Origin of the sequence: Bacillus sp. R45 (assembly GCF_021729365.1) — a bacterium.
Lineage (GTDB): Bacteria > Bacillota > Bacilli > Bacillales > Bacillaceae > Bacillus > Bacillus velezensis.
Window position 1 is genome coordinate 1302335 of the sequence record NZ_CP091421.1, and the last position, 57539, is coordinate 1359873.

Here is a 57539-nt window from a genome sequence, read left to right on the forward strand (position 1 = left end):
AACGGATTATTGGTTAAAGGAAGTGTGTTTTTAGAGCAGCTGGGAAGCGTACGGATGATCGCATTTGACAAAACCGGCACGGTCACAAAGGGACAGCCGGCAGTCGCGGCATTTCAAGCAGCGGAAAATGTGAGTGAAGATGAGATCATGCAGGCGGTGTATGCGATAGAAAAGCAATCAAGCCACCCGCTTGCAAAAGCGATAGCTGAATTTGCCGAAAGCCGGGGCGCCGCGCCCGCAGGCCATCTATCGATTGACGAGACGTCCGGATTCGGTGTTCAGGCTGAAATAGAAGGCGTCAAATGGATGGTCGGAAAAGCGGGATTTGCAGGTGAACATGCGGCAGATGCTTTTTTGCAGACATCGGGAAAAGAATTAAAGGATAAAGGCTTTACACTGGTTTTTGTTAAGAAAGATGACCGGATTGCGGGCTGCTTCGCCTTAAAGGATCAAATCCGGCCTGAAGCCAAAGCCGTGATGGCTGAGCTTGAATCACTGGGCATTCAAACAGCCATGCTCACCGGCGATCAGTCTGAAACTGCGGCTGCCATTGCGAAAGAGGCGGGCATGACGACGGTTGTTGCCGATTGTCTGCCGGACCAAAAGGCAAAAGAAGTGAAGAAGCTGAAAGAAACGTACGGCACAATCGCCATGGTCGGAGACGGCATTAATGACGCGCCCGCTCTGAAAACCGCTGACGTCGGTATTGCGATGGGCGGGGGCACGGACGTGGCTCTAGAAACGGCTGACTTAGTCCTTATGAAAAATGATCTTCACAAGCTTGTGAAAATGTGCAGACTCTCAAGGAAAATGAACCGGATTATTAAGCAGAATATTGTTTTCTCGCTCTCGGTCATCTGCCTTTTGATCTGCGCTAACTTTCTGCAGGTGATGGAACTGCCGTTTGGCGTAATCGGGCATGAGGGGAGCACGATTCTGGTTATACTGAACGGACTGAGATTATTAAAATAAACATGACAGCCGCACATCGGGCGGCTGTTTTTTTAATGTTCGTTCACAGCATAAACTCCGGAAAACTGATAGAATGAATAAAGAGTCACTTTGGTAAGGAGGAAAAGCAAAAAATGAACAGATTAGAACGTGTTTCATCTTGGCTGAAAAAAGAAGGACATGATGCGGCGTTTATACATACAAAGGAAAACGTATTTTATTTAACTGATTTTTACACGGATCCGCATGAGCGGTTAATGGGATTGTTCCTGTTTCAGGAACAGGAGCCGTTTTTCGTTTGTCCGGGAATGGAAGCCGGACAAGCCCGCAGCGCCGGATGGGAGCATGGTATTATCGGCTACGGCGATCACGAAGATCCGTGGGAGCTGATCAAAGCCGAGCTCACAAAACGAAATGTGCCGCTTGATTCCATCGCGGTTGAAAAGGATTCGATCTCTCTTTCCCGCTCAGAACAGCTCAAACAAGCTTCAGGGGGCGCGGCATTTGTTTCGGCAGAAGAAACGCTCAACCAATTCCGTCTCGTGAAAGATGAGAAGGAAATCAGCATTCTCAGGGAAGCGGCAAAACTCGCGGATTACGGAGTTGAAGTCGGTGTCGCGGCGCTTAAAGAGGGTGTGAGTGAAACCGAAGTACTCGCGCAGATTGAGTTTGAGCTGAAGAAAAAAGGTGTGCAGGGCATGTCATTTTCAACGATGGTGCTGTTCGGGGAAAAATCAGGCCAGCCCCATGGGAATCCGGGTGCAGACCGGTTGAAAAAAGGGGATTTTGTTCTGTTTGATCTGGGCGTTATTCTTGACGGCTACTGTTCAGACATTACGAGAACATTCGCATACCAATCAATCAGCCCGAAACAGGAAGAGATTTACGAAACGGTGCTTAAAGCTGAACAGACGGCGCTTCAATTAAGTAAACCCGGCGTCAGAATCGGCGATCTTGATTTAAAAGCCCGCGGCATTATTGAAAAAGCCGGATACGGAGACTATTTCCCGCACCGCCTCGGCCACGGACTCGGGATTTCGGTTCACGAATATCCATCAATGAGCAGCGCGAACGACACACTCCTCAAAGAAGGCATGGTGTACACGATAGAACCGGGGATTTACGTGCCGGATGTCGGCGGCGTGCGCATAGAAGACGATGTGTTTGTCACAAAAGACGGCGCCGAAGCATTAACGCAGTATCCGAAAGAATTAACGATTCTGAAATAGAAAGCTTTGTGATAAAAAAGGACGGTTCTGGAACGCAGCGTCCTTTTTTATCACCTTTTAAATGAAAAAATCATCAAAATGCTGAAATGGTTTGATGTCATGCTTTTCATTCAGGGGCCGCAGGGCAAGGTAACTGCCGCCGAGGATGGCCAGACACAAACCGATTAAGCAAAGAATCCCCATCGCTGTTCTTCTCCTTTCAAACGGATAGGATGTATCTGTTTCTAGCTTACTGTATGAAACGCATTCCAGATCAAGGGAAAAAAAGAAAGGGGGGACGCCATGGCTACGATCAGAGACATTGCCGGCGCTGCCGGGGTTTCCGTTACAACGGTATCAAGAGTTTTAAACGATCACCCTTATGTAAGTAAGGACAAAAGAGAAAGAGTGAAAAAAGCGATGCAATCGCTCGGATACACGCGCAACATTCATGCTGTGCATTTATCCAAAGGTTTTTCCGATATGATCGGCGTTGTGCTTCCGTCGGTGAACCTTCCGTATTTTGCAGACCTTGTTGCGGGTATTGCCGAGGCTGCCGAAGCGTCAGGCGTGCATCTTTGTTTATACCAGACAGATTATGAGCAGCAAAAAGAACGTTTTGCCTTATCACAATTACAGGAGCGCCAAGTGGACGGCCTGATTATCTGCTCCAAAGCAATTCCTGATGAGCATCTGCTTGCCGTGAAAGAACCGCTCATCCTCTGCCAGTACACTGATGCGGCAGGGCTTTCATCCATCAGTAATCCGCATCGGGAAGCATTTCGGCACGGTCTGGATTATCTGATAGAAAAGGGACACCGGAAAATAGCGATCAGCCTGGCCAGAAAAAAGGGAAAAAACAGTCAAGTCCGCATCGCCGCATACAAAGAGGCGCTGAAGAAGATCGGGCAGCCTTACAGGGAAGAGCTGGTTGTGGAAAAGGTGCTGACGCTGCTTGACGGGAAAGCCCTTTTTCATAGATGGAAGAGCTGGGATGACAAACCGACTGCGCTGTTTGCGGCGAATGATCAAGTATCCGCGGGTCTTTACCTTGAAGCCAAGGCAAACGGGACGCGCATCCCGGAAGAGCTTGCGATTTTGAGCATCGACAATCATGATATCAGCAAGATGTTAGGTATTTCCACAATAGATATACAAACGAAAGAAATGGGAAAGCAGGCTTTTCACATGCTTGAGAACCGGATCAGCGGCGGGCCTCCGGGAAGGAAAGTTCTTGATTACCGCCTTATTGAACGATCAACCGTCTAAAAAAAGAATTGACGCGCTTTCCGTTCGTTTTGTACGATATGAGGTATTGAATGACAAAGGAGCTGAGGATCATGAAGGGGTCCTTTACAGTTGAAAAGGTATTAAATAACAATGTGCTCATCGCAACACATGATAGATACAGTGAGGTCGTCTTAATCGGAAAAGGGATCGGCTTTGGAAAAAAACAAGCGGATGTCATTGAAGATAAAGGGTATGACAAGATGTTCATCTTAAAGGATGAAAAAGAACAAAAACAATTTAAAAAGCTCCTCGGTTATGTGGACGAGACACTTGTCGACATCTCCAATGACGTCATTTATCATATCAAGAAGCGGACAAGCCAACCGTTAAATGAGCATATTCATATTGCGCTGACTGACCATATCGCCTTTGCGGTAAAGCGGCTGCAGCAGGGGTTTGACATTAAAAACCCGTTTCTCATGGAAACCGAAACGCTTTATCCGGAAGAATTCCAAATTGCCCGTGAAGTCGTCGGCATGATTAATGAAAAGACGGGAATCTGCCTTCCGGAAGGAGAGATCGGCTTTATCGCTCTGCATATCCATTCCGCCCTGACGAATCGGCCCCTTTCAGAGGTCAATCAGCATTCACAGCTGATGTCCCGCCTCGTTCAGGTGATTGAGGAATCTTTCCAGATGAAAGTGAATAAAGAAAGCGTCCACTATTTGCGGCTGATCCGGCATATCAGATTTACCATAGACAGGATTAATCGGGAAGAGCAGACAAAAGAACCAGAAAAGTTAATGTTATTATTGAAAAATGAATACCCGCTATGCTACAATACTGCTTGGAAACTGATAAAAATCTTGCAGCAAATACTGAAAAAACCAGTTCATGAGGCGGAAGCGGTTTATCTCACGCTTCATTTGTACCGATTAACCAATAAAATTTCATAAATTCAGTTGAAACCTTAAAAACGTGTCACTGATTCGATCAGGCATGAGTGATTGAGGGTAAAAAACGGGAAGAACGATCCCGTTATTTTGCACACCCTTTTTACTCATGCCTTTTTTGTTGTGTAAAAGGGCAAATGTAAACGGTTAAACTGAAGACTTGCGCCAGTGAATTCGTTGTCATGAATTTTCGCTGTAAGGTCACACTAGCTAACAGAGGAGGTACATCTTTTATGTTTAAAGCATTATTCGGCGTTCTCCAGAAAATCGGCCGTGCTCTTATGCTTCCGGTTGCGATTTTACCGGCTGCGGGGATCTTGCTTGCGTTAGGGAATGCCATGCAGAACAAAGATATGATTCAAGTCATGCATTTCTTAAGCAATGATAACGTTCAGCTTGTGGCGAACGTCATGGAAAGCGCCGGTCAAATCGTATTTGACAACCTGCCGCTTCTTTTTGCAGTAGGGGTTGCGATCGGTCTTGCCAACGGAGACGGTGTTGCCGGAATCGCGGCCATTATCGGATACCTGGTCATGAACGTATCCATGAGCGCCGTGCTTATGGCGAACGGCAGTATTCCGTCTGACAAAATTGAACGGGCAAAGTTTTTTGCGGAAAACCATCCGGCCTATATTAACATGCTGGGGATACCCACTTTGGCGACTGGCGTGTTCGGCGGTATTATCGTCGGGGTCCTGGCCGCGTTATTGTTCAACAAGTTTTATAAAATTGAACTTCCGCAGTACCTCGGATTCTTTGCGGGTAAGCGGTTCGTCCCGATTATCACATCAATTTCCGCATTAATTCTCGGACTTATTATGTTAGTGATCTGGCCTCCGATCCAGCACGGTCTGAATTCCTTCTCCACGGGTCTTGTGGAAGCGAATCCAACCTTGGCGGCCTTTATTTTCGGGATGATTGAGCGGTCATTGATTCCGTTCGGTCTTCATCACATTTTCTACTCGCCGTTCTGGTATGAATTTTTCAGCTATAAAGATGCGGCCGGAGACATCATCCGCGGAGATCAGCGGATTTTCATGGCTCAGATCAAAGACGGCGTACAGCTGACGGCGGGAACATTTATGACGGGGAAATATCCGTTTATGATGTTCGGTCTTCCGGCGGCAGCGCTTGCAATCTATCATGAAGCGAAGCCTGAAAAGAAAAAACTTGTAGCCGGAATCATGGGTTCTGCCGCTCTGACAAGTTTCTTAACGGGAATTACCGAGCCGCTTGAATTCTCATTCTTATTTGTGGCTCCTATCCTGTTTGCGATTCACTGCGTATTCGCGGGACTCTCCTTTATGGTTATGCAGCTGCTGCATGTAAAAATCGGTATGACGTTCTCAGGCGGTCTGATTGACTACTTCCTGTTCGGAATTCTGCCTAACCGGACGGCTTGGTGGCTTGTCATTCCGGTCGGCCTAGGATTAGCCGTTATTTACTACTTCGGTTTCCGGTTTGCGATCAGAAAGTTCAATCTGAAAACGCCGGGCCGTGAAGAAGAGGCTGCGGATGAAGGTGCGGGCGCCTCAGGCGAAGCCGGCGACCTTCCTTATGAAATCCTGCAGGCAATGGGTGACCAGGAAAACATTAAGCACCTTGACGCTTGTATCACGAGACTCCGCGTTACGGTCAACGACCAGAAGAAAGTGGATAAGACTCGTTTGAAACAGCTTGGCGCCTCAGGCGTTCTTGAAGTCGGAAACAACATTCAGGCCATTTTCGGCCCGCGTTCTGACGGTTTAAAAACACAGATGCAGGATATTATCGCCGGACGCACGCCGCGCCCTGAACCAAAAGTATCCGCACAAGAAGAAGTCAGCCAGCAGGTTGAGGAGGTTATCGCAGATCCGCTCCGAAACGAGCAGGGTGAAGAAGTGTTCGCTTCTCCGATCACCGGTGAAATCCATCCGATTACCGATGTGCCTGACCAGGTGTTCTCAGGAAAAATGATGGGTGACGGTTTTGCGATTCTTCCTGAAGAAGGAATCGTCGTATCGCCTGTCCGCGGAAAAGTGCTGAATGTTTTCCCGACAAAACATGCGATCGGTCTTCAGTCTGACGGCGGAAGAGAGATCCTGATTCATTTCGGAATCGACACAGTCAGCCTGAAAGGCGAAGGATTCACTTCTTTTGTTTCTGAGGGTGACCGGGTTGAACCGGGGCAAAAGCTGCTTGAAGTTGATCTTGAAGCGGTTAAACCTCATGTTCCTTCATTAATGACACCGATTGTCTTTACAAATCTTTCCGAGGGTGAAGCGATTTCCCTTTCGGCCGAAGGTACCGTAAAACGGGAACAAAAAGATATTGTGAAAATCGGAAAATAAGCATATAAATACGCCGTGCTTGTCAGATGACAAGTACGGCTGTATGATATAATATTGTGTAGTAAAATAGCTTTAATTTAAAGGAGAATGATAATCATGGCACAAAAAACATTTAAAGTAACAGCAGATTCCGGAATCCACGCTCGTCCTGCGACAGTTCTTGTACAGACTGCAAGCAAATACGATGCTGACGTAAACTTAGAATATAACGGCAAAACAGTAAACCTTAAGTCAATCATGGGCGTTATGTCTCTAGGTATCGCTAAAGGCGCTGAAATCACAATTTCCGCTTCAGGCGCTGACGAAAACGATGCTCTTAACGCTTTAGAAGAAACAATGAAAAGCGAAGGACTCGGCGAGTAATGCAAGAATTAAAAGGAATAGGCGCTTCAGCCGGAATTGCGATTGCGAAAGCATACCGGCTTGAAGAGCCGGACTTAACGGTTGAAAAGAAAAACATTGCTGATGCTGCGGCTGAAGTAAGCCGTTTTGATGAAGCGATTGTACGTTCTAAAGAAGAGCTTGAAAAAATTAAAGAGCATGCTTTAAAAGAACTGGGACAAGACAAAGCTGACATTTTCTCCGCGCACCTTTTAGTTCTGAGTGATCCTGAGCTGCTGAACCCGGTAAAGGAGAAAATCAGCACAGATTCAGTCAATGCTGAATTCGCTTTGAAAGAAACAGCTTCCATGTTCGTTACTATGTTTGAATCAATGGATAACGAATACATGAAAGAGCGTGCGGCGGATATCCGTGACGTAACAAAACGTGTGACGGGGCACCTGCTGGGCGTGGAAATTCCGAACCCGAGCATGATCTCAGAAGAGGTTGTTATCGTGGCTGAAGATTTGACACCGTCTGATACGGCGCAATTAAACCGCCAGTTTGTAAAAGGTTTTACAACTGATATCGGCGGACGCACTTCACACTCCGCGATCATGGCCCGTTCGCTTGAAATTCCGGCTGTTGTCGGCACAAAAGCGGCTACAGGGACAATTGAAAACGGTGTTACGGTAATCGTAGACGGCATCGATGGCGATGTGATCATCGATCCTTCCAGTGAAACGTTAAAGAAATATGAAGAAAAGCACAGTGCTTACCTGGCGCAAAAAGCTGAGTGGGCGAAGCTCGTCAATGAACCGACTGTTTCAAAAGACGGCCATCATGTAGAGCTTGCCGCAAACATCGGCACACCTGACGATGTAAAAGGCGTTCTTGAAAACGGAGGAGAAGCTGTAGGGCTTTACCGTACGGAATTCCTTTACATGGGACGCGACCAGCTTCCGACGGAAGACGAGCAGTTTGACGCTTATAAAACGGTTCTTGAGCGTATGGAAGGAAAATCAGTTGTCGTGCGGACATTGGATATCGGCGGCGACAAAGAGCTTCCTTACCTGCAGCTCCCTAAAGAAATGAACCCGTTCTTAGGCTACAGAGCCATCCGCCTTTGCCTTGAAGAGCAAGAAATCTTCAGAACTCAGCTTCGTGCGCTGCTTCGTGCAAGTACATACGGAAACTTAAAAATCATGTTCCCGATGATTGCGACAGTAAACGAGTTTAAACAGGCGAAAGCGATTCTTCTCGAAGAAAAAGAAAAACTCGTCGAAGCCGGCGTAGCGGTTTCTGACGATATTGAAGTCGGTATGATGGTAGAGATTCCGTCTACAGCCGTTATCGCAGATCAGTTTGCTACAGAAGTTGACTTCTTCAGTATCGGAACAAATGACTTGATCCAATACACGATGGCTGCTGACCGCATGAACGAGCGCGTAGCTTATCTGTATCAGCCATACAACCCGGCGATTCTCCGTCTGATCACCCTTGTTATTGAAGCCGCTCACAAAGAGGGCAAATGGGTCGGAATGTGCGGAGAAATGGCGGGAGACGAAATTGCGATTCCGATTCTTCTCGGCTTAGGCTTAGATGAGTTCTCAATGAGCGCTACATCCATCCTTCCGGCAAGAACGCAGATCAGCAAGCTTTCTAAAAAAGAAGCTGAATCATTCAAAGAAACAATCTTGTCTATGAGCACGACAGAAGAGGTTGTCGCATTCGTTAAAGAAACATTCAATAAGTAATACAACAGCCAGACGGTATAAGCCGTCTGGTTTTTTTCATATTCGGAAAAAAGGGGGGAACAATAACGTTCAACAGGAGGGATTATTATGACAAAATCATTTGCAGCGGGGGATACGGTCTATGTGATTTACCGCAATCCGCATGCCGCCAATGTTGCCCATATTAAAGAGGCGGAGATCGTCCATCACCCATATCATGAGGGAGAACTGTCTCTGTTTTTATACGAAACCTATCATCCGCTGGCCGAAGATGACGCGGTCTTTTCAACATATGAGGAAGCGGAAGCGCTTTACAGCGAGCTTTTTGAAGAAGACCGATATCATTGATCAAAGGAAATGTTTACAACGCATATTCACTCTCTTTTAAACGGAAAGTAACAACATGAGAATATGAAAAAAGGGAGTGTCAGTTCATGCTGAAGCCGTTTGTGCCCCAGCTTGTTTATATAGAACCGAGAGCGCTCGAATACCCGTTAGGACAAGAGCTGAAGAATAAGTTTGAAAATATGGGGCTTGAGATCAGAGAAACAACATCGCATAATCAAGTCCGGAATATTCCGGGGAAAAATCACTTGCAGCAATACCGGAACGCGAAATCAACCTTGGTAATCGGCGTCCGGAAAACACTGAAATTCGATTCTTCAAAGCCGTCCGCCGAATATGCCATTCCATTTGCGACAGGCTGTATGGGGCATTGCCACTATTGCTACCTGCAGACGACGATGGGGTCAAAGCCTTACATCCGGACATATGTCAATGTGGAAGAGATTCTGGATCAGGCTGATGAGTATATGAAAGAACGAGCGCCGGAATTTACAAGATTTGAAGCCTCTTGTACGTCTGATATCGTCGGAATCGATCATCTGACACATACATTAAAAAGAGCCATTGAACATTTCGGACAAAGCGAATTGGGGCAGCTCAGATTCGTGACTAAATTTCACCACGTCGATCATTTGCTTGATGCAAAACATAACGGAAAGACTAGGTTCAGATTCAGCATCAATGCGGATTATGTCATTAAAAACTTTGAACCGGGAACTTCTCCGCTCGACAAACGGATCGAAGCCGCCGTCAAAGTCGCTAAAGCGGGCTATCCGCTCGGTTTCATCGTGGCGCCTATTTATATTCACGATGGCTGGGAGGAAGGCTATAAGGAGCTGTTTGAGAAACTGGATGCGGCGCTTGATAAAGACGTTCGGCATGACATCACATTTGAACTGATCCAGCATCGTTTTACAAAACCGGCCAAACGGGTGATTGAGAAGAACTATCCGAAAACAAAGCTTGAGCTTGATGAAGAAAAGCGCAGGTACAAATGGGGACGCTACGGAATCGGCAAATATATATACCAAAAAGACGAAGAACATGCCTTAAGGGAAACACTCGAATCTTATATCGAAACCTATTTTCCGAAAGCGAAAATCGAATATTTTACGTAAGGCGGAGCTGTCGGCATGACGGCTCTTTTTTTTGCTGCGCCAAATGACGGAAATGTTTGATATTTATTTCAAGATTTATTCATTTTCTTGGCCGAAAGACCGATATAACTCTCAGGAGGGGATGGTTATGTTTAAAAAAATGCATATCAAAATTGCTGTGTTTGTATCGGCAATGCTTATTGTAACGGTTGTTTTTTTAACGGTTTCTTCATATTTGACATTAAAGCCGATGATGACGGAGGAAGCAAAACGTACGACAGAGAATGTCACCAATTCACTCGGTCAGAACATTGAGCTTCAGCTGAAAAATGATGAGACCGTATTAATGAGATTAGCAGACGGTGAATTGTCCCGGTCTTTTCTATCAGATGGGAAGAAAGAAACCGCGCGGCTTTTTAACGATGAGTTAAAACAGATCGGACAGAATGACAAATATGTCGCGCTTGCGTACGTCGGAACCGCAAACAAACAAATGTTTACATATCCAAAGGCCGATTTTGCCAAAGACTATGATCCGACAAATCGAACGTGGTATAAGATGGCGGCTGAAAAACCCGATAAGGTTGTCTGGACTGACCCTTATAAAGATGCAGTGACGGGAGACATGATCGTGACGGCGTCAAAAGCCATTCAAAACAGCGGAACCGTCGTGGGAGTGGCGAGCTTAGATTTGAAGCTGTCCTCCATTCAGAGCATGGTCAACGAGCAAAAGGTTCCGTATAAAGGATTTGCGTTTTTGGCGGATGAAAACGGCTCTCTTCTGGCCCATCCGGCAAAACAGGGAAAAAATATTTCGGAAGATCAGACGTTAAAAGACATCACTGCGGACAAAGAAGGCATCAAAGAGCTGCAGGGGAACATGGTCGTCTACCAAACGGTAAAAGAAACAGGGTGGAAAGTCGGAACGCAGTTTGAAAAAGATCAGCTGATGGGAGTAGCCGACCAAATGAACACGGTGAGCATTTTTATGTCACTGATCGCCCTTGTGATTACGATCGGACTCAGCTATTTCCTCGCAAAAACGATAACCGGGCCCATTCAGCAGCTGATCGCCAAAACAAATTCAGTCTCAGCGGGAGATTTAACCGTCCGCGCCCAGACGAAATCAAAAGATGAAGTAGGCGAGTTAACAAAAGACTTTAACCAAATGGTTGAAAATATGAAAGAGATGGTCGAACAGGTCAAGGCCTCCTCAGAAAATGTATCTGATACATCTGACCAACTAACCGTCATTTCACAAGAAACAAATGAAACGAGCGGACAAATCGCAAAAGCGATAGAGGAAGTCGCCGCCGGAGCGACAGAGCAAGCGTCAGAGGTTGAGACGATCAACGAAAAATCAGAAAATCTCTCAGTCAAAATAAAAGGAATCGCAGATCGCGCAGGCAGCATAAAACAACTCTCAAAATCTTCAGAGGATGCCAGCTACAAAGGATTGGACGCGCTCGGGCAGCTGCTGATGAAGTCAAACGAAGCCAATTCAGAAACGAAAAAAGTAGAGGCAATGCTGAATGACCTGGAAGAACAAACGAAAAACATAGAAGAAGTCGTGACGGCAATATCCGCTATTTCAGACCAGACGAATCTCTTGGCGCTGAATGCGAGCATAGAAGCCGCAAGAGCGGGAGAAAGCGGACGGGGCTTTGCCGTCGTCGCGGAAGAAGTCCGCAAGCTTGCTGAACAATCAGCTCTTTCTTCCGGCCATATCAGTGAGACGGTCCGTCTGATTCAATCTGAGACAAAAGAAGCGTCACACGCGATGATTGAGGCAAGCAGAATGAATGATGAACAAAACAGCGCCATTCATGAAACGGGTGAGGTTCTCAATCTGATTACGACGGAAATGCAGTCTCTCGTTCAAGGTATAGATCATATTTACAATGACATTCAAAAAATGAGTGAAGAACAAGCCGCGATTCAAGAAGCGATTCAAAGCATCTCCGCCATTTCTCAAGAATCTGCGGCAGCGGCGGAAGAAGTGAATGCTTCTACTGATGAACAGCTCGTTACGCTTGAAAAAGTGAAGCAATCGACTGATATGTTAAAGAGCGCAAGCGAAGATCTGATCAGCGCCATTTCTAAATTCACCTTGTGACGCGGTCTCTATCAGCCTATAATATGGTAATATAGACATGAAAGAGTGATATATGAATCGCATCAGGGGAGGAAAGCGCAGTGAACAAAACGGTCGGATTTATCGGTTTGGGCGTCATGGGAAACAGTATGGCATCGCACATTTTAGAAGCGGGCTATCCTGTTTTAGTCTACACGCGGACGAAACAAAAAGCGGAAGAGATTCTGAATAAGGGAGCGGTCTGGCAGGAGACGGTCAAAGACCTTTCAGAGAAAGCTGACATTATTATTACCATGGTCGGCTATCCGAGTGATGTCGAGGAAATCTATCTCGGCGAAAACGGCATTCTCCGGCACGCAAAAGAAGGGGCGTTTGTCATTGACATGACGACATCAAAACCGTCTCTGGCGAAGAAGATAGCGGAGAAAGCCAAAGAAAAATCCATTCACGCCCTGGATGCACCCGTTTCCGGCGGAGACATCGGCGCGCGGAACGGAACGCTTGCCATTATGGCCGGAGGAGAAAAAGAAGCGTTTGAAGCATGCCTGCCGCTTTTCTCCGTTATGGGGGAAAACATTCAGTATCAAGGGCCGGCTGGCAGCGGCCAGCATACGAAAATGTGCAATCAGATCGCGATTGCAGCAGGAATGGTCGGAGTGGCTGAAGCGATGGCTTACGCGGAAAAATCCGGTCTGAACCCGGAACAAGTGCTGAAAAGCATTACAACCGGAGCGGCTGGCAGCTGGTCATTGTCCAACCTCGCTCCCCGTATGCTGAAAGGCGATTTTGCGCCCGGATTTTACGTGAAACACTTTATTAAAGACATGGGAATTGCTCTTGAAGAAGCGGAGCTCATGGGAGAAGAAATGCCCGGATTGGCGCTGGCCAAATCATTGTACGACAAGCTTTCCGCGCAAGGTGAAGAAAACAGCGGAACTCAAAGCATTTATAAGCTTTGGGTGAAATAAAAAAGATTGCCCGCCGGGCAATCTTTTTTTATTTATTTTCCGATGAATTGCTGTGTCCAGATGTTTCCTGATTCTACATAACCCACACCGATTTGAGTGAACTCAGGATTCATGATGTTCTTTCTGTGGCCTTCACTGTTCATCCAAGCTTTAACGACGGCTTCAGGAGTCGTCTGCCCTTTGGCGATATTTTCACCGGCAGTTTTATAAGTGATTCCGAAAGACTTCATCATATCGAAAGGTGAGCCGTAAGTCGGACTTTGGTGATCGAAATAGTTTTTGTCTTTCATATCTTGTGATTTTGCGTGAGCTGATTTGCTTAATTTTTCATCAATCTGCAGAGGTTTTAAGCCTTGCTTTTGTCTCTCTGCATTTGTCAATTCAACGACTTTCTTTTCGTACGCACTGACAGATGAAGGAGTCTTCTCGCTGCTGTTGTTTGTGTTATCTGTCTGCTTTGCATTGTCAGCCGTCTTGTTTTGATCGGCTTTCGGTTTTTCGGCAGCTGCCGGAGCCGTTTTTGCCGGTGTTTCTTTTTGTACATCCTTAACTGTTATGTCAGAATGCTTTGCGTGTTTTTGCAGCAGCTGTTTCAGTTCTTTCTCATTTTTAACGTTCAGCTTTTTCACGCTCGTTTTCATATGTAGTTTTTCAACAGCCTCTTGAAGAGTCAGATGCTGTACGGTGTTTCCTTTTTTCACGGTAACGACGTGCTGGCATGACAGCTCTTTGGCAGATGCCTGCTGAATGCCTCCGAATGTAATCAAACTGACTGCCGCGGCGGCAGATAAGAGAAATGCTTTTTTCATAAGTTTATAGCCTCCCAGAGAAGTTGTTTTTTTCTACATGAAAAATCTTATCACAGCTTTTTTGTCATAATGCAGGCAGCCATTTCCTTTGACAACAAACGTTTGTCATAATTGTAATTGAGCACAGAAAAATGGCTTTATATCAGGAAAAACGATCTGTATTTATTTTTTAAAATCCGTTACATCTCTTCAAATTATTTGAAGTGTTAGATATATTTTAAGATAATTTGATCTTGACAGTTTTTTTTACCCGTTTTCGCTGTAACAACTTTTACAAAAATGTTACAATTAAAATCTGTTTATGTAAATATATTCAATGATTTGAGAGGTGTAACAGAAAGTGGCTGAAGTCGCGCGCGAACCAAAGAAAAAAACGAAACGTTACAGAGCGCTGAGAATGAATCTCTATTTTTTGATTGTTTTTCTTCTCTTTACGGCACTGATTTTTAAACTCGGCATCGTCCAGATTGTCGAAGGGGATAAACACCGCCAGGATGCAGAGAAGGCAAATGCAAAAACCGCCTATTATCCGACACCGCGGGGAAAAATGTATGACAAGCGGAACAGGGTGGCGGTTGATAACCAGGCTGTGCCTGAAATTGTATACGTTTCTACCTCAAAAACCTCGGCAAAGGACAAATTGAAAACGGCAAAAAATCTCGCCGCACTGATTCATATTGATACTGAATTTATGAAGGATCGAAATATCATTGATTACTGGCTTGCGGCACATCCGAAGAAGGCGGAAAAGCTTATGAAGGATTCAGAAAACAGCCTGAAATCCCAAGAAGTGTACAAACGCCAGATTGAACGCGTTCCGAAGCAGGAGATTGACGCGATCAAACAAGATAAAAAAGAGCTGCAAATTGCGGCGATTTATACGCGTTTTTCAAGCGGCAACGCCTATCAGCCGCAAGTCGTCAAATCAATGGACCCGAATAAGCTGAACGGAAACGGAAACAGCGGTTCATTGCTTGACGAGCATGAAAACAACAAGCAAAAACCAAAAAGCGACCTGACATATGAAGAAGTTTCCGTCGTATCCGAGCACTTGAAAGAGCTCCCCGGCATTGACGTGATCAATGACTGGACGCGGAAATATCCGTACGACAAAACGCTGTACTCTCTGTTCGGCGGTGTGACGACACCGGAACAGGGATTGTTGGGCGAACGGAAAGATTACTATGTCACAAGAGGCTACTCACTGAATGACCGGGTGGGAAAAAGCTACATCGAATATCAGTATGAGGACTATTTAAACGCGCATAAAGAAAAAGTAGAGTATGTGGAAAACAGCAAAGGTGAGGTCGTCAGCCAAAAGCCCGTCGATGAAGGCAGCAGAGGCTACGATCTGCAGCTCTCGCTCGATATGGAATTACAGTCGAAAGTCGAAAAAGTCATTGAAAAAGAGCTGAGAAGAAGCCGCGCCGCAGGCAACTATATGGTTGACAGAGGATTTGCCGTCATGATGGACCCGAACAACGGGGATATTCTCTCAATGGCGGGGAAACGCATCGATCTCGAAACAAATAAAACACAGGATTTTGCGATCGGAGCATTTACGACCCAATATGAGATGGGCTCTTCTGTTAAAGGAGCGACTGTTCTCGCGGGTTACCAAAGCGGCCTCCCGCATTATAAAACGTTTGTCGATGCACCGCTTGTATTTAAAGGCAAAACGAGAAAACAATCGTGGACACAAATGGGAGCCATTACTGAGCTGACCGCGCTGCAAAGAAGTTCAAACGTGTATATGTTTCATGTGGCCATGCATATCGCCGGCATTACCTACAGGCCGTACGGCACGCTGCCTGCCGGATTAGACGATATTAAAAAAATGCGCAACTACTACGCCCAATTCGGTTTGGGTGTGAAGACCGGGATTGATCTTCCGCAGGAATCAGCGGGCATGCAGTCAAATCCGCAAATGGTCGGGGGATTGCTGCTTGACTTTGCGATCGGACAGTTTGATACGTATACGCCGCTTCAAATGGCTCAATATATTTCAGCCATCGCAAACGGCGGGTATCGCGTCCAGCCGCGGATCGTCACAAGCATTCATGAACCGGACAGCAAAAATAAGATTGGAAAAGCGATTGAACAGCGGGATATTAAAATTTTGAACAAAGTAAATAACAGTCCGAGCGATTTTGACCAAGTTCATAAAGGAATGAAATTGGTCACAAGCTCACCTCAAGGAACGGCTTATTCAACATTCCAAGGTTCCGGCGCTGATGTTTCCGGAAAAACGGGAACCGCGGAGACGCACTATTACGGCACGAACAAAAACTGGTGGGGGAAGTACACGTATAACCTGACCTTTGTCGGCTATTATCCGTCAGAGCATCCAAGAGTGGCATTCAGCGTCGTCGTTCCGTCTGTTGGAAATGATAAAGATCATGTAAGCAAAAACATTGCTAAGGGAGCAATTGACGCTTACAAAGAACTTGAAAAGAAATACAATAAAAAATAACAAATGAAAGGGCGGCCGAACATATCGTGCGCCCTTTCTTTCATTCAGGAAAATTGACGTTCACAATAAGAATAGAAGGAGAATGCTCATTTTTTAGCGAATCAATCTAGTGGAATTTCTTTTTATATCAGTCCGTGTCCAGCCTGCAGTGCGAGTATAATGCAAAGGAGGGATTCTGTGGAACAGGATACTCAGCATGTCAAACAGTTTCAATCGAAAACCGATCTTCATGCCGTTTTGACGTCTAACGGGCGTATTATGTATATTTCCGCAAACTGTAAATCGTACTTCAGTTATTCTCAGGAAGAGATGATCGGGTCATTTCTCAAAACGTTCCTGCATGAAGAAGATCAATTTTTGGTTGAAAGTTACTTCTATAATGAGCATCATTTGATGCCTTGCACCTTTCGTCTTATTAAAAAAGATCATACCATCGTATGGCTTGAAGCGGGTGTGGAAATTGTCACACCGCAAATGGAGGGGACGGATCGGGAAATCATCCTCAAAATCAAGGTGCTTGAGGAGAAGACGCCCCGCCGGCCTTATATGTATGAACAAAAGAAGCAAAAGGCAGAACAACAGTCTGAAGATGCGGCTGGAAACGGCGAATTCGAGCGTCTTGTCGAAATGCTGCCGAATCCTTTATATGTCAGCATCAACGGCACAATCGCCTACGCCAACAACGCGATGCTTGCCATGCTGGGAGCCGAAAGCAAAGACGAGGTAATCGGCAGGCGCTCCTATGAGTTTATTGAAGAAGAGTATCACGACATTGTGAAAAACCGAATTGTGCGGATGCAAAAAGGAATGGAAGTCGGAATGATCGAACAGACGTGGAGAAGGCTCGACGGCACGCCCGTTCATTTAGAAGTGAAGGCGGCACCGACGACATATAAAAATCAGCGGGCGGAATTGCTGCTTCTGATTGATATTTCTTCACGGAAAAAATTCCAAACGATTCTGCAAAAAAGCAGAGAGCGTTATCAGCTCCTCATTCAGAATTCAATTGACACGATCGCCGTGATTCACAATGATAAATGGGTGTTCATGAATGAATCGGGCATTTCGCTGTTTGAGGCTGAAACATATGAAGATTTAATCGGGAAAAACGTCTATGATCAGCTTCATCCCTGTGATCACGACGACGTGAAACAGCGGATCCAAAATATTATCAACCGAAAGACCGAGTCAGAAATTATTAAGCAATCGTGGTTTACTTTTAAAAACCGGCTGATCTACACGGAAATGGTCTGCATTCCGACGACGTTTTTCGGAGAAACGGCCGTGCAGGTCATTCTGCGTGACATTTCTGAGCGGAAGCAGACGGAGGAATTAATGCTGAAGTCGGAAAAGCTGTCTATCGCAGGGCAGCTGGCGGCGGGGATCGCTCACGAAATCCGCAATCCGCTGACGGCGATCAAAGGATTTTTACAGCTCATGAAGCCGACGATGGAGGAAAACGAACATTACTTTGAAATTGTGTTTTCTGAACTGAGCAGAATCGAATTAATTTTAAGTGAGCTTTTAATGCTTGCCAAACCTCAGCAAAACGCCGTGAAAGAGCGTGTAAACTTAAAGAAAATTATAAGTGAAGTGACCGCTCTTTTAGAGACGCAGGCGAATCTTAAAGGGATTTTTATCAAAACGGATTACGAACATGACAGCATGTATATTAACGGTGATCAAAATCAGCTGAAACAGGTGTTTATCAATCTGATTAAAAATGCCGTTGAGTCGATGCCGGATGGGGGAACGGTTCACATCATCATGACAGAAGATGAGTATTCCGTTAATGTGACGGTGAAAGACGAGGGCGACGGGATACCGGAAAACGTGCTGAAACGAATAGGCGAACCGTTTTTGACAACGAAAGAAAAAGGAACCGGCCTGGGGCTGATGGTCACATTCAACCTTATTAAAAACCACCAGGGAGCCATCCAAGTAGACAGCAAACCGGACAGAGGCACGGCCTTTCACATTACATTTCCGAAACAATAAAAAAACAACGGCGTTATGCCGTTGTTTAAATCGTCTGCATGGATTCTCTCGTTTTTAAAATAAATGCTTCCAGCCGATCCAAGCCTTCTCTCAATGTATCCAGTGAATATGCGAATGACAGCCTCACATACCCTTCACCCAACTTTGAAAACGAGCTGCCGGGCACAAGAGCCACACCTGCATCCTCTAAAAGAGCCATACTAAAATCAAACGATGACATTCCGAATGACTTAATGGAAGGGAAGATATAAAATGCGCCTGACGGCTTTACGACGTCAAGCCCCATTGAAACAAGACGGTCATATACATAGTCAAGCCGCTTTTTATACTGTTCTCTCATAATAAGCGCATCATCAACACCGTTTGTCACCGCTTCAAGAGCCGCTTTCTGAGAGATTGAAGACGCGCATGTCACACTGTATTGGTGAACTTTTAAGATGTGCTTGGCAATTTCTTTCGGTGCGAAAATGAAACCGATTCTCCAGCCCGTCATGCTGTGTGATTTTGACAGGCCGTTGATGACGATCGTCTGGTCTCTCAAATAAGACGCGATCGAATAATGCGGTCTGTCATAGGTTAATTCGCTGTAAATCTCATCAGACAGGACAAAAACATTTCTGCCCTTCAGGACGGCTGCGATGTTTTGCAGCTCTTCCTCAGACAATGTCACACCGGTCGGATTTGACGGATAAGGAAGAATGACGCATTTTGTTTTTGGTGTCAGCGATTCTTCAATAAGCCGCGCCGTCAGCTTAAATCCGTGTGTCGTCGTATCCACATGAACCGGAACGGCGCCCGACATGCGGATGATCGGTTCGTAGCCCGGATATATCGGTCCGGGGAGAATAACTTCATCGCCTGGAGATAAAATCGTCCGCAAAGACGCGTCAATCGCTTGGCTTGCCCCGGTTGTGACGATGATTTCAGTTTCAGCCTCATAATTCAAATCAGCTTTTTTCTTCATATAAAGCTGTACGGCCTGTCTCAGCTCAAGGCCGCCCGCGTTCGGAGTATATGCCGTTGCGTTCTCGTCGATTGCCTTTTTGGCAGCCGCTTTGACATGGTGCGGCGTGAAGAAATCCGGTTGGCCGATCGTAAGCGAAATGACATTGGCGTGCTGAGCTACAAGATTTGAGAATTTGCGAATTCCTGAAATTTCAATTTCTTTTACATTCGGATTAAGCAAATGTTCCATAATTCATCACCTTATACTATATATTGAGTTTATCCTATTTTACCACTAGCTGAGCATTTGTCATCTTTTTATTGAACTATCCCGAGTATATGTCCGATATGTGAAAACATACCTTCTTTCAGAAAAAAATAAGACAACCAGCTGAAATGATTGTCTTCATTGTATCATGATCTATCTATTGTGATATGTGGCGAATGTCATTAATACCCGTATTCAAAGCTGACGTCTTCCCGCCATAAGATGTATGGAGCGGGCTTGTCGGGACGCTCTTTCGCCTCTTTTTTCATTTGCAGGTAAGCCGTTTTGCTGATATCTTCTAACACCGTCATTTGATCTTGGTCGAATATGACTACTGTACCCATTTATTACACCCTTCTTCCTGAAAAATCCTTGACTATTTTACCACTCGATGTCAAAAAGTCAATGGGATATCAGAAAAAAGCATCTTTTTATAAAGAGTTCATGGCCAGTTGGCCCGAATACATTCACTTTTTCCGTTTACAGCCGATATATACAGTACAATACTGAATGCGGATAGCGAGGGATTGAATTGTCTTTACAACAATACGATATTTTATTGGATTCAGGCACAAACGAATTAGAAATCGTCAAATTTGAAGTAGGCGTCAATACATTTGGCATAAATGTGATGAAAGTCCGGGAAATCATTCAGCCGGTAGATGTCACATCTGTGCCTCAGTCTCATAAAGACGTAGAAGGGATGATTAAGCTGAGAGGCGAAATTCTTCCCGTCATCAGTCTGTATTCCTTTTTCGGCGTTGATGCCGAAGGAGCAAAAGACGATAAATATATCGTAACGGAATTCAACAAGCGGAAAATCGTCTTTCACGTCGGTTCCGTTTCACAAATCCACAGGGTGTCCTGGGAGGCGATTGAAAAGCCGACTTCCCTGAACCAGGGCATGGAGCGGCATTTAACGGGAATCATCAAACTGGAAGACACGATGATCTTTCTGCCTGATTATGAAAAGATCATTTACGATATTGAATCGGCATCCGGAGTTGAGACTTATCATGTCCATCAGGAAGGATTTGATGAAAGACGGGCGGGTAAAAAACTGATCATCGTTGAAGATTCGCCGCTTCTGATGCGTCTTTTGACGGATGAGCTGACTGAGGCGGGGTACAGTGAAATCGTTACATTTGAAAACGGAAAAGAAGCGTATGATTACGTCGTGGAACTGACGGATAACGGAGCAAACCTGTCAGATCATATTGACATGATTATCAGTGACATTGAGATGCCGAAAATGGACGGGCATCGTTTGACGAAGCTCCTTAAGGATAACCCGCAAAGCTCTGATGTGCCGATTATGATTTTCTCGTCCCTGATTACGGACGACCTGCGCCACCGGGGCGAAGTAGTCGGAGCGGATGAACAGATCAGCAAGCCTGAAATCAGCGAGCTCATTAAAAAAGTGGATACGTACGTGATTGAATAGAAAAAAGCCGATGCATGACGCATCGGCTTTTTTGCGGCGGAATTAAAAATAACTCTCACCAAGTTTTTTAAATACGGGTTTATGATAAGCGGGCTGCTGCCTGTTGGCGGCAAGCGGTTTTTCCTTTAAGCCCACATATTTTTGCAATACGTTTTTCGCTTTTGTCAAAGACATTTGTGCTTTAGGATTGCGGTACGATTGATTTAACGTACCTAAATGCGGAAGATGCTGGAAGTCTTCTTTTGTTGGAGGCATGTGAAAATAGTAGTCTCCGATAGAGATAAGTACGTCTGACTGCTGTTGGCTAAACCTGGGATTATTTGAAAAGTGAAGCCCTATTTTTTTCCCTTTGCCTTCTTTCACAAGCTTTTGTAATGCCCGTTTTTTCAGCAGATAAAGGTATTTAGGGTTGGGGGCGGTTTTTGCATGGCGGTTCACAGTATAAACAGCTTTTGAAAGATTCTCGATGGTTGGCTGCAGCTCTTTCGAATAAGCGTGGTCGTCCATTATTTCTCTCCTTTGCATTGATCAAGTTCATATATAGATTATACTTTTTTAGCGTTGAAATGCAAATATTGATTATAAAAATACGCCTTTTTCTGATGAAAAGGGCGCATTTTTTTCCTTTATTAGACAGGTTTCGCATGTTTTTCGGAATCAGCCTTTAATGATTGCTGCACATCGACCTCTGCTGCCTCGGCGCTGTATTTCGGAAGAGCGATAAAATAGAACACAAATACCGCTAAAATCACGATTCCCATGCCGTAATAAAGGTAATCAATATTGGAAACGAATTTCGGAAATAACAGGGCAACCAGTCCGAGTGTAATCGATTGGGCAAACATCATAAAAGGATCCTGCCAGCCGCTGACCCGGCCCATTATTTTCGGATGAACGATTTTCGGCATCCAGCCGCCGATGGCGATATTGACAGGGCCGATGCACATGCCGAGGATGAAAGCCGCCGCATAATAAATCCACAGCTTATCCGTATAGCCGAGGACAAAAATGAGCAGTCCGGCTGCCAAAATAGGAATCGACATCAAATGATGCGGTTTGACTTTTTTTGCGATCATTGTTCCGATCACACTTCCTGCAAGCAGGCCGAAGCCGAGTGCGACGGTGAAGATGGAAGTATGTGATTCGTAATGATCAGGCGCAAGTCCGTATTTCATCGTAAACATCGGCAGTACGGCAAAGCCGCCGTTGACAAAACCAAAGATAAAAAAGCCGAAAATAAGGGAAGCAAGCAATTTGTTTTTAACAATATATACGATCCCTTCCTTAAAATCAGCGACCGAGTCTTTCAGAAACGAATCTCCCCATTTAAAAGGGCCGTTCGGCTGACGGGCTTCTTTCGGAATGCGGCAGGCGCGGATCAGAAAGCCTGATACAATAAAGCTGACAAAATCAAGGATAATGGCTCCGTGAATACCGATCGTTTTATACATAAACGCGCCCATACCGACGCCGAATACCATAAAGATGCTGAACAGGATCTGGTTAAGTCCCGCCGCTTTCGCATAATGCTCCTTAGGCAGAATAGCTTGTACAAGGCTGGCTTCCGCCGGGAAAAAGAACTTGGTCACGGCGCTTCTGATGAACAAAATACAGAACACGAGAGGGATGCTCCCGGTGTATAATGCGGCAAACAATATGATCGTCAGTCCGGCTCTGATCCAGTCACAATTCTCTGCGACCTTTTTCCTGTCAAGCCGGTCAGCTGCGACACCGACAATCAGAAATACGAAAACTGTCGGCAGTGAATACATCAGCTCAGCCAAAGTTGTGTATGCCGGCTGGTTTGAAAAATGGTCCAGCAAGTAAAAAGCGAAAGCCATATTACCTACAGTCGTTCCCATTTGAGAAGCGAGTGCTGCGAAAAAGAGACGGACAAAATTGCGATTTTTAAATATATCCATAAACACGCTCCTTACCCTAAGGTCCCACTGTAATATATTATCATCAGCTCGTTCCATTAACAAATAAGATCTTTCTATCTTATAATGGTCACCCTTGTTCCATTAGGAACGGTAGCGGCAAGTTCAGTGACGTCCTGATTATACATCCGGATGCATCCTTTTGATACCGCTTTGCCGATGGAGGAAGGGTTATTTGTTCCGTGAATGCCGTAATGAATTTTAGAGAGGCTGAGCCAATAAGCGCCGAACGGGCCGCCGGGCTTGGGCTGGCGGTTCACAATGTAAAATTCTCCGGTCGGCGTGGTCGTCAATATTTTTCCGACTGCGATGGGGTACGTACGGATGAGCCTGCCGAGGCGGTATAACTCCAGTTTCTTCGCTCCGATATACACGACAATGGAATAGGGAATGGTGGATGGGTCGGGAAGATTCGGTATGATAATGTGCTGTCCCGCGTATATGACCGATTGGATTGAGGGATTTGCCTGAAGGAGAGCAGCAGTGCTTATTCTGAAGTCTTGCGCAATGCTTGAGATGGTTTCTCCTTGTTTCACTTGATATGTCAGCAGTTTCATCACCCTCCTTTTTGCTCTTTTCCATATACATATTACGGAGGGGGTGTCTGTGCATCGGGATAAAAGTCTTATTTTTGTACGGTTTTCAATGTGAACAGCGTGATTTCCGGTCTGGCTAAAAATCGATACGGCAGTCTTGTCGTACCGAGCCCGCGATTGACGTAAACGGCTGTGTCATGCAGCGTATACATGCCGTCGGTATACGTTTTTCCGTATGGAGGCGTAATGAGAGGGCCGAAAAACGGGAGCTGGACCTGGCCGCCGTGAGTGTGTCCCGACAGCTGGAGGTTTACGGGATATCCGCCGATCTTGAGAGCGGCATCAGGCTCGTGGACGATTAAAATGGAAAACGCATCTTCGGAAAGGCGGGACAGGGTGCCTTCATAATCGGGTTTTCCGAGCATTACATCATCCAAAAACGCGAATTCAATCCGGCTTCCGTCTGTCAGCTGCACCTGACGGCAGCCATTTCGAAGCACTTGAAAATCAGCCGCTTCCATCAGAACCTTGTACGTGTTCGTACCGTAGCCTCCGTGGTCATGGTTTCCGTAAACACAAAGTTTGCCGAAGGGAGCTTCCAGATTTTGCAGCACGGCCAGTGCTTGCTGGTGATCATTAAATAAATGCGGCTTATCAATTAAATCTCCCGTAAAGATGAGCAGATCGGGTTTCAGCTGATTGATCTTTTCCGCTGCTTTATTCAAGTCACCGGATGTAAACACATCACTGAGATGCGTATCGCTGAATTGAACGATTTTAAAATTGTCAAAGCCGCGGGGGATCAGGCGGCTGGTGATTGTATGACGGGTGATCTCAATCATGCGCGGTTCAATATACCGGGCATAGCCGTAACCTCCGCAAGCCGTTGCGAGAGCTGCACCCAAAATGCCGAATCCTCTTTTTAAAAATGTTCTTCTCGTGATTTTCTCCATATGTAAAACCAACCTTTGTCAGAGTTGTTCTATTATATCATCAGCCTGGCTGAAAAATCCCTTCTCAGCATGTAATGACGCGGAAAGACATCTATGATAAAATTATGAATGATTATTCATTCAATAAAAGGGGTGGGTTTGTTATGGATAAGAAAGCGGTAATCATTACAGGCGGTTCGAGCGGCATGGGAAAAGCAATGGCGAAAAAACAGGCTGAATTAGGATGGCACGTCATGGTGACAGGGAGGAACCATGAAGCACTTGAGGAAACAAAAAAAGAAATTGAGACCTTTGAGGGGCAGGTCGCCTGTTTTCAAATGGATGTCCGTTCTGATTCCGCCGCTTCAGACATGATTACAGAAGCGAAAAAAGTCTTTGGCCGGCTCGATGCGCTGATTAACAATGCGGCCGGCAATTTTATTTGCCCGGCAGAGAAGCTGACGCCCAATGGATGGAAAGCTGTTATTGAGATTGTTTTAAACGGCACATTTTTCTGCAGCCAAGCCGCGGCAAGGCATTGGATCGAGCAGGAGCAGAAGGGCGTCATCTTAAATATGGCCGCTACATACGCATGGGGAGCGGGAGCGGGTGTCGTTCATTCCGCTGCAGCCAAAGCGGGGGTATTGTCACTGACAAGAACGCTGGCCGTTGAATGGGGGAGCAAATACGGCATCCGCACAAACGCGATAGCCCCCGGCCCGATTGAACGGACAGGCGGTGCGGAGAAGCTGTTTGAATCGGAAAAAGCGGTGTCCCGCACTATGAACAGTGTGCCGCTCGGCCGTCTGGGGACACCGGAGGAAATCGCCGCTTTGGCAGCGTTTTTGCTATCCGATGAAGCATCCTATATAAACGGGGATTGTATCACAATGGACGGGGGGCAATGGCTGAATCCTTACCCGTTTTAATTTACATGACATATTTTGCAAAACAAGCGAACGTTAAAGGTGACCGTTCGCTTGTTTTATTTTTCTATTCAAAATTATGATATAATTTTTAAAGATTAAGAGGTGAATAAGTGAAGAAATTATTAAAATGGTTCGTTGTACTATTTGTAAGCAGTTTCGTTATCATCTTTAATATTTGGTACTTTATCATTTGCGCTTTTACTCCGGAGTATTATCAAAATACCAATCTTACATCTGATGAAATAATCAGATTTGAAAAGCTATATCATATAGATTTTCCTGATGAAACGAAATTTATTAAAGCCGGGGAGTATTTGAGTGGGCTCGGAGGCGATACATCGGCTGTATGATATGTGTCTCTGCCAACCAAGCTGGCGGAAACAATTTTATCTGATTATACGTATATGCCAATAAATCATACTGATCATGCCGGTTCAATGTATGGAGTTGACGTTTCCAAGAGTGCTGGCGGGTTAACAACTCTTACATTTGGCACTTTAGATAAAAAAGGAACTTTCTTTCAGTTGAAACATGATGATTGGATATTTAACAGTACTGATTGGAGCCATTATTTTTGGACAGCCGCCGGTTATCATGCTCTTATATTTATCCTTTTATTTGTGATGGTGAAACAAATGAATAACGTCCTTAATTAACCGGTCTGAAGAGTGATCTTAAAAAGTTTTCCCCTTTTATTTTAAACTGCTGCCATACTGCCTCCTTTTTCCCCTAATCTAAACATTTGTGGTGCTGATATAATTGTGTATAATCAGACAAAGATAGAGAAGCAGGTGATAACATGTTGGACCCACTTGATATACTGACGAATATTGATGATGTTATTCCGTATTACCAAGCGATTTTTAACGCTGAGGAACAAAGAGTCGTAGGCTACGAAGTGCTTGGCCGTATTTTGGCAGATGCGGAGATTGAGAGCCTCGGGCCGTTTTTCTTAGATTCCGGCATTCCGGAAGAATATAAGCTTGAGGTCGATGACAGAGTCATCAGGCAGGCGCTGGAGCGGTTTAAAGAAGCTGATCGCGATCTGTTGATTTTTATCAATCAGGATGCGAATGTATTGATGCTTGACCACGGCGAGAGCTTTCTTGAGCTTTTGAAAGAATACGAAGAGCAGGGCATTGAATTGAACCGTATTGTGCTTGAGATCACCGAGCACAATTTCGAAGGCGACATTGAACAGCTGTACCATATGCTTGCCTACTATCGTACATACGGCATTAAAATCGCGGTGGACAATATAGGTAAGGAGAGCAGCAACCTGGACAGAATCGCGCTCCTTTCACCGGACCTTCTGAAAATAGATTTGCAGGCGCTGAAAGTATCTCAGCCGTCACCTTCGTATGAGCATGTGCTGTACAGCATTTCATTGCTGGCGAGAAAAATCGGCGCCGCGCTGCTGTATGAAGATATAGAAGCTGATTTTCAGCTCCAGTACGCATGGAGAAACGGAGGCCGATTTTTTCAAGGTTATTATCTGCAGGCGCCGAGCGGCGATTTTATAGACCGGAGCCTGTTAAAAGCACGCTTGAAAACGGAGTTTCAGCAATTTATCACGAGAGAAAAAAAGAAGCTGGAGACAGTATACGAACACTCTGAGAATTTTTATAAGCGGGTCAATCAGGCAGTTTCTGAGCTGAAGAAAACCCATCAGGCGGACGATGAGTTTATTAAAAAACTGGCGGAAAACCTGACCGACTGCTGTTTCAGAATTTATATGTGTGATGAAGAAGGCTATCAGCTGACGGGAAATGTGTTCAAGCAGTCCGGCGAATGGCTTTATCAGCCTGAATACGTGGAGAAAAACTGGAGCTGGCGTCCGTACTTTTTAGAAAACATTATGAAGATGCGGAATTCAAGAAAAGGCTTTTTCAGTGACCTGTACAGTGATATTGAGACGGGTGAGATGATCAGAACCTTTTCATACCCGATGGATGACAATATGTATTTATTTATCGATCTGCCTTACTCTTATTTATATGAACAGGACGGGTTACTTTAAAGCGGCTGCTGTAAGCCGCTTTTTTTATAAATGTGAAAAAGTTTTAAAAAACGATTGACAATGATAGTGATAATCATTATCATTTAGTTATAGAGAGAAGTTACTCTCTGTTCCCCAACCCCTCTATCAGATCAAGATCCGAAAAAGCTTGGCGCTACCCCCGCCAAGTTTTTTTATGCTGTCTGCGCATAAAAGGGCTTCTCCTTACATACATCTGACAATGGCGGCTCAAAAAGCGAAAAATTATTTTTGAAAGGCGTATGACATTCCGAAAAAAGCTTCAAACTATTCGAAAACACGGTTTTCCCGTTTATTTCTTTTTGAAAATCCAGCGGGAAAATGCCATCCCGGTCTACTTTATGGTATGATGCTCTGTAGGACTTGTATTATAATAAATACTTGTTGATTTGAAGTTGTTTTTTGAAAGGAGTCTTTTTTTAGAATGTCACAATTAATGGGTATCATCACGCGGCTGCAAAGTCTGCAAGAAACAGCGGAAGCGGCTAACGAGCCGATGCAGCGTTATTTTGAAGTTAACGGCGAAAAAATTTGCAGTGTTAAATATTTCGAAAAAAATCAAACGTTTGAACTGACGGTTTTCCAAAAAGGTGAAAAACCTAACACATATCCGTTTGATAACATTGACATGATTTCTATTGAAATTTTTGAGCTCCTTCAGTAATGTGATTTGATTTTTCAGGCTGACCAAGCTTCCGGTCTTCCGCAAGCGGAGCTTTATTAAATTATGCAAAGGAACGTGCTTGTTCGTTTGGTTGTAGACTCTGGAAAGAGGAGTGTCCGTACATGGCTGATTCTTTTCTGTTTTATAATCTTTCTGAGGCACAGATGACCTTTCAAGACGTGACGGAGCGGCTGAAACGCTTTGTCAATAAAGACCCCCGTTCAGCATACGTGCTGTCTGTAGGGACTGATTCACAAGTTTACCGCGACTTCACAAAGTTTATTACGGCTATACACTTGCACCGTACAGGCAAGGGAGCTTGGGGCTGTTTGAAAAATCACGACCTTGCAAGACCGATACATAGCCTTCGCGAAAAAATCTCGCTGGAAACCGCGTTCAGCCAGGAGATGGCTGCGCATATCCTCGACGGCTGTCTTATGGAACTGACAGATTTGCTCTTGCCTTTTGCGGATGAAGGGGCGGATCTTTCATTTGAAGTGCATCTGGATATCGGTCAAAAAGGGCTGACAAAAGAATTGATACAAGAAATGACCGGCCGCATTACCTCGATGGGCATTGAAGCGAAAATCAAGCCCGATTCCTGCACAGCATTCAGTTATGCCAATCGTTACACAAAATAATATTTCATACAGAATCCGCAAAATGTCGAATTATGCGGTTGACGATTTTTTTCTGTTTACTTATTCTAGCGGTAGAGCTGAAAGCAAATCTTCACATTGCTTTCAGAGGTATTCAGTTAAAAATAGGGGGCCTGATTACGTATGAGTCTTATCAGTGAACGATTTACGGAAGAAGAACAGAAACTTCTGCTGAATATCCTGATCAATCAAGAATATGCCATTGAGCTTTTGACCAGCGAAATCAACGATATAGAAGCAGGGTCAAAAAGCGTTGATGGAACCACTTATAAAAAACTCGTAACGCTCTATGACCGTTTTCGGAACGAAAATTAATCAGCGGCCTATAAATTGATACTCGATTGCAAAGAGTATCTTTTTTATTGACGGAAACTTTTCGACAAAAAATGATAATGTTTATATTATTGCAATATAGGGAATACATGCTTTGATGAAAAATGTAAAGGGGTCGAAGTGACATGATTAGCTTACAATCAGATCAGCTTCTTGATGCAACAGTCGGACAATTTATGATCGAGGCGGATAAAGTGGCGCACGTTCAAGTCGGAAACAACCTTGAGCATGCTCTATTAGTGCTGACGAAAACCGGCTATACCGCCATTCCCGTCCTTGACGCTTCGTACCGTCTGCACGGTTTGATCGGGACAAATATGATTATGAACAGCATTTTCGGACTTGAACGGATCGAGTTTGAGAAGCTGGATCAAATTACGGTTGAGGAAGTCATGCTGAAAGACATTCCCCGTCTCCACATCAATGATCCGATTATCAAAGGGTTCAGCATGGTCATTAACAACGGCTTTGTCTGCGTTGAAAATGATGAAGGCGTCTTTGAAGGCATTTTCACGAGAAGAGTCGTATTAAAGCAGTTGAGCAGTCATATCAGATCATTGAATAAGTAGGCTCGCACGATCAGCCTATTTGTTCTTTCGCATGCCAGAAAAAGAAAACGCATACATACGAGTGGCGCTTGCCTCGGCAGCCTTTATTTGATTAGAATGGTAGATAAGAAATACGAAAAGGCATTGAAAAGGAGGACGACATGCAGCTTCAAGAGCTTCATATGCTCGTAGTTTTAGCTGAGGAATTAAACATGAGGAAGGCTGCCGAACGGTTATTCGTGTCACAGCCGGCTCTGTCCCAGCGATTGCAGACCATTGAAAAAACCTGGGGAACAAAGATCTTTCTTAGGTCTCAAAAAGGACTTACGGTAACGCCGGCAGGAGAAAAAATCATACAATTTGCAAATGACGTCACGGATCGGCAAGAAAGAATCAGAGAAAACATTGATGAACTTGAGGGTGAGATTCACGGCACATTAAAGCTTGCCGTCGCCTCCATTATCGGGCAGCACTGGCTTCCGAAAGTGTTAAAAACATATGTGGAACGATATCCGAATGCAAAGGTCTCTCTCATTACAGGCTGGAGCAGCGAAATGCTGAAAAGTCTGTATGAAGATCAGGTACATATCGGCATTATCCGGGGAAATCCGGAATGGAAAGGCCGGAAAGATTATTTAATGACCGATCATTTATATTTGGTCGATACGGAAATTTCCTGTATTGATGATATTGCCCATACCGACCGGCCGTTTATTCAATTCAAAAGTGACAGTACATATTTTCAGGAAATTCAGCATTGGTGGCATCAAAAATTCAAAACCTCGCCGAAACAGACCATCCTTGTCGATCAGATTGAAACGTGCAAGCAGATGGCGCTGCACGGGATCGGTTATGCCATTCTGCCGTCAGTCACCTTAGAAGAGGAAGATAAAGTAAATAAAATGCCCCTGCTTGATACAAAGGACCATCCGATCGGCCGTGACACATGGCTGCTCGGTTATGAGCCGGCATTTGAATTAAAACAGGTGCAGGCTTTTGTTTCTGTCATTAAAGATATGCTGAAACAGGAACGCCCATTTTAGAAAGACAGCAATCATGCTGTCTTTTTTTATTTTTTATTTTTTATTGACAATGAAAATCATTATCATTTAAAGTGTTATATATGTTAATGAAAATCATTATCAATTACGAGGTGATCATATGCAGAAAGCATTAATGATATACGCAAGCATGTCGGGGAATACAGAGGATATTGCCGGCATTATAAAAGAAACACTGAGCGGGCATCAGATAGCGGTTGACTGTCTTGATATGGACGAAGCAGATGCGGATTCTCTAAAAGCATATGATTATGTTTTTGTCGGCACATACACATGGGGGGATGGTGATCTTCCTTACGAAGCGGAAGATTTTTACGAAGATATTCTGCACAGCCAGCTCAACGGACTGAAAACGGCCTGTTTCGGTTCAGGCGATCACGCCTACCCGAAGTTTTGCGAAGCGGTCACGCTGTTTTGCGATGCGTTTGAACAGGCCGGAGCCAATTTATATCCGGAAACGCTGAAAATTGAGCTGGCGCCCGAGACGGCTGAAGATCAAGAATGCTGCAAAGAATTTGTCCGCGGTTTTCTTGCATGGGCCGCTCACCACGGAGACCGGTGCCATGTTTCATAAAGGCGCGACGGCTGTCATGGCATCAGTATCTTCAGGATTTTTTGTCGCTGTGAAAGGCGAAGGTATTTTTCATTTTTCGGCGGAAGAAGGCTGGAAAAGACTATTCCGAGTGAAAAGCAGGATTCATGTGCTGACTTATATAGGGCCCTACATATTCGCAGCTGGAGAAAAAGGCGCCGTCCTCAGATCGGCCGATCAAGGAAAGACTTGGACGGCCTCCCGATTTCCGACCAACGCCTCCGTATGGGCCGTTGCCGGGCGGAATGACGGATTTGTCTGTGCGCACGGCACATACTGCATCTACTTATCTGATGATTTCGGCGTCACTTGGCATGTGGCTAAGCCTTTTTCACAATTAAAGGAGCCGCCTGTCATCCGTTCACTTTGTTTACACGGTCAGACGGTTTATATCGGCACCCGGATTCATATGAAACATGGCGGCATTTGGGCGTATGATCTGACGGAAGGCCGCATCCGGCGTATAAGCCGCGAAAGGCAGCGCATGACGGCTTCAATGATGATGTATCAGAATGACTGGCTCATTGCAGCAAAGGGCGCGGCAAAGGGAGAACGGGGGGAGCTTGCTGTCCGAAACGTGCGGACGCATGAGGAGTTTGCCATTACAGCCGGGGACAATGTACGGGAAAAATCATTTCTTGACGTGTCTGAGGATAACGGGATTATTTATGTCACTTCGTCACAGGACGAAAGCGGATTTTCGCGTATTTATCAAGCTGACCTCGCTGCCGGTGAATTAAAGTGGTTTGATACGATCCGCGGTCACGGATGGCGGGTGGCCAACCGGGAAGAAGACTTTTTTTGCGCGGGCCTTTACGAAAGTAAGTTTGTCAGACCGTATGAGGCGGTTCGGCTCGCACATTAGTTTTTATGCATAAAGGAGAGACGAAGATGGGGAATGTATTGCTTGTTTACGCTACAATGTCAGGAAACACCGAGGCGATGGCGGATTTAATTGAAAAAGGGCTGATCGAAGCACAAGCATCCGTAGACAGATATGAAGCGATGGATATTCATGCCGGACTTTTTAATGATTACGAGTATATTTTATTAGGCACATATACGTGGGGAGACGGGGATCTTCCTGATGAAATGCTCGATATTGCTGAAGATATGGAAAACCTGGAGTTTACGGGAAAAACATTTGCTTTGTTCGGTTCCGGAGATACGTCCTATGAGTTTTTTTGCGGAGCGGTTGACGAATTGGAAAAAGTAATTACGGCCCGCGGCGGACGGGTGGTGCTGCCGTCGGTCAAAATTGAAAACAACCCTGAGGGCAGTGAGGAAGAAGAGCTCCGGGAATTCGGAAGACAGTTTGCCGCGCTGTGCAGCCAGCCGGCAGAATAAAGGCTTGTTCCTTTTTTTCTTGTCTTTGTATCCTTCCTTTGTTACAGTAATGAGGTAGAAAATCAGAGGAGGACAATACATATGAAAATGATGGATGCAAATGAAATTATTTCATTTATTCAAAATAGTACAAAATCAACGCCTGTAAAAGTGTATGTAAAAGGCGATCTCGAAGGAATCAGCTTTGGAGATTCCGCTAAAACATTCCTGAACGGCCAATCCGGCGTCGTTTTTGGCGAGTGGGCTGAAATTAAAAGCGCAATCGAAGAAAACAAAGACAAAATTGAGGATTACGTCATTGAGAATGACCGCCGCAACTCTGCGATCCCGATGCTTGATTTAAAAGATGTGAAAGCGAGAATCGAGCCAGGCGCTATTATCCGCGACCAAGTCGAAATCGGCGACAATGCCGTTATCATGATGGGTGCATCTATTAATATCGGTTCAGTCATCGGCGAAGGTACGATGATTGATATGAACGTTGTTCTCGGAGGACGCGCGACTGTCGGCAAAAACTGCCACATCGGAGCGGGTTCTGTATTAGCGGGCGTTATTGAGCCGCCTAGCGCTAAGCCTGTTGTCGTAGAAGACGACGTTGTGATCGGCGCAAATGCGGTTGTGCTTGAAGGCGTAACAATCGGTAAAGGCGCGGTTGTCGCCGCCGGAGCCATTGTTGTAAATGACGTCGAGCCATATACCGTTGTAGCGGGAACACCAGCGAAAAAAATTAAAGATATCGATGAAAAAACAAAAGGCAAAACAGAAATCAAACAGGAATTACGCCAGCTGTAAGGAATGGTTTGATAGAATGGGCGTGGATGATAAAATCCACGCCTTATTCTTATCTCAAGGAGGAATACATATGGAAAAAGAGCGGCTCATTGCCATCCGAAGAGATCTGCACCGCATTCCGGAGATCGGCTTTCAGGAATATAAAACCCAGCAGTACCTGCTGAATCTTTTAAACCAATATCCGGAAGAAAGAATTGAAATCGAAACTTGGAGAACCGGCATCTTTGTCAAAATCAACGGCACGGCTCCGGAAAAAATGCTCGCCTACAGAGCGGATATAGACGCTCTGTCGATTGAAGAGCAGACGGGGCTTCCGTTTGCATCTGAGCACCCCGGTTTTATGCACGCATGCGGACACGATATGCACATGACCATCGCGCTCGGCATTATTGATCATTTTGTCCATCACCCCGTCAAACATGATCTGCTCTTTTTATTCCAGCCGGCTGAAGAAGGACCGGGCGGAGCGGCACCGATGCTTGAAAGCGATGTGCTGAAAAAATGGACGCCGGATTTAATCACCGCCCTACATATAGCACCAGAGCTGCCGGTCGGCACCATTTCCACCAAAAGCGGATTGCTGTTTGCCAATACGAGCGAGCTCGTCATCGATCTTGAGGGGAAAGGCGGACATGCGGCATATCCGCATACAGCAGATGACATGGTCGTTGCCGCGAGCACGCTTGTCACGCAGCTGCAAACGGTCATATCCAGAAATACGGATCCGCTTGACAGCGCTGTGATAACTGTCGGAACGATTACCGGGGGCACGGCGCAAAATATCATCGCAGAGCATGCTCATCTGGAGGGAACCATCCGGACGCTTTCCGAGGAATCAATGCGTATGGTGAAAAAGCGGATTGAAGAGCTTGTCAAAGGAATTGAAATCGGCTTCCGATGCAAAGGAAAAGTCACGTATCCGTCCGTTTACCATCAAGTTTATAATACAAGCGGCCTGACCGAAGAATTTATGCAATTTGTCAGCGATCATCAGCTTGCTGACGTGAAAACGGCGAAAGAAGCGATGACCGGAGAAGATTTCGGATATATGCTGAAAAAATATCCCGGCTTTATGTTCTGGCTGGGGGCCGATTCATCCCACGGGCTTCATCACGCCAAGCTGAACCCGGATGAAGATGCGATGGAAACCGCGGTAAATGTCATGGTCGGATATTTTTCGAAGTATGCCAATTAAATCCGAAAAGAAGAATAATCTAACAAAAATTGAGCATTCTACATAACGGAGGTGTTCAATATGACGAAAAAAATTGGAATTGAACAATCTTTATCGGATGTAGAACAGGCGTTAAAACAAAAAGGATATGACGTAGTGATGATGAAGACTCCTGAGGATGCGAAGAATTGTGACTGCTGTGTCGTAACCGGACTTGACAGCAATGTCCAAGGCATTGCCGATACGTCAACTCAGGCTCCCGTCATTACGGCTTCCGGAATGACCGCCGACGAAATCTGCAGCGAAGTGGAAAAAAAATTTCATTAAAAAGAAAAAACCGAAGCTTACGCTTCGGTTTTTCTATTCGGCGGAAGCGGCGTTTTTAAAACGGTCGAGCGCGATTTTCATTTCTCTCCGCAGTACGCGTTCAACCCGCCATTGCTCCATATTTTCTGTTTTGGCAATGATTCTGATCACCATTTCTGACGTGCTTAAATCCTGAACCCCGATGACGTCCGGCCCTTCCTTAATCTGCGGGAGCTCAGCGGCTGCTTTGTCACATGCGGTTTGCAGGATTTGAATGGTTTCATCAAGATTTTTTTCAAGCGGCACTTTAATATCGACAAGCGCCTGCATCGTTCCGCGGGAATGGTTGCTCACATTCGTGATGCCCCGGTTGGGAAGATAGTGAAGCGTGCCGTCAAAGCTCCGGATTTGCGTCGTACGGAGACCGACCTGCTCGACAATGCCGCTGTAGCCGGCAACCGTAATATAATCACCGACGTCGATCTGTTTTTCCAAAAGGATAAAAAATCCGGTGACGATGTCACTGACAAGCCCCTGAGCCCCGAAGCCGACGGCGAGACCGACCACGCCGGCGCCGGCAATGAGAGCGCTCGGATTGTAGTGAAATAAATCCAAAATCATTACGATAAAAACGAAAATCAGGATGTATCCATACACATTAAGCGCGAGGCTTCGCAAAGTATAAGCGCGGCCTGTGGAGAGGTTGTTTTGTTGCTCGAATTTCTGAAACAGATGCTTGATCAGCTTTTTTCCTGCCGTCCGGAAAATAAAATACGCTAAAATAATGAGAGCCAGCTTTATGATGAAAATCCCGGCAGATGTGAGAAGCCCGGCCCAATCAAAGTGTTTTAAATCAATCATAGTGATGTCTTCCTTTCAAGTCTATTGAGGAAAAAGCTAAAAGTGATATACCCGTTTTTTAAATAAGATAAACCTTTTCATAGAAACCAGTTATTACATTTATGATTTGTTCATATTGCCCGGTTTCAATATCTTCATTTTTGTGAAGATATGAACTAAGGAATCGCCACACTCATTTTAACATGGTGATTCAGCCAAATCATTTCCTTTGGAGGGAAAACAGGAGAACGTTGCCCGGCGGACTGAAAGCCCCGGCAAAAAACTTTTTTCATAAGGAGGGAAATAAGATGAAATTACATCAGCAAATGCCTGAATTAACAGGCGCTAAAGCATGGATTAACAGAGAAGTCACGAAGGAACAGCTGGTCGGCGGAAAGCCGGCACTGATTCACTTCTGGTCCGCCAGCTGCCGCATGTGTAAAGAAGCGATGCCTGAGGTGAACGGGTTTCGTGATAAATATAAAGATCAGCTGAATGTGGTGGCCATCCACATGCCCCGTTCCGAAGACGATCTTGATCTTGAGAAAATCAAGAAAACAGCGGCTGAACACGATATCTCTCAGCCGATTTACGTTGACAGCGATCATACGCTGGCTGACGCATTTGAAAATGAATATGTGCCGGCTTATTACGTTTTTGATAAAAGCGGACAGCTCCGCCATTTTCAAGCGGGAGAGAGCGGGATGAAAATGCTTGAAAAACGCATCAGCCGGGTACTTTCAGAAACGGAGCAGGCTTCTGAGTAATCGGGACAATCTCCGCCGGACTATTGTCTCGGTTCTGCAAACCCTTTGCCGTTAGGTAACAGGGTTTTTTTGTGACTATTGGATAAAAAATTCCAATATGACATGTATGGCTTAAAAAATAAGAGAAACAGCCGTAAACACGCTGTACCGCTTGTTTTATCCATATCATTATCTTTTACATATTATAGTCGAAAATTGTAGATATCACGCTAATTTTCATTAAACAAGTAATTTCAAGTTATATTTTGAAATGGTTCAATAAATTGGAACTTTGTCCAGAATCCCCTATATGACAAGGGATTTTTGTATATAAAGTACCATTTTCAGAAAATAAGCAATTTTTCATAGAGTAAATAAAATAGTAAAATGATAAAATAATAGTTGATAAAATTACTTTTGTAATCTAATATCTTAATAAAAGCGTTTAAATTTTTGACAGGGGGTTTTACACATGTTTAATGAAAGAGAAGCGCTGCGCTTACGTTTAGAACAATTGAACGAAGCAGAGGTAAAAGTCATTCGTGAATATCAAATAGAACGTGATAAAATATATGCAAAACTGAGAGAATTAGACAATACGGGCAGCCTGTCCGATACAAAAAAAGAGTTTCGTCCGGAGAAAAAAAGTGACTCTCTCCCGGTGCTTGCAGAGCTTGCAGCACAGGAAATGAGAAGCTATCAAAAGCCGCAGACACAGCCGCAATCCTCCCAGCCGCAGATGCAGTCTATTACGTCTCTTCCCGCCGGCATTCCAGACGGTTCTACAAGAAGAAGAAGAGGGACGGCGAGACCGGGATCAAAAGCGGCAAAACTGCGCGAAGCAGCGATTAAAACATTGAAACGCCACAATGCAGCGATCAAAAGTTCCGAACTGCAAAAGGAAATTGAAAAGGAAAGCGGCCTTGAAATTCCTAATATGACAACATTTATGCAAAGCTTAATTAAAATGTATCCGGAAGTGAAAAAACCATACCGCGGCCAATATATTCTTGAGGGAGAAATTTCTCAGGAAACAGCAGAAACGGCAAATGATACGGCTGCTGAATAAAACAGTAAAAACTGCTTGCGTTACTCAAGCAGTTTTTTTGCGTTTTCCCGTTTATTCTGCGGAAGTGACGCATCTTTTCCAGGCTTTTTTTCAAGCTTGACAACATATTTTTGGAAAGGCTTTTCGCCGTCAGCTCGTTCTTTCAACGCATCCAGTTTTTCATCAAACGACTGATCGCGGGACTCTGATTCTACAAATTGTTTTTGAAGGGAGATGACTTGTTCGGTAACGGCTGTAAGCAAGTCTTCTGCCTGAACAGTCTCTTTGGAAACGGAAGGGATTTCCAGAGTTTGTTCCGCCGGTTCCGCCGTGCGGCTGTCAATATCAGCAAAATGGCCGGCAATCCAAGCATCGCTTTCGTCAAGCTGCCGTTTATATGAAAGAATGGTTTCTTGAAATAACTTTTCTTTCGTTTTTTCTATTTCTACAAGCCGTTCTTTTGTTTCTAGTATTCGATCTCTCATATGATTAATTTCTATTTTAATATGTTTGAGCTGGTATTCTTTTTCTATCATTTGTGTTTGGAGCCGGGTATTTTCGTCTGCAGCGGCATGATAACGCTGTTTCATATCTTCGTGAGAAGTCCGTTCGGTTTGAACGGCGGTCTCAAGTGAGCGGATGCGGGTATGTAAGTTTTTATTTTCTTCTTCAAATTTTACATTTGTAAGATGCAGCCGATGTTTTTCTTCCATCTCATTTTTCCGCCGAAACGTTTCCTGCTGAAGCAGTTCTTGCAGAATGACGATTTTATCGAGCAGCCCGGCCCTGATTTCATGCAAAGAACGTTCCGTGTCACTAGTCTGTTTGTGTTTTTGCGCCATGGCTTCCAATTCGTCAGAAAGCTTGTGAAGCCGCTCTTTAATATTGGCGTTTTCCTCCTGAAGCTTATTGTTTTTTTGATGGAAGTAGCTTGCTTCAAATTCCGAAATTATTTTTCTGCATCTGGAAAGTTCGGATTTCAAGTAAAGGTTCTCTTGAGAAGTGTCGTGGAAAAACGGACCTGATATTTTCATAAGAACCATCTCCCTCATGATGTTAACACTACAATATGGGAAAGGAACAACGGCTATTCCTCTTAATTAAACAGACAAGCACCGTAATATTGTATTTCGGCTGAGGCGTTTGCTATGCTTTTATATAGAATGGGAGAGCGATGACATGAAACGGGTGAATGTAATATTAGCGGGGGGAGCTTCCCGAAGATTCGGAGAACCGAAAGCTTTTGCAAAGTGGAAGGGCGGCATGTTTTATGAACAGGCGAAAAAAGCCTTCGGCGGCGGAGAAACGGTAATTATCAGCCGCCCTGAGCATATAAAAAAGTTCTTATCAAACAGGGAGCGGCATGTTTTTGCCGATGAGCCGCGGTTTCGGGGAATGGGCCCGCTTGCCGGCATATATACGGCAATGAAACAAACGGAAGGCGAAACATATACGGTCATATCCTGTGACACGCCGCTCGTGACAAGAAAAACGATGGCTGCGCTTGAAATGAAGCTGACGGGAAATCTGGACGCTGTCATACCGATTTGTGAAAACAGAGAGCAGCCCCTCTTGGCGGTTTACCATAAACGGGTGCAGGATGTGCTTTTTGATCAGCTGACACAAAACAAACTGAAAATGACAGACACGCTGAAACGGCTGTCTGTCTGTTATGTGCAGGCTGAAGACATCGGCGCCGGGCCGGAGGAGTTCGCTAATGTCAACACACGGGACGATTACACCAGACTTTTGGCGCATGTCGAGTCTTCAAATCAGGACTGATCGGTAAGAAACATGGTATGATGGAAATAAAAATGCAAGGGGACAACACAGATGGAAGAGCGCTATTCACGGCAGACAAGATTTAAGCCGATAGGGGAAAAAGGGCAGCAGGCGCTGGCTGACAGCAGTGTCCTGATTGTCGGAGCCGGAGCCCTCGGAACAGCCGCGGCAGAGGGCCTTGCAAGAGCCGGAGCGGGCCGTATGGCGATTATTGACCGGGATTATGTGGAATGGAGCAATTTACAAAGACAGCAGCTGTATACAGAAGAAGACGCGAGACAGCGCCTGCCGAAAGCAATGGCGGCCAAGGCGCGTCTTTTAGCGGTAAACAGTAATATACATATCGATGCTTACGCGGCGGAAGGTACGGCGGAAACGCTCGAACCGCTGATCGAACAAGCGGATTGCATTGTGGATGCGACAGATAATTTTGAAACGAGAATGGTCATCAATGATCTGGCGCTGAAAACGAAAACACCTTGGATTTACGGTGCCTGTGTCAGCAGTCAGGGAATGTGCATGACGATTATTCCGGGGGTTACGCCGTGTTTATCCTGCCTGTTTGAGCAAATGCCCGTGGGCGGAGCGACATGTGATACAGCAGGCATCATACCTCCGGCGGTTCATATCGTCTCCGCTTATCAGCAGGCTGAGGCGCTGAAATTGCTGACAGGAAATCATGCGGCGGTAAATCGGCGCTTTTTCACGTTTGACGTGTGGAATAACACCAATATGAGCATAAATGTGGATCAGATCAAACGGGATCATTGCCCTTCCTGCGGCGCGGAGCCCGTATATCCGTATCTGCAGCCTGAAAACAGGCCGAAAGCAAGCGTGCTGTGCGGAAGAGACACCGTTCAAATCAGATCGGAAGCCTTAAAGAGGCTGGATAAAGAAGAGCTTGTCAAACGTCTGAAGCAGATCGGTAAAGTGGAAGCAAATGAATTTTTGCTGCACATGGCGTACGAGCGCTTCAGAATCGTTATTTTTCAGGACGGACGGGCTCTGATTCACGGTACAAACGATATAAAAGAAGCGAATTCAGTTCTGGCCAGAGTGATCGGACTGTAGGAAGGGGATGTATTGCGATGCTTGAAAAAAGAACGCCGATTCAGGTGGACGAAGCAGTCCGCCGGGTGAGCCTGTATAAAAAAAAGGGGGATACCGAATGGGTGGCGCTGGAGGACAGTCTCCACCGCTATTTGGCGGAGGATGTTAAGGCGGATCATGATGTGCCGGCCTTTAACCGTTCTCCGTATGACGGGTTTGCCATCAGGGCGAGCGATTCAAAAAGGGCTTCCCGTGACAATGCCGTCACCTTTGAAGTCATTGACCATATCGGAGCCGGCGCCGTGTCAGAAAAAGAACTCGGGCCTTATGAAGCGGTCCGCATTATGACGGGGGCGCAGATTCCCAAAGGCGCGGATGCCGTAGTGATGCTTGAGCTGACAAAAACGTTTTCTGAAAACGGCACGAATTACATGTCAGTGAAACGCCCTTTTCATGCGGGGGATAATATTTCATATCAAGGAGAAGATGCGAAAAAAGGCAGCTCGCTATTAAAAAAAGGGACGAAAATCACGCCGGGCGTAACCGCTCTTTTAGCAACCTTCGGCTATGCTTCCGTTCCCGTGGTCAGAAAGCCGGTTGTCGGCATTATCGCAACGGGAACCGAGCTTCTTCATGTCAGCGATCCGCTTGAGCCGGGGAAAATCCGCAACAGCAACGCTGCCATGGTGTATGCCCAGGTCATTGAAGCGGGTGCAGTACCGCTGAACTTAGGGAAAATTTCCGATGATTTTGATGACAGCTATGCTGCGGTGAAGGAAGCTATGAAAAAAGTTGATTTTCTGATCACGACCGGCGGCGTGTCAGTCGGCGATTTTGATTTTCTTCCGGACATTTATAATAAGCTCGGAGCGGAAGTTCTTTTTAACAAAGTGGCAATGCGCCCGGGGAGCGTGACAACTGTCGGCCGGGCCGATGACATGCTGCTGTTCGGCCTTTCAGGCAATCCGTCCGCATGTTATGTCGGATTCACCCTGTTTGTCAAACCGATGATTCAGACGTGGCTTCTGAATGAAAAACCTCATTCCGGATGGGCGGAAGCCGTGTTAACAAACGACTTTCCGAAGCCGAATCCGTTTACGAGATTTGTGAGGGCATTTGTTTATCATAAGGACGGAAAAATGATGGCGTCACCGGTCGGTCTCGACAAATCAAGCTCAGTCACATCTCTTGCCGAAGCAAACGCGTTTATCCTTCTGCCGGGAGGAACGAGGGGGTATGAAGCGGGCCGGACGGTTCACGCGCTCCTCATTCGTGATGAGAATGGAAGTGAATGGCCGTGGTCAATTCTTTCCCGATCGTCCAGATCGTAGGTTTTCAAAACAGCGGTAAAACAACGTTTATTGAACGTGTGCTGAAAGCGGCGCCGAAAGAGTGCGATATTGGATGTTTAAAACATCACGGACATGGCGGAGAACCGGAACCTTTTTCTGACGGGAAAGACTCGGAGCGCTTTTCAAAAGCCGGAGCCGCGGTTACGGCAGTAGAAGGGGACGGCGTCCTGCAGCTTACGGCGCGAAAAAAATGGGATCTGGCGGGTTTGATCAGTCTGTATGAATGTCTGGGAATTGACGGTCTTCTCATAGAGGGATTTAAACATGCGCCGCATCCGAAAATCATTATGATCAAAAACAGCGAAGATTGGCAAAAGCTGAAGCATTTGGAGCGCGTGATCGCGATTGTCAGCAGAAATACGGAGCATATGCCGACAGATGCAGGCAAGCCCGTATTCCATGCGGACGATCCGGCTGCCATTATGTTTGTGCTTTCGCAGCTGAAAGGGGAATCTGCTTAAATGGAACGTTTTCAAATTACAAGGGAACCTATCATTGCGGAAAATATCGTAAAAAAAGTTGAAAAGCGTGAAGCCGGCGCCATCACAACGTTTATCGGCACGGTCAGAGAGTGGACTGCAGGACGGCGGACGGTGCGTCTCGAATATGAAGCGTATGAACCGATGGCTGTTCAAATGCTTTCTCAAATCGGCAGTGAAATCAGCGCGAAATGGGAAGGAGCCGAAGCTGCAATCACTCACCGTGTCGGCGTCCTTGATATCGGTGAAGCAGCGGTCGTAATCGCCGTGTCTTCTCCGCACAGAAAGGCGGCATATGAGGCGAATGAATATGCAATTGAACGGATAAAACAGATTGTGCCGATATGGAAAAAAGAAATCTGGGAAGACGGGGAAGAATGGATAGGCGATCAGCTGGAAACAACGCCCTATCCGAACGGAAAACCGGATTTGGATAAAGGGGAATCGCGATGATTAAAGTATTATTATTTGCCGGGCTTGCGGAGCAGGCGGGAACATCGGTCATTGAACTTGACGAAAAAGAGACGGCGGCGTCTGCTGTAAAAACGCTGTTAAAGGAACGGTACGGCCTTCAGACGATTGACAATGCCATGATCGCAATCAATGAAACATATGTAAAAGACAACAGCATCGTAACAGAAGGTGATACCATTGCCTTTATCCCTCCTGTAAGCGGAGGGTGAAAAAAGAGCCGGGTGTGCATCATTGCCATCCGGCTCTTTTTGTATATAGGCGCTGAATTTCAGAGAATATTTAAATGGGATTTAAAGGGTTTTGCAATTGAGGCGGTTTTCACTGCATGAATAGGCTGATATCAGTGCCTTTACAAGGTTTTGAGCCACCCGTCATACCGGTCTGACGATGCTTTTTTTTACATAATTATGGAACGTAAAGCTGAGAATTTGTGTTACAATTTAGCATAAATACGCAAACGGCAAAAAAATTGAAACTTCTCTCAGCCTAAAGCGTACGTATAAACAGAATAATACATAGGAGGCATCAGCAATATGGAACCAAACCTGGAAAAAAGCAATGCGGCAGTCACGGAAAAGCCGTCAATTTTCGGCGTCATTACAAGTCCTGTTGTGCAGTTTAAAAGATTAAAAGAAAAGCCGGTCATCGGCATTCCTCTCCTGATTGTCATCATTCTCATCGCGGCCGGCAGTATTTTGCGCGGGCTTGGGATGAATTATGAAGAAGTGCTGAACAGCTCATCTCTTGACGGTTTGACGGATGATCAGATTGAAATGACCAAAACCTTCGCTAAATTCGGCACGATGTTCGGAGGAATCTTCGGGGGCATTATCGCTCTGTTTATCGTTCCGCTCATTTACTGGCTGTGCGTCAAAATTTCAGGCGGCGTGACAACTTACAAAAAAATGCTCTCACTCAGCCTGTTTACGGCGTTTATTACCAATATCGGCTTAGTTATTAACGGTCTTGTCACTTATTTTACCGGTGCGGGCTCATTGTACGCCGTTACATCTTTGGCGAGTGTCATACCGGCCGGAGACGGCGTCGCGGTCTTTTTAAGCGCGTTCGACATTTTCAGCATCTGGAGCTATATTTTGCTGGCTTTGGGACTTCGCTATACAGGCGGCATTTCGAAAAAAGCGGCCTGGACTTCCGCGGTTGTCCTGTTTGTTATTATGCTTTTGGTTACGGCAGTCGGAGGACTGTTAAGTTCAGTGACAGCAGGTGTATAACATGAAAAAAATTTGGATCGGAATCGGCATCGCCGTAATTGTTGCAGTATTCATCGGTATCAATATTTATAAGTCTGCCGCTCCCGCGGGCGGCAGCGCCGAAAAAAAAATCGAAACCGGAACCATGGAAAACAGAGAAATCTCATCTACGGTTATGGTTCCGGGAACACTTAAATTCTCTAAAGAACAGTATGTTTTTTATGAAGCAGATAAAGGAACTCTTGATAAAGTGAAAGTAAAAGAAGGCGACAAAGTAAAAAAAGGGTCGTCGTTAGTCACGTATACAAATGAGCAGCTCAACCTTGATAAAGAACAAAATGAGTTGACGGAACAATCAAAACGGATGCAAATCGAACAAGTTGAAGAAAAACTCAGAGCATTAAACAGCAAGGAACAAGATCTGGCAAAACAAGTGGGAGAAGCGGAAGCCAAAAAACAAATTGAATCCGAACGGACTGATCTGCAGCTTCAGCAAAAAACGGCGGAAATCGAATTAAAGCAATCTGATTTGCAAAAGCAGTCTCTTGAAAATCAAGTGTCGAATCTCAATGTTAAGAGTGAGATGGACGGGACGGTTATCTCGGTAAATCAAGAAGCGGCTTCTAAAAAATCGGATATTCAAGAACCGGTTATACATATAGGAGACTCGGAACACCTGGTCGTTGCCGGCAATTTGTCCGAATACGACACGCTGAAAGTGAAAAAGGGCCAAAGCGTTACAATCACCTCAGACGCCATCCCCGGTAAAACGTGGAAAGGGAGAGTGGCGGCTGTCGGCCTCGTTCCGGATCAAAAGTCAAGCGCTGCTTCGGGGGAAAGCACGGAACAAGCCGTCCAGTATCCGTTTCAGGTTAAGCTGATCGGAAACCTTCCGGAAGGCAAGCCGGGATTTAAATTAATTATGAACATTGAAACCGACAAACGGAAAGCCGACACGCTTCCGTCCTCCGCAGTCAAAAAAGACGGAGATGAGCACTGGGTCTTTACGGTAAAAGACGGGAAGGCCAAACGCGTGAAAGTTAAAGTCGGCGATACCGCAAATCAGCTTACGGAGATAAAAGAGGGGCTTTCAAAGGATGATAAAGTCATTCTGAATCCGGCTGACGGTTTGACTGACGGAACGGATGTGAAAGCATAGATGATTCAGCTTTCAAAGGTGAAAAAAAGCTATCAGATCGGCAAGGAGACGTTTGATGTTCTCCGTTCAATCGACCTGACGATTGAAGAAGGAGAATATGTGTCAATTATGGGACCCTCGGGATCGGGAAAATCTACGATCATGAATATCATCGGCTGTCTGGACAGACCGACGTCCGGCAATTACAGTCTTGCGGGCGAAGATGTTTCTTCATGCACCGAAAAAGAGCTTGCGGCGGTCCGGAACAAATCAATCGGTTTTGTCTTTCAGCAGTTTCAGCTGCTGCCGCGATTGAATGCAAGAAAAAATGTCGAACTTCCCATGATCTACGCCGGTATCGGCAAAAAAGAGCGTGAGGAACGGGCTGAGCACGCGTTGGAAAAAGTCGGTTTGGCGGATCGGATGCGTCACATGCCGAATGAGCTGTCCGGCGGCCAGAAGCAGCGTGTCGCGATTGCAAGAGCCATCGTGAACGAACCGAAGCTCATTTTAGCTGATGAACCGACCGGCGCGCTGGATACGAAAACAAGCATTTCCATTATGGAGCAGTTCACAGAGCTTAATGCAGAGGGCGTGACCGTGGTGCTTGTCACTCATGAGCCTGAAGTGGCGGACTGTACAAACAGAGTGATTTTCGTCCGTGACGGCATGATCGTTTCCCGTGATTCTGAGCAGAGGAGAGTGGGGGAATGAGCCTGTCAGAAAATCTCCGGATGGCCCTCAGTTCCGTAAGAGCTCACAAGCTGAGATCGATTCTGACAATGCTCGGAATCATTATCGGCGTCGGTTCAGTAATCGTTGTTGTGGCTGTCGGCCAGGGCGGAGAGCAAATGCTGAAGCAATCCATCAGCGGGCCGGGCAATACGATTGAATTGTTTTACATGCCCAGTGATGAAGAATTAACAGCCAATCCGAACGCCTTACAGCAAGCGAGTTTTACAGAAGAAGATATTAATGGATTAAAAGGAGTGGACGGCGTAAAGCAGGTTGTCGCTTCCGCGGTAAAATCCATGACGGCCCGTTACCATGAAGAAGACACGGATATTACGCTGAACGGCATTAACAGCGGCTACTTGGACGTAAAAAAGCTGGACGTTCAAGATGGACGGACGTTTACGGACAATGATTTTCTTTCCGGGAAAAGAGCGGGAATCATCTCGAAAAAAATGGCTGAAAAGCTGTTCGGGAAAACGTCTCCGCTCGGGAAAATCGTCTGGGCCGGCGGACAGCCCGTAGAAGTAATCGGCGTACTGAAAGAAGAGAGCGGCTTTTTATCGTTAGGACTCAGTGAAATGTATGTGCCGTTCAACATGCTGAAAACGTCTTTCGGTACTAACGACTACAGCAACGTTTCCGTTCAGACGGAGTCCGCTGATCAAATCAAAACAACAGGAAAAGAAGCGGCCCGTCTCTTAAATGACAATCACGGTACAAAAGAGGCCTATCAAGTCATGAATATGGAAGAAATCGCGGCGGGAATCGGTCAGGTCACGACCGTTATGACGACGATCATCGGTTCGATCGCCGGTATTTCTCTCGTTGTCGGCGGGATCGGGGTCATGAATATTATGCTCGTATCAGTGACGGAACGGACAAGAGAAATCGGCATCCGCAAATCGCTCGGTGCCACGAGAGGACAGATTCTGACACAATTCTTAATTGAATCTGTTGTGCTTACTTTAATCGGCGGCTTAATCGGAATCGGTCTCGGCTACGGGGGAGCAACACTCGTTTCCCTTATCGCAGGCTGGCCGTCGCTCGTTTCCTGGCAGGTGGTTTGTATCGGCGTGCTGTTCAGTATGCTGATTGGCGTCATCTTCGGCATGCTGCCCGCCAACAAAGCATCACGCTTAGATCCGATTGAAGCGTTACGGTATGAATAACCGGCGCCCCATGCAGTCTGCATGGGGTTTTTTGTGTTTTAATGATTGAATGAATATAATAGACTTTTTTCATTTATGATAAAAAGAAAATGTCATACAATTGTCCCCCTTTTTGTCGAATTTACAGTTTACAAACCCTATGTACATACGTTAATATGAACAAATGTGAAAGATTTTGATAGTTATTGAATGAATTTGAGTGATTTTAGTTGCTTGAAGTAAAAAAAGCGTTTACAATTATCTTGCAGCCGAAATGAATACGTTTTCAAAGGAGGCGGAATATGCTTACTCCTGAAAGGTATCAGCTGATTATGGATCAGATTGAAAAGCGAGATGTGGTGAAGATTCAAGAGCTGATAAGCATGACAAACGCTTCTGAATCAACGATCAGAAGAGATTTATCAACACTTGAAGAGCGCGGATTTTTAAAGCGCGTTCACGGCGGGGCGTCTAAACTTTCCAACAGCAGGCAAGAACCCGATATGCTTGAAAAATCCTCCAAAAACCTTCAGGATAAACTGAAGATCGCTGAAGAAGCGGCATCTTTATTAGAAGAAGGTGACTGTATTTACCTTGATGCGGGAACAACTACATTGCACATGATTGATTTTATAGATCATACAAAGGACATTGTGGTTGTCACAAACGGGGTTATGCATATCGACGCTTTAATAAGGAAGGGGATTCCTTTTTATCTTCTCGGAGGATATGTGAAGCATAGAACAGGTGCGATGATCGGCGGCGCCTCATTAACGGCGGTCAGCCAGTACCGTTTTGACAAAAGCTTTCTCGGGGTGAACGGCGTGCACATTGAAGCCGGCTTTACAACACCCGATCCGGATGAGGCTCTTCTGAAGACAAAGGCTGTGAGACAGGCGAAAAATGCGTATGTTTTAGCCGATCCTTCTAAATTCGGCGAGATTTCTTTCGCAGCGTTTGCCGCCTTGGGCGATGCAGCTATCATTACCACTGAAGCTGAAGAACTTGCATTCGATGATTACCAAGAAAAAACTGTCGTAAAGGTAGTGAAACCATGATTTACACTGTAACTCTCAATCCGTCTGTTGACTATATCGTTCACGTTGAAGATTTTGCCGTAGGCGGTTTAAACCGTTCCAGCTATGACACGAAGTATCCCGGCGGAAAAGGCATCAACGTTTCGAGATTACTGAAAAGACACCATGTGCCGTCAAAAGCATTGGGGTTTGTCGGCGGATTTACCGGAAATTATATCACGTCATTTTTGCAGCAGGAAGGTCTGGAAACGGCTTTTTCTGAGGTGGATGAAGACACGCGTATAAATGTAAAACTGAAAACGGGCGATGAAACGGAAATTAACGGACAGGGCCCGACGATTTCAGACGAAGTGTTCAATGCCTTTTTAGAACAGTTCTCCGCTCTGGAAGAGGGAGACATCGTCGTTTTAGCGGGAAGCATCCCTTCTTCCCTGCCGCATAACACGTATGAAAAAATTGCTGAGGCATGCAGAAAGCAGAATGCCCGGGTAGTGGTGGACATCTCCGGTGAAGCGCTGATGAAAGCGACAGAAATGAAACCGTTTTTGATGAAGCCGAATCATCATGAGCTTGGGGAAATGTTCAATACGGTCATTGATTCAGCCGAAGCTGCCGTTCCTTACGGTAAAAAATTAATTGAACAAGGCGCTGAACACGCGATTGTTTCGATGGCTGGCGACGGTGCGCTTTTATTTACGAAAGAGGCGGTTTTCCTCGCCAATGTTCCTAAAGGAAAGCTTGTCAATTCGGTAGGCGCAGGTGATTCCGTCGTCGCGGGATTCCTTGCGGGAATTTCAAAACAGCTGCCTTTGGAAGATGCGTTCCGTTTAGGAGTTGCTTCCGGAAGCGCGACGGCATTTTCTGAAGAACTCGGAACTGAAGAGTTTGTACAGCAGCTTCTTCCTGAAGTTAAAGTCACACGTCTATAGAGGAGGAAAGAAAAGTGAAGATAACTGAGCTGTTAACAAGAGATACAATTCATCTCAATATAGAAAGCAAAGAGAAAGAAAACGTTATCGATGAAATGGTGACAGTGCTTGACAAAGCCGGCAGATTAAATGACAGAGAGGCTTACAAAGCAGCCATTTTAAATCGTGAAAGCCAAAGCTCGACGGGAATCGGCGAAGGTATTGCCATTCCTCACGCGAAGACGGCGAGCGTCATTAACCCGGCCATTGCATTCGGCCGTTCAAAAGATGGTGTGGATTATGAATCATTAGACGGTCAGCCGGCACACTTGGTCTTTATGATTGCGGCAACCGAAGGAGCGAACAATACGCACCTTGAGGCATTATCAAGACTTTCAACGCTTCTTATGCGTGAGGAAATCCGCAAACAGCTTCTTGAAGCTGAATCAGAAGATGCGATCATTGACATCATCAATCAGCATGACAAAGATGACGATGAGGAAGAAGAAGAGCAGGAAGAACAGGCAGCGCCGTCAGGAAAAGGGAAAATCCTTGCGGTTACGGCATGCCCGACAGGTATCGCTCATACGTTCATGGCAGCTGACGCATTGAAAGAAAAAGCGAAAGAGCTCGGCGTTGACATTAAAGTCGAGACAAACGGCTCAAGCGGTATTAAACATAAGCTGACGGCTCAAGAAATTGAAGACGCGCCTGCGATTATCGTGGCGGCTGATAAACAGGTTGAAATGGAGCGCTTTAAAGGCAAACATGTTCTTCAAGTGCCTGTGACGGCCGGTATCAGACGTCCACAGGAACTGATTGAAAAAGCAGTTAACCAAGATGCGCCGATTTACGAGGGCAGCGGCGGAGGATCTTCCGCTTCAAATGAAGACGGTCCGAAACAGAAATCAGGCACAAGCATCGGAAGTACTTTCTATAAACACTTAATGAGCGGTGTCAGCAACATGCTGCCATTTGTCGTCGGCGGCGGAATTCTCGTTGCGATTTCATTCTTCTGGGGAATTCATTCAGCTGATCCGAAAGACCCGACATACAACACGTTTGCTGCAGCGCTGAACTTTATCGGTGACGGTAATGCGTTAAAGCTGATTGTTGCAGTACTTGCCGGATTCATCGCAATGAGTATTGCGGATCGTCCGGGGTTTGCGCCGGGTATGGTCGGCGGATTTATGGCTACGCAGGCGAATGCCGGATTCTTGGGCGGACTGATTGCGGGATTCTTAGCCGGTTATGTCGTAGTCCTTTTGAAAAAGCTGTTTGTCTTTATTCCTCAGACTCTTGACGGATTAAAACCTGTATTGATTTATCCGCTGCTCGGTATTTTTATCACCGGTGTCCTGATGCAGTTTGTCATTAACACACCTGTAGCAGCGTTTATGAATTTCTTAACAAATTGGCTTGAAAGCCTTGGAACTGGAAACCTTGTCTTAATGGGTATTATTTTAGGCGGTATGATGGCTATCGACATGGGCGGCCCGCTCAATAAAGCGGCGTTCACTTTCGGTATCGCGATGATCGATGCCGGAAACTATGCGCCGCATGCGGCCATCATGGCGGGCGGAATGGCTCCGCCGCTTGGAATCGCACTGGCGACAACATTCTTTAAACACAAATTCTCTAAACGTGACCGTGAAGCCGGTATTACGTGCTACTTCATGGGAGCAGCTTTCGTTACAGAAGGCGCCATCCCGTTTGCAGCGGCTGATCCGCTTCGCGTCATCCCTGCAGCCGTTGTCGGTTCTGCGGTAGCGGGCGGACTGACAGAGTTTTTCCGGGTAACGCTTCCTGCACCGCACGGAGGGATATTCGTTGCATTCATTACGAACCATCCGCTGCTTTACTTAATGAGCATCGTGATCGGAGCGATTGTAACGGCGGTTATCTTGGGAATCATCAAAAAACCGGTAGTAGAGAAATAAGCGAAAAGCGTCCTTTACGGGCGCTTTTTTCAATCATATACGCATAGAAGCGTTATGTATTTTGTGATGAGTTGTGATAAAGTAAAGATGGTACATGAACCGAAACAGTGATCGTCTAGGAGGAACCACGTTGACTGAAGAACAAAAACCTACTTCTGAAAAATCGGTAAAAAGAAAATCCAACACGTATTGGGAATGGGGAAAGGCCATCATTATAGCGGTTGCACTTGCGCTGTTAATCCGCCATTTCCTGTTTGAACCGTACTTAGTGGAAGGATCATCAATGTACCCGACATTACATGACGGTGAAAGACTGTTTGTCAACAAAAGCGTCAATTATATCGGAGAAATCGAGCGGGGGGACATCGTCATTATTAACGGCGATACATCGAAAGTCCATTATGTAAAGCGGCTCATCGGAAAACCGGGAGAAACGGTGGAAATGAAAAATGACACGCTTTACATAAACGGCAAAAAAATCGCAGAACCGTACCTCGCGAGCAATAAAAAAGAAGCGAAAAAACTGGGAGTCAACCTGACGGGAGATTTCGGCCCCGTAAAGGTTCCGAAAGGCAAATACTTTGTCATGGGCGACAATCGGCTGAACTCAATGGACAGCCGGAACGGCCTCGGCTTAATTGCCGAAAACCGGATCGTCGGCACCTCGAAGTTTGTGTTCTTCCCGTTTCATGATATGCGTCAGACAAAATAAAAACGCCGCGCTGCCCGATTCGGACAGCAGGCGTTTTTATTTGGCAAACGAGGCCGCGACGGCGATGAACAATACCGTGGCCAGCACTGATCCGACAATGGCCAGAACGCTGAAAAAAAGATTCACCTGCTTCTTCTCTTTGCCGCGTCTTTCAAGCATCCGTTTGGAAAAGAGATGCGAAAACGTATAAATGAGGGCGATTCCGACGTACAAGCCGATGTCACGTGCCGTAAAGCCTGTGACGGCCAGAAAAACCCCGGTGAAGAAAATCATAAGACAGTATTCTGTGAGTGTTAAAAGCTTCAACTTGTTCCTCCGTGATGAATATGTATATATATCTATTGTATCACAGCGCTCCGGGTTTGACGCCTGCATCTTTTCAAACCCGTATATTCGCAGGGAAACATTTCTCTTCCCCTTTATTCATGGTATACTTTTAATGATGATAGACACGATGGAGGATTCTAAATGATTGCTGTAAATAATGTGAGCTTGCGTTTTGCGGATCGCAAGTTATTTGAAGATGTCAATATTAAATTTACGCCGGGCAACTGCTACGGATTAATAGGCGCAAACGGTGCCGGAAAATCAACATTTTTGAAAATTTTATCCGGTGAGCTGGAGCCTCAGACCGGCGATGTCCATATGAGTCCGGGCGAACGTCTTGCCATTCTGAAGCAGAACCACTTTGAATATGAAGACTGCGAAGTGCTGAAAGTCGTCATTATGGGACATAAACGTTTATACGAAGTCATGCAGGAAAAAGACGCGATTTATATGAAGCCTGATTTTTCAGATGAAGACGGCATCCGCGCCGCTGAACTTGAAGGAGAGTTTGCGGAATTAAACGGATGGGAAGCTGAAAGTGAAGCCGCTATTTTGTTAAAGGGGCTGGGCATCTCTGAAGACCTGCATACGAAGAAAATGGCCGACTTAGGCGGTTCAGAAAAGGTGAAAGTGCTTTTGGCACAGGCGCTGTTCGGCAAGCCGGACGTTCTGCTGCTTGATGAACCGACCAACCACTTGGATCTGAAAGCGATTCAGTGGCTGGAAGAGTTTTTAATCAACTTTGAGAACACAGTCATCGTCGTATCCCATGACCGTCACTTTTTAAATAAAGTGTGCACGCACATCGCCGATCTTGATTTTAATAAAATTCAAGTGTACGTCGGCAACTATGATTTCTGGTATGAATCAAGCCAGCTTGCTTTAAAGCTTTCTCAGGAAGCCAACAAGAAAAAAGAAGAGCAGATTAAACAGCTTCAGGAGTTCGTGGCCAGATTCAGCGCCAACGCCTCTAAATCAAAGCAGGCGACATCAAGAAAGAAACTCCTTGATAAAATCACGCTTGATGATATCAAACCGTCATCACGCCGTTATCCTTATGTCAATTTCACGCCGGAACGCGAGATCGGAAATGACGTGCTGCGGGTTGAAGGCTTAACAAAAACGATTGACGGGGTTAAGGTGCTTGATAACGTCAGCTTTATTATGAACAGAGAAGATAAAATCGCATTTACGGGCCGCAACGAACTAGCCGTTACGACATTGTTTAAAATCATTTCCGGGGAAATGGAAGCAGACAGCGGCACATTTAAATGGGGCGTGACCACTTCTCAGGCGTACTTCCCTAAAGACAACAGCGAATATTTTGACGGCAGCGATGCGAACCTTGTCGACTGGCTCCGCCAATACTCGCCGCATGACCAAAGCGAAAGCTTTCTGCGCGGTTTCTTAGGACGCATGCTGTTCTCAGGAGAAGAAGTCAACAAAAAATCAAACGTCCTTTCCGGAGGAGAAAAAGTGCGCTGCATGCTTTCAAAAGCGATGCTTTCCGGCGCGAATATCTTAATTCTGGATGAACCGACAAACCACTTAGATTTGGAATCCATTACAGCGCTTAACAACGGCTTAATCAGCTTTAAAGGCGCTATGCTGTTTTCATCTCATGACCATCAGTTTGTACAGACAATTGCCAATCGCATCATTGAATTAACGCCTAAAGGCATTGTTGACAAACAAATGTCTTATGACGAATTTCTTGAAAACGCGGATGTGCAGAAAAAGCTTGAAGAGCTATACGCGTAATAAAGAAGCAGGGGAGACTCTGCTTTTTTATTTATGAAAAAAGTTTTCAATCTTCTGACTTCCCATTACAATAAAGGAATACATAAATTGAAAAGAGACGGAGGAATGCATCATGAAGTTTTTAGTTGTCGGAGCTGGGGGAGTGGGCGGATATATCGGCGCGCGTCTTGCAGAAAAGGGAAATGACGTTACATTTCTCGTCCGCAAGAAACGGGCGGAACAATTACAAGAAACGGGTTTGACCGTCAAAAGTGCAAAAGGTGATGTTTCAATCAAGCCGAAATTAATGTTGGCGGGCGAAGAAGGAGCATTTGACGCCGTTATCATCGCTTCAAAAGCGTATTCTTTGCAGGACGTCATTCGGGATGTCAAACCGTTTGTCAAGCCTTCGTCGGTCATTATTCCTTTTTTAAACGGATACAGGCACTATAACCAGCTGTTTGAAGCTTTTTCAAAACGGCAGGTGCTAGGCGGCCTCTGCTTTATTGAGAGCGCCCTTAACGACAAAGGGGAAATTCTTCATACGAGCGCTGCCCACCGTTTTGTTTTCGGTGAATGGAACGGGGAGCGCACAGAACGTATGAATGAGCTGGAAAACGCATTTGCAGGCGTGAAAGCGGATGTCATCATCAGCGGGGATATTGAAAAGGACATTTGGAAAAAATATATGTTTATTGCCGCGCAGGCGGGAGTGACCACTCTGTTTCAACAGCCGGTCGGACCGATTTTAGAAACAGAAGGCGGCCGCAGCACGGCAAAGCGCCTCTTTGCTGAAATCGGAGCCATTTTCAAGGCTGCCGGCATCCCGAAAGATCCTGGTCTGGAAGAAGAGAGTTATCGCACATTGACAAGCATGTCTTACCATATGAAATCGTCGATGCTGAGAGATATGGAAAAGGGCAGGGTGACGGAAGGTGATCATTTACACGGCTTTTTGCTTGAGAAAGCAAAAGGCTTGTCAGTTGATACACCTGTTTTGGAAACCGTCTGCGCCAACTTGCAAATGTATGAAGCGAAATAAAAAGGAGGCCTGATCGCCTCCTTTTTTTTTATTAAAATGCCCAGTTTCCGTTTCTGAAGACCGGTTCTCTTTTGCCGTCCGCGGTAATGCCGTCGATATTCATGTCTTTGGAACCGACCATAAAATCTACGTGTGTAATGCTTTCATTTAAGCCCTCTTTGACAAGCTCTTCCCGTGTCATTTGTTTGCCGCCCTCAATATTAAAGGCATACGCACTGCCGATCGCCAAGTGGTTAGAGGCGTTTTCATCGTACAGTGTGTTGTAAAATAAAATATTTGATTGTGAAATCGGTGAATCGTACGGCACTAAGGCCACTTCACCGAGATAGTGTGAGCCTTCATCGGTTTCGACGATGCCTTTTAAAATCTCCTCGCCTTTTTCAGCTTTCACATCGACAATGCGGCCGTTTTCAAAGGTAAGAGTGAAGTTATCAATAATGTTGCCGCCGTAGCTCAGCGGTTTCGTGCTGGAAACCGTTCCGTTCACCCCGTCACGCTGCGGAAGGGTGAAAACCTCTTCTGTCGGCATGTTGGCCATGAATTCGTGCCCGCTTTCATTCACGCTTCCCGCGCCTGCCCATACATGTTTTTTCGGCAGTTCAATGGTTAAGTCTGTTCCTTCAGCCTGATAATGCAGGGCGCTGTAATGTTTTTTGTTCAGGTGTTCCACTTTTTCATGAAGATTTTGATCGTGTTTTTTCCATGCTTCCACAGGGTTTTCTTCATTTACGCGGGTTGTTTTGAAAATTTCTTCCCATAAAAGCTGAACGGCTGTTTCTTCCGGCTGATCCGGGAACACTTTTTTCGCCCAGCCTGTTGAAGCCGCTCCGATCACCGTCCAGCTGACCTTATCTGATTGAATATATTGTCTGTATGTATGCAATGCTTTTCCGGCGGCTTTTTGGAACGCTGCAATCCGTTTGCCGTCAGCGCCTTTTAACAGGTCGGGGTCGGATGAGACGACGGAAATAAACGCAGCCCCTTTTTTCGCGAGCTCTTCTTTTCCTTTTGCTTCCCATTCAGGATACTCTTCAAACGCTTCAAAAGGTGCCATCTCGTATTTTAATCTGGACAGTTCATCGTCCTGCCAATTTACGGTGACGTTTTTTGCGCCTTTTTCATAAGAATGTTTGGCAAGCAGTCTGACAAGTTCCCGGACATCAGTTGAGGCATTGATTACGACATGCTGTCCTTTTTGGACATTGACGCCGACTTCTACCGCCAGCTGAGCATATGTATTTAACTTTTCAGTAAACGAACTCATCGTTCATTCCTCCTCATCGGTTTTTCTCATCATATCAAATATCGCCTCATAAAGGAAAGAAAGGAGCACAAACGAAAAAGACACAGCTTTTGCTGCGTCTTTACGGGTGATTCAGTTTTACGGCGCCGCCGGCCGGAGAATGGGGCATATTGGCCAGTGAAATGCTCATACCCCCCAAAATAATTCCGCTTAAAATGACGGCTACTGCTACGCGTCTTCCCACATCTCTAAGCATATGCTTCCTCCTTAATGTTTCTCCAGTTCTCACAATATGAGCCGGCCGGAGAAAAAAGAAGCACAATCTTATTATTTAATCGCTTTTTGCAGCTTGTCGATGACGTCTAATGAACGTCCAGTGCCGATAGCCACTGATTCAAGCGGATTTGCCGCCAAATGAACGGGAACGACGATTTCATCTGTCAGCCATTCTTTCATCCCGTTTAAAAGGGAGCCTCCGCCGGTTAACACGACGCCGCGGTCAACGATATCACCGCTGAGCTCCGGCGGACAATCTTCAAGCGTCGCTCTGATCGCTTCAAGAATATGCAGGAGCGACTCACGCATCGCGTGCTGAATTTCATTAGACTGCAGTCTGATTGTCTTCGGCAGACCGGTTACGAGGTCACGCCCGCGGATTTCCATCGTTTCCGGCACATGTTCGATCAATGCAAATCCGATTTCCATTTTCACTTGTTCTGCCGTGCGTTCCCCGATCAGCAGGTTGTATTTTTTTCTGACGAACGAGGCGATATCTTCATCAAGCTGGTCGCCGCCGATTCTGATCGAATGGCAGGATACGACGCCACCGAATGAGATGATGGCGACTTCAGTCGTACCGCCGCCGATATCTACGACGACGTTTGCGACCGGCTCGTCAACAGGGAGGTCGGCCCCGATTGCAGCGGCTACGGGTTCTTCAATCAAGTGAACGTTTTTCGCTCCGCAGTTTTTGACAGCGTCACTGATGGCGCGGCGTTCAACGGCTGTTGAGCCTGAAGGCGTGCAGACGACGACATTCGGTTTGCGGAAGGTCATTCCGATTTTTTTTCCGGCTTTTTTCATAATGTGTTTTAATAAGTCAGTTGTCATATCATAATCAGCAATGACACCGTCTTTCATCGGCCGTACGGCGACGATTTTCCCCGGCGTCTTTCCGATCATGCTTTTGGCATCCGTTCCGATGGCAAGCACCGCTTTCGTTGTTGTATCTACAGCGACAACGGAAGGCTCATTTAAAATAATTCCTTTATTTTTACTGTAAACAAGTATATTAGCGGTTCCTAAGTCGATTCCGATCTCAGTTGATTGAAACATGTTTTCACCCAATCCCTATCCTGATTTAATTGATTCTACATTTAAAGTTTCTGAGAAAAACCACGATTTTTGGGGGTTTCCGCCGGGAATGAAATGTTTTTGTAAAAAAGGAGGGAAAGTCTGTATCCCGTATTTCAAAAGGCTTTCTTTTGTAAAAAACATTCATTTCCGGATGCTGAGAAACTTTTGCTCCGTTCCTTTCGTCTACGTTTATGAAGGATTTTCCTTGG

General features: G+C 45.7%; 58 protein-coding genes and 2 pseudogenes (1 of these 60 cut by a window edge). 46 read left to right on the plus strand and 14 right to left on the minus strand.

Features of this window, described 5'->3' with window-relative positions; genetic code table 11:
- Positions 1-972: the 3' portion of a heavy metal translocating P-type ATPase gene (locus L3V45_RS06815; protein WP_044053151.1), read on the plus strand. It extends 942 nt beyond the left edge of the window; only the last 972 of its 1914 coding nucleotides appear in the window; the start codon falls outside the window, past its left edge; it ends in the stop codon at positions 970-972.
- Between the two features lie 113 nt (positions 973-1085).
- Positions 1086-2180, plus strand: a complete 1095-nt coding sequence (locus L3V45_RS06820) for a M24 family metallopeptidase (RefSeq protein WP_003154660.1) — start codon at positions 1086-1088, stop codon at positions 2178-2180.
- A gap of 57 nt (positions 2181-2237) precedes the next feature.
- Here the strand turns inward: L3V45_RS06820 and L3V45_RS19495 are convergent, their stop codons facing one another.
- On the minus strand, positions 2238-2363 hold the full coding sequence (locus L3V45_RS19495) for a hypothetical protein (RefSeq protein WP_003154659.1): 126 nt from the start codon (positions 2361-2363) through the stop codon (positions 2238-2240).
- 99 nt (positions 2364-2462) lie between these two features.
- On the opposite strand from L3V45_RS19495, the gene L3V45_RS06825 reads away from it, so the two are divergent.
- The 9 genes from L3V45_RS06825 to L3V45_RS06865 all read left to right on the plus strand — a co-directional run bounded on the left by L3V45_RS06825 (position 2463) and on the right by L3V45_RS06865 (position 13234).
- Entirely contained in the window at positions 2463-3428 is a 966-nt protein-coding gene (locus L3V45_RS06825) for a LacI family DNA-binding transcriptional regulator (protein ID WP_014304909.1), read from the plus strand.
- Positions 3429-3478: 50 nt separating this feature from the next.
- Positions 3479-4345, plus strand: a complete 867-nt coding sequence (gene glcT / locus L3V45_RS06830; RefSeq protein WP_012117426.1) for a glucose PTS transporter transcription antiterminator GlcT — start codon at positions 3479-3481, stop codon at positions 4343-4345.
- 230 nt (positions 4346-4575) lie between these two features.
- A complete protein-coding gene (gene ptsG, locus L3V45_RS06835) occupies positions 4576-6672 on the plus strand; it encodes a glucose-specific PTS transporter subunit IIBC (RefSeq protein ID WP_052585811.1) in 2097 nt (698 codons plus the stop codon).
- Between the two features lie 96 nt (positions 6673-6768).
- The gene (locus L3V45_RS06840; RefSeq protein WP_003154654.1) at positions 6769-7035 is read left to right on the plus strand and encodes a phosphocarrier protein HPr; all 267 of its coding nucleotides are present in this window, start codon (positions 6769-6771) and stop codon (positions 7033-7035) included.
- Positions 7035-8750 carry a phosphoenolpyruvate--protein phosphotransferase gene (gene ptsP / locus L3V45_RS06845; RefSeq protein ID WP_007409600.1) on the plus strand — a complete coding sequence of 572 codons (1716 nt, stop codon included), beginning with the start codon at positions 7035-7037 and terminating at the stop codon, positions 8748-8750. The genes L3V45_RS06840 and ptsP overlap by 1 nt, the downstream gene beginning before the upstream one ends.
- Positions 8751-8837: 87 nt before the next feature.
- A complete protein-coding gene (locus L3V45_RS06850; RefSeq protein WP_003154646.1) occupies positions 8838-9077 on the plus strand; it encodes a splAB operon transcriptional regulator SplA in 240 nt (79 codons plus the stop codon).
- Positions 9078-9163: 86 nt separating this feature from the next.
- Positions 9164-10192: a spore photoproduct lyase gene (gene splB, locus L3V45_RS06855; protein ID WP_015388308.1), complete on the plus strand. Its 1029-nt coding sequence runs from the start codon at positions 9164-9166 to the stop codon at positions 10190-10192.
- Positions 10193-10319: 127 nt separating this feature from the next.
- Positions 10320-12287 (plus strand): methyl-accepting chemotaxis protein, encoded by a 1968-nt coding sequence (locus tag L3V45_RS06860; protein WP_234949657.1) that lies wholly within the window; start codon positions 10320-10322, stop codon positions 12285-12287.
- An 80-nt stretch (positions 12288-12367) separates the two neighbouring features.
- Positions 12368-13234, plus strand: a complete 867-nt coding sequence (locus L3V45_RS06865) for an NAD(P)-dependent oxidoreductase (RefSeq protein ID WP_003154640.1) — start codon at positions 12368-12370, stop codon at positions 13232-13234.
- Between the two features lie 32 nt (positions 13235-13266).
- Here the strand turns inward: L3V45_RS06865 and L3V45_RS06870 are convergent, their stop codons facing one another.
- Positions 13267-14043, minus strand: coding sequence for a CAP domain-containing protein (locus L3V45_RS06870; protein ID WP_234949659.1), 777 nt, complete (start codon positions 14041-14043; stop codon positions 13267-13269).
- A gap of 340 nt (positions 14044-14383) precedes the next feature.
- Between L3V45_RS06870 and L3V45_RS06875 the strand changes: the two genes are divergently transcribed.
- Positions 14384-16516 (plus strand): peptidoglycan D,D-transpeptidase FtsI family protein, encoded by a 2133-nt coding sequence (locus L3V45_RS06875; RefSeq protein WP_021493760.1) that lies wholly within the window; start codon positions 14384-14386, stop codon positions 16514-16516.
- A gap of 177 nt (positions 16517-16693) precedes the next feature.
- On the plus strand, positions 16694-18514 hold the full coding sequence (locus L3V45_RS06880) for a PAS domain-containing protein (RefSeq protein WP_058905985.1): 1821 nt from the start codon (positions 16694-16696) through the stop codon (positions 18512-18514).
- Here L3V45_RS06880 and L3V45_RS06885 read toward each other — a convergent pair.
- Together L3V45_RS06885 and L3V45_RS06890 are read right to left on the minus strand one after the other, a co-directional pair.
- A pseudogene (locus tag L3V45_RS06885) lies at positions 18490-19709 on the minus strand (aminotransferase A). The gene L3V45_RS06880 and the pseudogene L3V45_RS06885 sit on opposite strands and share 25 nt — an antisense overlap.
- A gap of 200 nt (positions 19710-19909) precedes the next feature.
- Positions 19910-20071, minus strand: a complete 162-nt coding sequence (locus L3V45_RS06890) for a hypothetical protein (protein ID WP_007409608.1) — start codon at positions 20069-20071, stop codon at positions 19910-19912.
- Positions 20072-20259: 188 nt separating this feature from the next.
- Between L3V45_RS06890 and cheV the strand changes: the two genes are divergently transcribed.
- The gene (cheV, locus tag L3V45_RS06895; RefSeq protein WP_014304917.1) at positions 20260-21171 is read left to right on the plus strand and encodes a chemotaxis protein CheV; all 912 of its coding nucleotides are present in this window, start codon (positions 20260-20262) and stop codon (positions 21169-21171) included.
- 42 nt (positions 21172-21213) lie between these two features.
- On the opposite strand, the gene L3V45_RS06900 is transcribed toward cheV, so the two are convergent.
- The 4 genes from L3V45_RS06900 to L3V45_RS06915 all read right to left on the minus strand — a co-directional run bounded on the left by L3V45_RS06900 (position 21214) and on the right by L3V45_RS06915 (position 24600).
- Entirely contained in the window at positions 21214-21678 is a 465-nt protein-coding gene (locus L3V45_RS06900) for a YkyB family protein (protein WP_003154622.1), read from the minus strand.
- Positions 21679-21800: 122 nt separating this feature from the next.
- The gene (locus L3V45_RS06905) at positions 21801-23093 is read right to left on the minus strand and encodes an MFS transporter (protein WP_024085236.1); all 1293 of its coding nucleotides are present in this window, start codon (positions 23091-23093) and stop codon (positions 21801-21803) included.
- 74 nt (positions 23094-23167) lie between these two features.
- Positions 23168-23662: a L,D-transpeptidase family protein gene (locus tag L3V45_RS06910; protein ID WP_088037173.1), complete on the minus strand. Its 495-nt coding sequence runs from the start codon at positions 23660-23662 to the stop codon at positions 23168-23170.
- A gap of 74 nt (positions 23663-23736) precedes the next feature.
- Positions 23737-24600, minus strand: coding sequence for a metallophosphoesterase (locus L3V45_RS06915; RefSeq protein WP_069473382.1), 864 nt, complete (start codon positions 24598-24600; stop codon positions 23737-23739).
- Between the two features lie 143 nt (positions 24601-24743).
- On the opposite strand from L3V45_RS06915, the gene fadH reads away from it, so the two are divergent.
- From fadH to L3V45_RS06985, 14 genes and pseudogenes are all read left to right on the plus strand, one after another.
- Complete coding sequence (fadH, locus tag L3V45_RS06920) at positions 24744-25508, plus strand: 2,4-dienoyl-CoA reductase (RefSeq protein WP_003154618.1); 765 nt, start codon at positions 24744-24746, stop codon at positions 25506-25508.
- Between the two features lie 110 nt (positions 25509-25618).
- Positions 25619-26164 (plus strand): annotated as a pseudogene (locus L3V45_RS06925) (hypothetical protein).
- Positions 26165-26307: 143 nt separating this feature from the next.
- Positions 26308-27528 (plus strand): EAL domain-containing protein, encoded by a 1221-nt coding sequence (locus tag L3V45_RS06930; protein WP_003154615.1) that lies wholly within the window; start codon positions 26308-26310, stop codon positions 27526-27528.
- Between the two features lie 442 nt (positions 27529-27970).
- Positions 27971-28210 carry a YkuJ family protein gene (locus L3V45_RS06935; protein WP_003154613.1) on the plus strand — a complete coding sequence of 80 codons (240 nt, stop codon included), beginning with the start codon at positions 27971-27973 and terminating at the stop codon, positions 28208-28210.
- Between the two features lie 122 nt (positions 28211-28332).
- A complete protein-coding gene (locus L3V45_RS06940) occupies positions 28333-28851 on the plus strand; it encodes a ribonuclease H-like YkuK family protein (RefSeq protein ID WP_003154611.1) in 519 nt (172 codons plus the stop codon).
- A 141-nt stretch (positions 28852-28992) separates the two neighbouring features.
- On the plus strand, positions 28993-29184 hold the full coding sequence (abbA, locus tag L3V45_RS06945; protein ID WP_003154609.1) for an antirepressor AbbA: 192 nt from the start codon (positions 28993-28995) through the stop codon (positions 29182-29184).
- A 143-nt stretch (positions 29185-29327) separates the two neighbouring features.
- Complete coding sequence (cbpB, locus tag L3V45_RS06950) at positions 29328-29771, plus strand: cyclic-di-AMP-binding protein CbpB (RefSeq protein WP_003154608.1); 444 nt, start codon at positions 29328-29330, stop codon at positions 29769-29771.
- Between the two features lie 140 nt (positions 29772-29911).
- Positions 29912-30793: a transcriptional regulator CcpC gene (gene ccpC, locus L3V45_RS06955; RefSeq protein WP_003154605.1), complete on the plus strand. Its 882-nt coding sequence runs from the start codon at positions 29912-29914 to the stop codon at positions 30791-30793.
- A 118-nt stretch (positions 30794-30911) separates the two neighbouring features.
- Positions 30912-31385, plus strand: a complete 474-nt coding sequence (locus L3V45_RS06960; protein WP_003154604.1) for a flavodoxin — start codon at positions 30912-30914, stop codon at positions 31383-31385.
- Positions 31375-32268: a WD40/YVTN/BNR-like repeat-containing protein gene (locus L3V45_RS06965; RefSeq protein ID WP_236837316.1), complete on the plus strand. Its 894-nt coding sequence runs from the start codon at positions 31375-31377 to the stop codon at positions 32266-32268. The genes L3V45_RS06960 and L3V45_RS06965 overlap by 11 nt, the downstream gene beginning before the upstream one ends.
- A gap of 26 nt (positions 32269-32294) precedes the next feature.
- A complete protein-coding gene (locus L3V45_RS06970; protein WP_003154599.1) occupies positions 32295-32750 on the plus strand; it encodes a flavodoxin in 456 nt (151 codons plus the stop codon).
- An 81-nt stretch (positions 32751-32831) separates the two neighbouring features.
- Positions 32832-33542, plus strand: coding sequence for a 2,3,4,5-tetrahydropyridine-2,6-dicarboxylate N-acetyltransferase (gene dapD / locus L3V45_RS06975; protein ID WP_007409623.1), 711 nt, complete (start codon positions 32832-32834; stop codon positions 33540-33542).
- A 70-nt stretch (positions 33543-33612) separates the two neighbouring features.
- Complete coding sequence (locus tag L3V45_RS06980; protein WP_014304923.1) at positions 33613-34737, plus strand: N-acetyldiaminopimelate deacetylase; 1125 nt, start codon at positions 33613-33615, stop codon at positions 34735-34737.
- A gap of 60 nt (positions 34738-34797) precedes the next feature.
- Positions 34798-35043 (plus strand): YkuS family protein, encoded by a 246-nt coding sequence (locus tag L3V45_RS06985; protein ID WP_003154596.1) that lies wholly within the window; start codon positions 34798-34800, stop codon positions 35041-35043.
- A 33-nt stretch (positions 35044-35076) separates the two neighbouring features.
- Here L3V45_RS06985 and L3V45_RS06990 read toward each other — a convergent pair whose 3' ends face one another.
- On the minus strand, positions 35077-35883 hold the full coding sequence (locus tag L3V45_RS06990; RefSeq protein WP_003154595.1) for a mechanosensitive ion channel family protein: 807 nt from the start codon (positions 35881-35883) through the stop codon (positions 35077-35079).
- Between the two features lie 287 nt (positions 35884-36170).
- On the opposite strand from L3V45_RS06990, the gene L3V45_RS06995 reads away from it, so the two are divergent.
- A complete protein-coding gene (locus L3V45_RS06995; RefSeq protein WP_060387295.1) occupies positions 36171-36629 on the plus strand; it encodes a TlpA family protein disulfide reductase in 459 nt (152 codons plus the stop codon).
- Positions 36630-37080: 451 nt separating this feature from the next.
- Entirely contained in the window at positions 37081-37677 is a 597-nt protein-coding gene (gene rok / locus L3V45_RS07000) for a transcriptional regulator Rok (RefSeq protein ID WP_003154591.1), read from the plus strand.
- Between the two features lie 20 nt (positions 37678-37697).
- Here the strand turns inward: rok and L3V45_RS07005 are convergent, their stop codons facing one another.
- The gene (locus L3V45_RS07005; protein ID WP_003154589.1) at positions 37698-38690 is read right to left on the minus strand and encodes a coiled-coil domain-containing protein; all 993 of its coding nucleotides are present in this window, start codon (positions 38688-38690) and stop codon (positions 37698-37700) included.
- A 145-nt stretch (positions 38691-38835) separates the two neighbouring features.
- Between L3V45_RS07005 and L3V45_RS07010 the strand changes: the two genes are divergently transcribed.
- The 14 genes from L3V45_RS07010 (at position 38836) to sipT (ending at position 51622) form a co-directional block, all read left to right on the plus strand.
- Positions 38836-39438, plus strand: a complete 603-nt coding sequence (locus tag L3V45_RS07010; RefSeq protein WP_043867053.1) for a molybdenum cofactor guanylyltransferase — start codon at positions 38836-38838, stop codon at positions 39436-39438.
- A gap of 51 nt (positions 39439-39489) precedes the next feature.
- Positions 39490-40509: a molybdopterin-synthase adenylyltransferase MoeB gene (locus L3V45_RS07015; protein WP_003154586.1), complete on the plus strand. Its 1020-nt coding sequence runs from the start codon at positions 39490-39492 to the stop codon at positions 40507-40509.
- A 17-nt stretch (positions 40510-40526) separates the two neighbouring features.
- Positions 40527-41819: a molybdopterin molybdotransferase MoeA gene (locus L3V45_RS07020; RefSeq protein ID WP_234949662.1), complete on the plus strand. Its 1293-nt coding sequence runs from the start codon at positions 40527-40529 to the stop codon at positions 41817-41819.
- On the plus strand, positions 41780-42301 hold the full coding sequence (mobB, locus tag L3V45_RS07025; RefSeq protein ID WP_139886632.1) for a molybdopterin-guanine dinucleotide biosynthesis protein B: 522 nt from the start codon (positions 41780-41782) through the stop codon (positions 42299-42301). Before L3V45_RS07020 ends, mobB begins: the two co-directional genes overlap by 40 nt.
- On the plus strand, positions 42302-42772 hold the full coding sequence (locus L3V45_RS07030; protein WP_003154579.1) for a molybdenum cofactor biosynthesis protein MoaE: 471 nt from the start codon (positions 42302-42304) through the stop codon (positions 42770-42772).
- Positions 42769-43002 (plus strand): molybdopterin converting factor subunit 1, encoded by a 234-nt coding sequence (gene moaD, locus L3V45_RS07035; protein WP_003154578.1) that lies wholly within the window; start codon positions 42769-42771, stop codon positions 43000-43002. Before L3V45_RS07030 ends, moaD begins: the two co-directional genes overlap by 4 nt.
- A gap of 324 nt (positions 43003-43326) precedes the next feature.
- Complete coding sequence (locus tag L3V45_RS07040) at positions 43327-44025, plus strand: YknW family membrane protein (RefSeq protein WP_139886631.1); 699 nt, start codon at positions 43327-43329, stop codon at positions 44023-44025.
- 1 nt (position 44026) lies between these two features.
- On the plus strand, positions 44027-45163 hold the full coding sequence (locus L3V45_RS07045; protein ID WP_234949663.1) for an efflux RND transporter periplasmic adaptor subunit: 1137 nt from the start codon (positions 44027-44029) through the stop codon (positions 45161-45163).
- Positions 45164-45856, plus strand: a complete 693-nt coding sequence (locus L3V45_RS07050; protein WP_003154575.1) for an ABC transporter ATP-binding protein — start codon at positions 45164-45166, stop codon at positions 45854-45856.
- Positions 45853-47046 (plus strand): ABC transporter permease, encoded by a 1194-nt coding sequence (locus L3V45_RS07055; protein ID WP_003154574.1) that lies wholly within the window; start codon positions 45853-45855, stop codon positions 47044-47046. The genes L3V45_RS07050 and L3V45_RS07055 overlap by 4 nt, the downstream gene beginning before the upstream one ends.
- Before the next feature lie 281 nt (positions 47047-47327).
- On the plus strand, positions 47328-48083 hold the full coding sequence (locus tag L3V45_RS07060) for a DeoR/GlpR family DNA-binding transcription regulator (protein ID WP_003154573.1): 756 nt from the start codon (positions 47328-47330) through the stop codon (positions 48081-48083).
- Positions 48080-48991 (plus strand): 1-phosphofructokinase, encoded by a 912-nt coding sequence (gene pfkB / locus L3V45_RS07065; protein ID WP_003154572.1) that lies wholly within the window; start codon positions 48080-48082, stop codon positions 48989-48991. The genes L3V45_RS07060 and pfkB overlap by 4 nt, the downstream gene beginning before the upstream one ends.
- A 14-nt stretch (positions 48992-49005) precedes the next feature.
- Positions 49006-50910, plus strand: coding sequence for a PTS fructose transporter subunit IIABC (locus tag L3V45_RS07070; protein WP_003154570.1), 1905 nt, complete (start codon positions 49006-49008; stop codon positions 50908-50910).
- A 94-nt stretch (positions 50911-51004) separates the two neighbouring features.
- Positions 51005-51622, plus strand: coding sequence for a signal peptidase I sipT (gene sipT, locus L3V45_RS07075; protein WP_369719103.1), 618 nt, complete (start codon positions 51005-51007; stop codon positions 51620-51622).
- 36 nt (positions 51623-51658) lie between these two features.
- On the opposite strand, the gene L3V45_RS07080 is transcribed toward sipT, so the two are convergent.
- On the minus strand, positions 51659-51928 hold the full coding sequence (locus L3V45_RS07080) for a hypothetical protein (RefSeq protein ID WP_003154565.1): 270 nt from the start codon (positions 51926-51928) through the stop codon (positions 51659-51661).
- Between the two features lie 162 nt (positions 51929-52090).
- Between L3V45_RS07080 and L3V45_RS07085 the strand changes: the two genes are divergently transcribed.
- Positions 52091-53710: an ABC-F family ATP-binding cassette domain-containing protein gene (locus L3V45_RS07085; protein WP_003154562.1), complete on the plus strand. Its 1620-nt coding sequence runs from the start codon at positions 52091-52093 to the stop codon at positions 53708-53710.
- A 112-nt stretch (positions 53711-53822) separates the two neighbouring features.
- Entirely contained in the window at positions 53823-54731 is a 909-nt protein-coding gene (locus L3V45_RS07090; RefSeq protein ID WP_234949664.1) for a ketopantoate reductase family protein, read from the plus strand.
- Positions 54732-54762: 31 nt separating this feature from the next.
- On the opposite strand, the gene L3V45_RS07095 is transcribed toward L3V45_RS07090, so the two are convergent.
- The 3 genes from L3V45_RS07095 to mreBH all read right to left on the minus strand — a co-directional run bounded on the left by L3V45_RS07095 (position 54763) and on the right by mreBH (position 57309).
- On the minus strand, positions 54763-55995 hold the full coding sequence (locus L3V45_RS07095; RefSeq protein WP_234949665.1) for an aminopeptidase: 1233 nt from the start codon (positions 55993-55995) through the stop codon (positions 54763-54765).
- Positions 55996-56095: 100 nt separating this feature from the next.
- The gene (locus L3V45_RS07100) at positions 56096-56230 is read right to left on the minus strand and encodes a protein YkpC (RefSeq protein WP_003154559.1); all 135 of its coding nucleotides are present in this window, start codon (positions 56228-56230) and stop codon (positions 56096-56098) included.
- 71 nt (positions 56231-56301) lie between these two features.
- Positions 56302-57309 carry a cell shape-determining protein MreBH gene (mreBH, locus tag L3V45_RS07105; RefSeq protein ID WP_003154558.1) on the minus strand — a complete coding sequence of 336 codons (1008 nt, stop codon included), beginning with the start codon at positions 57307-57309 and terminating at the stop codon, positions 56302-56304.
- Positions 57310-57539: the final 230 nt, after the last annotated feature.

Bases quoted from the DNA above. Each gene is read 5' to 3' on its own strand.
- L3V45_RS06820 (WP_003154660.1), top strand. From the start codon at position 1,086: ATGAACAGATTAGAACGTGTTTCATCTTGGCTGAAAAAAGAAGGACAT.
- L3V45_RS19495 (WP_003154659.1), bottom strand. From the start codon at position 2,363: ATGGGGATTCTTTGCTTAATCGGTTTGTGTCTGGCCATCCTCGGCGGC.
- L3V45_RS06825 (WP_014304909.1), top strand. From the start codon at position 2,463: ATGGCTACGATCAGAGACATTGCCGGCGCTGCCGGGGTTTCCGTTACA.
- glcT (WP_012117426.1), top strand. From the start codon at position 3,479: ATGACAAAGGAGCTGAGGATCATGAAGGGGTCCTTTACAGTTGAAAAG.
- ptsG (WP_052585811.1), top strand. From the start codon at position 4,576: ATGTTTAAAGCATTATTCGGCGTTCTCCAGAAAATCGGCCGTGCTCTT.
- L3V45_RS06840 (WP_003154654.1), top strand. From the start codon at position 6,769: ATGGCACAAAAAACATTTAAAGTAACAGCAGATTCCGGAATCCACGCT.
- ptsP (WP_007409600.1), top strand. From the start codon at position 7,035: ATGCAAGAATTAAAAGGAATAGGCGCTTCAGCCGGAATTGCGATTGCG.
- L3V45_RS06850 (WP_003154646.1), top strand. From the start codon at position 8,838: ATGACAAAATCATTTGCAGCGGGGGATACGGTCTATGTGATTTACCGC.
- splB (WP_015388308.1), top strand. From the start codon at position 9,164: ATGCTGAAGCCGTTTGTGCCCCAGCTTGTTTATATAGAACCGAGAGCG.
- L3V45_RS06860 (WP_234949657.1), top strand. From the start codon at position 10,320: ATGTTTAAAAAAATGCATATCAAAATTGCTGTGTTTGTATCGGCAATG.
- L3V45_RS06870 (WP_234949659.1), bottom strand. From the start codon at position 14,043: ATGAAAAAAGCATTTCTCTTATCTGCCGCCGCGGCAGTCAGTTTGATT.
- L3V45_RS06890 (WP_007409608.1), bottom strand. From the start codon at position 20,071: ATGGGTACAGTAGTCATATTCGACCAAGATCAAATGACGGTGTTAGAA.
- L3V45_RS06900 (WP_003154622.1), bottom strand. From the start codon at position 21,678: ATGGACGACCACGCTTATTCGAAAGAGCTGCAGCCAACCATCGAGAAT.
- L3V45_RS06905 (WP_024085236.1), bottom strand. From the start codon at position 23,093: ATGGATATATTTAAAAATCGCAATTTTGTCCGTCTCTTTTTCGCAGCA.
- L3V45_RS06915 (WP_069473382.1), bottom strand. From the start codon at position 24,600: ATGGAGAAAATCACGAGAAGAACATTTTTAAAAAGAGGATTCGGCATT.
- fadH (WP_003154618.1), top strand. From the start codon at position 24,744: ATGGATAAGAAAGCGGTAATCATTACAGGCGGTTCGAGCGGCATGGGA.
- L3V45_RS06930 (WP_003154615.1), top strand. From the start codon at position 26,308: ATGTTGGACCCACTTGATATACTGACGAATATTGATGATGTTATTCCG.
- L3V45_RS06935 (WP_003154613.1), top strand. From the start codon at position 27,971: ATGTCACAATTAATGGGTATCATCACGCGGCTGCAAAGTCTGCAAGAA.
- L3V45_RS06940 (WP_003154611.1), top strand. From the start codon at position 28,333: ATGGCTGATTCTTTTCTGTTTTATAATCTTTCTGAGGCACAGATGACC.
- abbA (WP_003154609.1), top strand. From the start codon at position 28,993: ATGAGTCTTATCAGTGAACGATTTACGGAAGAAGAACAGAAACTTCTG.
- cbpB (WP_003154608.1), top strand. From the start codon at position 29,328: ATGATTAGCTTACAATCAGATCAGCTTCTTGATGCAACAGTCGGACAA.
- ccpC (WP_003154605.1), top strand. From the start codon at position 29,912: ATGCAGCTTCAAGAGCTTCATATGCTCGTAGTTTTAGCTGAGGAATTA.
- L3V45_RS06960 (WP_003154604.1), top strand. From the start codon at position 30,912: ATGCAGAAAGCATTAATGATATACGCAAGCATGTCGGGGAATACAGAG.
- L3V45_RS06965 (WP_236837316.1), top strand. From the start codon at position 31,375: ATGTTTCATAAAGGCGCGACGGCTGTCATGGCATCAGTATCTTCAGGA.
- L3V45_RS06970 (WP_003154599.1), top strand. From the start codon at position 32,295: ATGGGGAATGTATTGCTTGTTTACGCTACAATGTCAGGAAACACCGAG.
- dapD (WP_007409623.1), top strand. From the start codon at position 32,832: ATGAAAATGATGGATGCAAATGAAATTATTTCATTTATTCAAAATAGT.
- L3V45_RS06980 (WP_014304923.1), top strand. From the start codon at position 33,613: ATGGAAAAAGAGCGGCTCATTGCCATCCGAAGAGATCTGCACCGCATT.
- L3V45_RS06985 (WP_003154596.1), top strand. From the start codon at position 34,798: ATGACGAAAAAAATTGGAATTGAACAATCTTTATCGGATGTAGAACAG.
- L3V45_RS06990 (WP_003154595.1), bottom strand. From the start codon at position 35,883: ATGATTGATTTAAAACACTTTGATTGGGCCGGGCTTCTCACATCTGCC.
- L3V45_RS06995 (WP_060387295.1), top strand. From the start codon at position 36,171: ATGAAATTACATCAGCAAATGCCTGAATTAACAGGCGCTAAAGCATGG.
- rok (WP_003154591.1), top strand. From the start codon at position 37,081: ATGTTTAATGAAAGAGAAGCGCTGCGCTTACGTTTAGAACAATTGAAC.
- L3V45_RS07005 (WP_003154589.1), bottom strand. From the start codon at position 38,690: ATGAAAATATCAGGTCCGTTTTTCCACGACACTTCTCAAGAGAACCTT.
- L3V45_RS07010 (WP_043867053.1), top strand. From the start codon at position 38,836: ATGAAACGGGTGAATGTAATATTAGCGGGGGGAGCTTCCCGAAGATTC.
- L3V45_RS07015 (WP_003154586.1), top strand. From the start codon at position 39,490: ATGGAAGAGCGCTATTCACGGCAGACAAGATTTAAGCCGATAGGGGAA.
- L3V45_RS07020 (WP_234949662.1), top strand. From the start codon at position 40,527: ATGCTTGAAAAAAGAACGCCGATTCAGGTGGACGAAGCAGTCCGCCGG.
- mobB (WP_139886632.1), top strand. From the start codon at position 41,780: ATGGCCGTGGTCAATTCTTTCCCGATCGTCCAGATCGTAGGTTTTCAA.
- L3V45_RS07030 (WP_003154579.1), top strand. From the start codon at position 42,302: ATGGAACGTTTTCAAATTACAAGGGAACCTATCATTGCGGAAAATATC.
- moaD (WP_003154578.1), top strand. From the start codon at position 42,769: ATGATTAAAGTATTATTATTTGCCGGGCTTGCGGAGCAGGCGGGAACA.
- L3V45_RS07040 (WP_139886631.1), top strand. From the start codon at position 43,327: ATGGAACCAAACCTGGAAAAAAGCAATGCGGCAGTCACGGAAAAGCCG.
- L3V45_RS07045 (WP_234949663.1), top strand. From the start codon at position 44,027: ATGAAAAAAATTTGGATCGGAATCGGCATCGCCGTAATTGTTGCAGTA.
- L3V45_RS07050 (WP_003154575.1), top strand. From the start codon at position 45,164: ATGATTCAGCTTTCAAAGGTGAAAAAAAGCTATCAGATCGGCAAGGAG.
- L3V45_RS07055 (WP_003154574.1), top strand. From the start codon at position 45,853: ATGAGCCTGTCAGAAAATCTCCGGATGGCCCTCAGTTCCGTAAGAGCT.
- L3V45_RS07060 (WP_003154573.1), top strand. From the start codon at position 47,328: ATGCTTACTCCTGAAAGGTATCAGCTGATTATGGATCAGATTGAAAAG.
- pfkB (WP_003154572.1), top strand. From the start codon at position 48,080: ATGATTTACACTGTAACTCTCAATCCGTCTGTTGACTATATCGTTCAC.
- sipT (WP_369719103.1), top strand. From the start codon at position 51,005: ATGAACCGAAACAGTGATCGTCTAGGAGGAACCACGTTGACTGAAGAA.
- L3V45_RS07085 (WP_003154562.1), top strand. From the start codon at position 52,091: ATGATTGCTGTAAATAATGTGAGCTTGCGTTTTGCGGATCGCAAGTTA.
- L3V45_RS07090 (WP_234949664.1), top strand. From the start codon at position 53,823: ATGAAGTTTTTAGTTGTCGGAGCTGGGGGAGTGGGCGGATATATCGGC.
- L3V45_RS07095 (WP_234949665.1), bottom strand. From the start codon at position 55,995: ATGAGTTCGTTTACTGAAAAGTTAAATACATATGCTCAGCTGGCGGTA.
- L3V45_RS07100 (WP_003154559.1), bottom strand. From the start codon at position 56,230: ATGCTTAGAGATGTGGGAAGACGCGTAGCAGTAGCCGTCATTTTAAGC.
- mreBH (WP_003154558.1), bottom strand. From the start codon at position 57,309: ATGTTTCAATCAACTGAGATCGGAATCGACTTAGGAACCGCTAATATA.